Below are 57,671 nucleotides of genomic sequence, written 5' to 3'. Positions count from 1 at the left end.
CGGCTGCTCGAACAGTTCCGGGCGCTGGAGAAGCGATCGGCGGAGCTGCGGCGGACCCTCACCGAGCGCAACCGGGCCACCGCCCGGCAACTCGACGACCAGTTCACCGCCTTGACGGCTGCCCTGTTCCCGGCGGCCGAACACCACCACGTATATCGGGAGGCTCGATGAAGGCGACCGAAGTCCCCCAGATCGCCGGCGCGTACCTGTTCGAGCCGACGCCGTACGCCGACGAGCGCGGCTTCTTCTGCCGCACCTTCGACGCCGACGTGGTCCGCTCGGTCGGCCTCGACCCGGACGCCTTCGTCCAGGACAGCCTGTCCCGCTCGGTCCGGGGCGTGCTGCGCGGCCTGCACCTGCGCTCCGGTGCCGGCGAGGCCAAGCTGGTGCGGTGCTCGTACGGGAGGATCTTCGACGTCGTCGTGGACCTGCGCGCCGACTCGCCGACCTACCTGGGCCGGGCTTTCTTCGAGCTGTCCGGCGACACGCAGCTGACCCTGTACATCCCGGCGGGGTGCGCGCACGGCTTCCAGGCCCTGACCGAAACCGCTGACACCTCGTACCGGATCGACCGCCCGCACGATCCGGCCGAGGACGTGACGATCGCCTTCGACGACCCGGAACTCGCCATCCCCTGGCCGCTGGCGGCCACATCGATGTCCCAGCGGGACCGGGAGGCGCCGAGCCTCGCCGAGGTCCTGAAGCACAAGGAGAGTTGAGGCCCACGTGGACACCGAACACACGGAAGAGACCGAGGAGTTCCTCCTGCCCCGGTCGCGGGCGGCGAACGAGCGGCTGCATGCCATGATCCCCGGGGGCGCGCACACCTACGCCAAGGGCGACGACCAGTACCCCGAGAACCTGGCCCCGGTCATCAGCCACGGCCGCGGTGCCCATGTGTGGGACGTCGACGGCAACCGTTACGTCGAGTACGGCTCCGGCCTGCGGTCGGTCAGCCTCGGCCACGCCCACCCCCGCGTGACCGAGGCGGTGCGGCGGGAACTCGACCGCGGCTCCAACTTCGTGCGGCCCTCCATCGTGGAGGTCGAGGCCGCGGAACGCTTCCTGGCCACGGTGCCGACCGCCGAGATGGTGAAGTTCGCGAAGAACGGCTCCGACGCCACCACCGCCGCGGTGCGCCTCGCCCGCGCCGCCACCGGGCGCCCGCGGGTGGCCCTCTGCGCCGACCATCCGTTCTTCTCCACCGACGACTGGTTCATCGGCACCACTCCGATGTCCGCCGGCATCCCGGCGTCGACCACCGACCTCACCGTGGCGTTCCCCTACGGAGACCTGGCCGCCACGGAGGAGGTGCTGAACCGCTACGGGAACGAGGTCGCCTGCCTGATCCTCGAACCCGCCACCCACACCGAGCCGCCGCCCGGGTACCTCGCCGGCCTGCGCGAACTGGCCGACCGGTACGGCTGCGTCCTGATCTTCGACGAGATGATCACCGGCTTCCGCTGGTCCGAGGCGGGCGCCCAGGGCCTGTACGGCGTCGTCCCCGACCTCTCCACGTTCGGCAAGGCGCTGGGCAACGGCTTCGCCGTCTCCGCGCTGGCCGGGCGCCGCGAGCTGATGGAGCGGGGCGGGCTGCGTCACTCCGGCGACCGGGTGTTCCTGCTGTCCACCACGCACGGTGCGGAAACGCACTCCCTGGCCGCCGCGATGGCCGTGCAGACCACCTACGCCGAGGAGGGCATCACCGCGCGGCTGCACGCCCTCGGGGAGCGGCTGGCCGCCGGGGTCCGCGACGCCGCGGCCGGGATGGGCGTCGGCGACCACATCGTCGTCCGGGGCCGGGCCAGCAACCTGGTCTTCGCCACCCTCGACGAGAACGGGCAACCGTCGCAGGAGTACCGCACCCTGTTCCTGCGCCGGCTCCTCGCGGGCGGGGTACTGGCCCCGTCGTTCGTGGTGAGCGGCGCGCTCACCGACGCCGACATCGACCACACCGTCGACGTGGTGGCCCAGGCATGTGCGGTGTACCGGAAGGCACTGGACGCCTCCGACCCCGCCCCGTGGCTCGGCGGACGACCGGTGAAGCCCGTATTCCGCCGCCTGGCGTGAGGTGACGTCAGCGACGCTTCCCTCGACCGCCGTCAGCCACCCGATCGACCAGCCACGCGGTCGCCGGTACCACCGCCAGCGCGGTGCACCAGCCGCCGAGGACGTCGGTCGGGTAGTGCGCTCCCAGAGCGACCTGCGCCCAGCCCATGGCGGCGCCGGCGACCAGCGCCGCGGCGAGCACGAGTGACGTGCCGGCCGTCCTGCCGAGGCCGAGCCGGCCGGTCGCGAACAGCGCCACCACGAGGGCGAGCGCGCTGAGGAAGGCGGTGTGCCCGCTCGGATAGGACAGGTTGCCGTCGCCGTGGATGGTGCGTCCCACCAGGTGCTTGAGCAGCGTCGCCGTGCCCACGCTCAGACCGGTGCCGGCAACGACGAGCACCGCCGCGCGAGGACGCCGAAGCAGCAGGCAGCCCGTCACGGCGGCCACGACCAGCGCCGCCGCTCCCACGGGCTCCCCCGAGAAGTCCGTGGCCAGGGCGAGGTACCGCCAGGGCGGCCCCACACTGTCCGCCGTCGGCTGGATGATCCACCTGTCCACCCTGCCGGGCTCGCTGTGGCCGGCGTACAGGACCCCGAGCACGACGACCACCACCGCGGCGAGGGCCGCGACCGGCCCGAGCCACGCGCGCAGCACTGAGGGCAGCACCGCGGGCCTGCGCAGCAGTGGTTCGTGTCCCGGTCCCATGTCCCCCGCCGCTACCGCGCTGCCGCGCCCCCGCCAGTCTCTGCCCGCCACCCTAGCCAGCAATGCGGTCGCGGAGAACCGCCGCCGGAGATCCCGATCGGTCCCCCACCGCGTCAGCGGGGAGCGTGGTGTCCCCGGCTGTTGTTTGACTGCGCTTCTGGCATGTGTAAGATCTGACTTACACATGAAGTCCGATGCGCTGGGAGGTGAGGGCGGTGACCAGCGAAGAGCTTCTGGCCTTCCTCTCCGCCGTGGGCCACACCCAGAGGCTCCGGGCCATCGCAAGCCTTGCCGACGGCCGTATGTACGTCAGTGAACTGGCCCGGCAACTGGGCATGTCCCGCCCCCTGCTGTACATGCACCTGGAGCGCCTGGAGAAGGCGGGCCTGGTCGTCGGCCACCTGGAACTCTCCGACGACGGCAAGGCTTTGAAGTACTTCGAGCTGGTGCCGTTCGATCTGCACCTCAACGTGCAGACGATCCTGGACGCCCTGCGCGCGGACGAGCAGCAGGCGGGTGCAGCGGACGGGCCTGCGGATGAGGAAGGTTAGAATGTTATGAGGGGGACCCGGACATGACCGGCGCCATCGTCGCCATCACCATCGTCTTGATCGTCGTCGGGGGTATCACGGCGGCGGTGGTCTCGCACTTCAGACTCCAGCGCCACCGCGCCGACGCCGTGGCCGTGGCCTCGTACCGCAAGCTCGCCGAAGAAGCGGTCGCCCGGCAGGAGGCCCTGCAGGCCGAACTGGCCGAGCTGAAGGCCCGCGCGAGCTCGATCGACGACATGCTGCGGAGGATCGAGTGAGCAGGGCGGCACCCGGGCGCCTGCGCCCTGCGGCCTCCCTCGTCCGACTTCCGTTATCCGCCGCCCCCTGGCTCGCCGCCGGCTACCTCGCAAGCTATCCCCTGGTCGGGGGCGCCCTGTTCGCCGTGGCGACGGCCGCCTTCGTGGGCGGCGTGGTGCTGAGCCAGTTCACCGTGACCCTGCCGCTGATCATCGGCTCGGTGTGGGTGATCGCAAGAACCTGGTGTCCATGTCGGCCGTGTTCGGCGGTATGTCCGTGATGGTCACGGTGTTCGTGGTGGCCGGCACACTCGGTCTGTCCCTGCAGCAGAGGCAGCGGCAGATGGCGCTGCTGCGCGCGATCGGCTCCACGCCCGGCCAGGTCCGGCGCATGGTGCTGGCCGAGACGTTCACCATCGCCGTGTTCGCCACCGCCCTGGCCTGCGTGCCCGGGCCGCGGGTGGGGCACTGGCTGCTCGGCCGGTTCGCGGACGCGGGTGTGGTGCCCGGCATGCTGATCCACCGCGCCGGCTGGATCCCGATGATCGTGGGCGCCGGGGCGGGGCTGGTGACCGCGCTCGGGGCCGCCTGGATCGCGGCCCGCGCCGCCGCCCGGACACGCCCGACCGAGGCGCTGGCCGAGGCGTCCCTGCAGCGTCGCCGGCTCAACTGGATCCGGCTCCTCTTCGCCGTCCTCTGCCTGGCGGGCGGCGTCACCCTCGCGATCGTCACGGTGAACGTCGACGGCACGGTGGCGGGCAGCACCGCCACACCGGCCGCGATGCTGTGGACCGCCGGCTTCGGCCTGCTGGGCCCCACCCTGAGCAGGCTGATGACGGCCCTGTTGCGCTGGCCGCTGCGCGCGGTCACCGGCTTCTCCGGGCAACTGGCCATGCTCAACGCCAAGGCCCGGCCGGCCCGGCTGGCCGGAGCGGTCATGCCGGTCATGCTCGCCACCGGTCTGGCCACCGCCCTCATCTACCTGCAGACGACCCAGAACCAGGGCGCCCAGCAGGCGTTCGAGGACAACCTCCGAGCCGACCTCGTGCTCACCTCGGTGTCCGGCGGGCTCCCCTCGTCCCTGGCCGACGGCATCGGCAAGGAGCCCGGCGTGGCGGCCGCCTCCGCCTATGTGCCGAGCTCCGGCTTCCTGGAGCCGTCCAAGGCCGAGATGGCGGAGTACGACGGCAAGGGCCGCAGGCCGAAGGGCGAGCGGGTGCAGATCACCGGCGTGTCCCCGGCCGGCATCGAACGCACCACGGCGATCCGTGCGGTGAGCGGCAGTCTGGCCGATCTGCGCGGGGACACCGTGGCCCTGCCCGAGTCCGCCGCCGGAGGACACCACATCGGTGAGCGGATCCCCATGCGCATGGGCGACGGCACCGTGGTCGAGCCCCGCATGGTGGCGACCGTCGGGGACCAGCGCGGGTACGGCGCGGCCCTGATGCCCGCCGCCGTGGTGGCCGCGCACACCACCGACGGCGTGGTGCCGCAGATCCTGGTCGCGGCGGACCCCGGCACCGACACCGCACGGCTCACCGCCGAACTCACCGGACCCGGCGCGCCGTTGCCCGGGCTGCGCGCGGCCGGCCGGGCGGACCTGGTCACCGCCTCGGCCGAGCAGAACGACACCCAGACCTGGGTGGCGTACCTCCTGGTCGCCATGGTCGTCGGATACGCCGTCATCGCCCTGGTGAACTCCCTGGTGATGGCGACCGGCGAGCGGCGCCGCGAGTTCACCCTGCAGCGTCTGGTCGGCGCGACCCGGGGCCAGGTGATGCGAATGATGACGGTGGAGGCGCTGCTGACCGCGCTGGCCGGTCTCGGGCTGGGCATGCTGGTCGCGGTCCTGACCCTGGTCCCGCTGAGCAAGGCCGTACTCGCCCGGGCGCTGCCCGCCGGACCACCGTCGATTCTGCTGGCCGTCCTCGTGTCCGCGCTCGCCCTGACGGTCGGTACGACACTGCTCACCGCCCGAATGGCGCTGCGCACCCGGCCCTCGGCGGCCATCGGCAGCCGGGAATGAGTCTGACGCCGCCCGCATTACCCGCGGTCACCTGTGTGTTTCGCCCACCACTTGAGAACGTGGTGGGCGAAACCTTGTGAAACCTACGCTCGCTCCTATGGCGTTGAAGCCCATCGGAAACCATCGTCGCGGAAGCCGGGCCGGCTCACCCTCGTGATCTCCACGGACACCGTGCTAGGACCTCCTCGCGGGCCTTGTTCCGCGCGCGGCGACAGAACGAGTCGGCAGTGCGTCGAGGGCGGCTTGGGTGACCTCTTCGGGGGTGCGGCCGTCGGTGGCGACCACGGCCGTGGCGACTTCCTCGTAGAGGTGGCGGCGGGCCTCCATCAGCTCGCGCCACTGCTTGCGCGGGTTGATGGCGAGCAGCGGCCGGGCCGCGTTCAGACCGGTGCGCTTGACCGCCTCTTCGACATCCATCGACAGATACACCACGCGCTGCCCGGCCAGCAGCGCGCGCGTGTCCGGGTCGAGGACGGCGCCGCCGCCCAGCGCCAGCACACCCTCGTGCCCGGCCAGTGCCTCGCGCACGGCCTGCTTCTCGATCGCCCGGAAAGCGGGCTCGCCCTCCTCGACGAAGATCTCGGCAATCGTCCGGCCCTGCGCGGCGACGATGTCGTCGTCGGTGTCCCGGTAACCGGCCCCGAGCCGCCCGGCCAGCAGCTGCCCGACGGTGGACTTGCCCACCCCCATCGGCCCCACCAGCACGACCAGCGGGCTCATCGGATGGCCAGATTCTCGAGGTAGGACCGCACGTTGCGGCGGGTCTCGGCCACACTGTCACCGCCGAACTTCTCCGCCACCGCGTCCGCCAGCACCAGCGCCACCATCGCCTCCGCGACGATCCCCGCCGCCGGCACCGCGCACACATCCGAACGCTGGTGATGGGCGGCCGTGGCCTCGCCCGTGACGACGTCCACCGTCTTCAGCGCCCGCGGCACCGTCGCGATCGGCTTCATCGCCGCCCGCACCCGCAGCAACTCACCCGTGGACAACCCGCCCTCGGTGCCGCCCGAGCGGCCGGACGTCCGCTTGATCCCCTCACCGGTCGCGACGATCTCGTCATGCGCCTTCGAACCCGGCACCCGCGCCAGGCCGAAACCGTCACCCACCTCGACGCCCTTGATCGCCTGGATGCCCATCAGCGCCGCGGCCAGCCGGGCGTCCAGACGACGATCCCAGTGCACATGCGAACCGAGCCCGACCGGCACCTCGTAGGCCAGCACCTCGACCACACCACCGAGAGTGTCACCGTCCTCGTGGGCCTGATCGATCTCCGCGACCATCGCCTTCGACGCGTCCGCGTCCAGGCACCGCACCGGATCCGCGTCCAGCCTCTCCACATCCGCCGGCCTCGGGTACACGCCGTACGGCGCCTTCGCGGCCGCCAGCTCCACCACATGCGAGACGACCTCGATACCGGCCGTCTCCTTCAGATACGACCGCGCCACCGCCCCGAGCGCCACCCGCGCCGCCGTCTCCCGCGCGGAGGCCCGCTCCAGGATCGGACGGGCCTCGTCGAAGCCGTACTTCTGCATCCCCGCCAGATCCGCATGACCGGGGCGCGGACGGGTCAGCGGAGCGTTGCGCGCCAGCCCCGCCAGCACCTCCGGGTCGACCGGGTCGGCCGCCATGACCTGTTCCCACTTCGGCCACTCGGTGTTGCCCACCATGATCGCGACCGGCGAACCGAGAGTGAGGCCGTGCCGGACGCCGCCGAGGAAGGTGACCTCGTCCCGCTCGAACTTCATCCGCGCACCGCGCCCATAGCCCAGGCGCCGCCGCGCGAGATGGTCCGCCACCATGTCCGTGGTGATCGGCACGCCGGCGGGAAGACCCTCCAGCGTCGCGACGAGTGCGGGACCGTGGGACTCCCCCGCGGTCAGCCAGCGCAACCTGCTCAACGGTGCTCCTCGATCAACTCATTCGACGGAAGAGGGCATGTGGGCGACAGGAAGCTGGGGCAGCGGTCCGGAGTCCGTCCGCCGACGGCCGAACCGATCCGCACCGCCCCCAGCCTTCGCGTGGGAAGTGCCCCCAGGTGCGAGGAGTTCGGCATCTGCGGGACCTGCACGTCGATCTTGTACGGGAACTGCGGCGCCTCCACCTCCCGCGTCACGGGTTCGGGCGCACGAGTGTGGCGTCCGGCCGCAGCGAGGCGGAACAGCGGCGCGAGGCGCACCGCATGACCGCCGTCGCGCACCACGGGCTTGGCTACGTGAAACGCCGCCAACAACTCCACCGACCGCTCGATGGACGGCACCGATCGGCGCAGCCGGCGGGCAAGATACGCCACGGTGACGTCGGCTCGTCCCGCCCTGCCCATCTCCTTCAACACGTCCCGGGCACTGTCCGGCAGCCGTTCGACGGACTCGGCGAGGTACTGGCGCACATCCAGATGCGGGCTGCTCAGCTCCTCCAGACGCTGGTGCTCGTCTTCCAGCCGGGCGGCGAAATCCGCGAGGCTGCGGTCGGGCCAGACGGCGATCCGGCTTCCCACGGCGTGGATGGCCATGGGCATGCCCTCGCACCCGGCCACGATGGCAGCCGCCGCTGCCGGCTCTCGCGCTGTTCTGTCCTCGCCGACCACGTGTGCCAGCAGTCGTCTCCCCTCTGCTTCGGGCATCGGCCCCAGCTCGACGGAGGTCACCGAGCCCGGCAGACCGGTCATCCGGCAGCGCGAGGTGACGATCACCGCGTTTCCCGAACCCGCGGGCAGCAAGGGCAGGACCTGGTCCCCGTCGGCCGCGTCGTCCAGCAGCAGGAGGAAACGGCGCCCGGCCGCCCAGCCCCGGAACATGCGCGCGAGGTCGTCGGTGCGCTCCGGCAGCGAACGGTGGTCGTACCCGGCCGCGACGAGCAGACCGCCCAGCACCTCGGCCGGACGCAGCGCCGTTCCGTCCTCCGTGTGCAAGCGAGCTTTCAACTGCCCGTCGGGGAAGTGCTCACGCAACCGATGCGCCACCTGCAGGGCGACTTCGGTCTTCCCCACTCCCGGTCCGCCGGTCACCGTCACGATGCGCACGTGCGAGTCGGCCCCGGTGCCCCGCACGGCACATGCGACACGCTCCAGTTCGTTCTGACGCCCGACGAAGACACCGATGGCCGCGGGTAACTGGAACGGAGGATTGGCTGCGGCGGCCGGCTCCGCCAACCCGCCCTGCGGCCGCGCGGGTATCCGGTCGTCGTGTCCGGCCAGTACCGCGCGCTGGAGTTCCTGCAGGCGCTCGGAGGGCTCCAGCCCCAGTTGCTCGGTCATGGCCCTGCGCAGCCGGGCGTAGGCGGACAGGGCCTCGTCGCGTTGTCCGCAGCGCTTGGCCGCCGTCATCAGCTGGGCACAGAACTCCTCGTGCACGGGGTGGCGATAGGTCAGCTCCCTGACCTCTTCCAGGAGCGACTGGTGCCTGCCCTGGGCGAGGTCCGCCGCGATGCGCTGTTCGAGTGCCCTGATCCTGAGGTCCTCCAGCCTCGTGGCCTCGGCGGCCAGGACCGGACCGGTCTCCACGTCCTCCAGTGCCGCCCCGCGCCACAGCTCCAGGCCGCGGCGCAACGCCATGGCGCCCTCGTTGGCCTGGCCGCGCGCGAGCGCCTCCCGCCCCTCCCACAGCCGCTCCTGGAAGTCCCGCAGGTCCAACTGAGCACCTTCCAGAGGAAGTCGGTATCCGTGCGGATGGGTCTCCACCGGATCCCGGCCCGGGCGAGCTCCGCCATCGCCGCTCAGGGCCTTGCGTAACTGGTAGATGTACGTCTGGACGGTCTTGCGTGCCCTTCGGGGCGGCTGTTCGCCCCACAACTCGTCGATCAGCAGGTCCATGGGGACGACACGGTCCGCATGCGTGAGCAGCACTGCGAGAACCCGGCGAGCCATGGGCGCACTGGGCGTCCGCAGCTCCCCGTTCACGCGTATCTCCATCGGTCCCAGAAGGGAAAATCGCAGCATCACAACGTCCTTACCGGTCATTGACTTCGGTTTGCAGACGGCGGCGGACGGCGGGCAGGTGCCCGCGGCGAGCCGGGCCGTCGACGACGGACCGCTATGTCAAGAGATCAGATCGCGATCGCCACGCCGGTTCACGCGGAGTGCTCGCGGGTGGCGGCGCCCAAGAGGCTCACCAAGGAAATGGAGGCGGTGGGGCGCTGCGACACCGAGTGCGGTGGTCCCTTGCGCTGGCGTACACAGGTGCAACACCCGTGGAAACACGAAGCACTTGTAGTCTCCCCCGACCTGCGCGGCCACACATGGCTTCATCCAACGCTGAACAAACAGCATGTTCACGCACGGCGTGCCATCCCGTGATCACGGTCACGCCAAGTGTCCGGAAAGGCACGTGATGTGGCCGGGCGGTCACCTGTGAACAGATCGAGCCCATGACCGGTTGCCCTCCCCCGTCTCTGTCGGCTGCACCCCCCGGGCCTGCCCACGCCTCGTGGGCAAGCCCGGGGTGTCCGTTCTGCCGGATCAGTTCCCGCTGCGGAGCGACAGGACGTGGCGGAAGACCTCGCGCGGATCCCACTCGGCCTTGATCGCGCGCAGGCGTACGGCGTTGTCCTTGTAGTACAGGTCCTCCCAGGAGACGCCCGAGGTGTTCCACTCGGGGTCGGCCATGTCGGCGTCCGGGAAGTTGATGTAGCAGCCGTCGTGTTCTTCTCCCGGTGCCGGAACACCGCCGCTCTTGGCGTACAGATCGCGGAAGAGGCGGCGCATCCAGTCCACGTTGGTCTCGTCGAGCTCCGCGTCCTGCCATGTGTTCATGAAGAACGCCTGGATGACGGAACCACGCTGGGCGGAGGCCGTGGCGTCGCCGGCCACCGAGTTGATCCGGCCTCCGTAGGACTGCAGTGCCACCAGGCTGCTGTCGTTGCTGTGGTCGGCGCTGTCGAGGTAGTCGTAGAGCGTGTCGATCTGCTCGTCGGCGTAACCGCGGCGCAGGAACGCCGACTTGACCTTCTGCCGGCCGATCTCCGCGTCCTGGGACTGGGCGAGGGCCTTCTTGGCCTCGAGCCAGGGCAGGACCTCGGTGGGCAGAACGACCGGGAAGTCGCCGAGGCCGGCGGTGAGTTCCGTGACGTAGTCGCTCATCAGCTTCTGGGCGTCCGGGCGCGTGGCGTCGACATGGGCGAAGGCCACGGCCCCCATGCCGGGATCGCCCTCACGCGGCCTGCCGAGCAGGACGAGGCCGGAGAAGAGGGAGGTGTACGCGGACTCCGGCGAGCTGTTGTTCTCGTGCCACCGGCCGAAGTTGCCGACCAGGGTGCGCAGGGCCATGCGGTCCAGCGACTCCCGGTTGAACAGGATGGTGCCCGTCAGTACGGAGGCCGGGGGCTGGGGCAGGGCCGCGCGGGGATCGTCCCCCGTGGCGTCCGGGGAACGGAACCAGTAGCGGGTGACGACGCCGAAGTTGCCACCGCCACCACCGGTGTGGGCCCACCACAGGTCGTGGTGCGGGTCCTCGGGGTCGCGGGTGGCCACGACCGCGCGGACCTCGCCGGCGGCGTCGACCACGACGACCTCCACGGCCAGCAGGTGGTCGGCCGCGAGGCCCTCGCTGCGGCTCAGGGAGCCGAAGCCGCCGCCGACCACGTGACCGCCGAGTCCGACGGTCGCGCTGTCGCCCGCGGGGAGCGTCACGCCCCAGCCTTCGTACAGCGTCCGGTACAGGTCCGCCATCCGGACACCGGGTTCGACGGCGAACGCCTTGCGCTCGGGGTCGAAGGACACCTCGCGCATCTCGCCCAGGTCGACGACCACCTGCACGGCCGGGTCACCGACCACGTTCTCGTAACCATGACCGCCGCTGCGCACGGCGATCCTCTTCCCGTCCCGGACCGCGTCGCGTACCACGCTCACGACCTGCTCGGTGGTGGTGACGACGTGGAACTCCTCCGGCCTGGCCGTGAAGCGCTTGTTGATGCCGCGCACGGACAGATCCTCGAAGGCGTCGTCGCCGGGACGGGTCACGCCCACGGGAAGGGCGGTGTTCTCGGTCATGCCGTTCCTTACATCGTGGTTGGATCGAAAAAAGGGGAGCCCGTCCCCCGCGCGCGGGGGATTCATCACGGAGGACGGGCCGTTCGGCGGCCGGGCCCGGCGCCTTACTCGGCGGCGACGGACGCGGTGCGGCGGGTTCCGCCCACCACGAGCAGCGTCAGGATGGCGAGGACGGCGCCGATCCACAGCACGCTCGTGGTGGCGATGCCGTCGACGGCGAAGCCGCCGAAGAGCGCCCCGAGCGCGATGGACAGGTTGAACGTGGAGACGTACAGCGAAGAGGCGGCCTCGGTCGCGTCCGGCGCGGCGTCGAGAATCCAGGTCTGGAAGGTGACGGGCACCGCGCCGTAGCCCAGGCCCCACAGGATCAGGAGGGCGCCCGCGGTGACGGTGCCCGTGTCGACGAGGGCGAGCAGCACCATGGCGAGGGTGAGCACCAGGGAGATGGCCAGGACGGTCTGCCGCAGCCGCTTCGCGATGAGCGCTCCGGCGATGAAGTTGCCGCAGATGCCGGCGACGCCGAAGGTGAGCAGCAGCGCGCCGATCATGTTGTCGTCGATCCCGTCGTCCTGGAGGATCGGCCGGACGAACGTGTAGGCCAGGAAGTGGCCGGTGATCACGAGGAACGTGATGGCGATCCCGGCTCGTACACCCGCGTTGCCCTTGAAGACCTTCGGCAGGTCCTTGAACGTGATGGTCTGTTCCGCCGGCACCTTCGGCATCAGGAAGACCATGCAGGCCAGGGAGGTCAGTCCCAGGATGCCCACGACGGCGAACGCGGTACGCCAGCCGCTGAGGTCACCGATGATCGTCCCTGTGGGGACGCCCAGGACGGACGCGGTCTCGACGCCGCCGAAGATGACGGCGGTGGCCCGGGGGACGTGCTTCTCCGGTACCAGCCGGAGCGCTATGCCGCCGGCGATGGACCAGAAGCCGCCCACGCTGATGCCGATCAGGAAACGGGCGGCCAGGACGACCGCGAAGCTGGTCGCGAAGGCGGAGGCCAGGTTGGCCGCGCCCACCAGGCCGATCAGGACCGCCAGCACGATGCGGCGGTCGATGCGACCGGTGGCCACGGTGACCACGGGCGCGGAGACGGCGGCGACCAGACCGGGCACGGTCACCATCAGTCCCGCGGTGCCCTCGGAGACGTCCAGGGCGGAGCCGACCGGGGTGAGCAGGCCCACGGGCAGCAGTTCGGAGGTCATCAGGGAGAAGATGCCCAGGGTCACCGCCAGGACGGCGAGCCAGCCCTTGACGGGCGAACGGCCGGTGGTGGCTGACACCGGTGTGTCGACGGTGGTCACGGCTTCATCAGCCCTTCGTCAGGAATGGGTCATGGCATGCCACGGGCGGTGGCCCCGGTGGGTCGGCCACCGCCCGTGACGGGGAACGGTCGGTTTACTCGGTGCCGGGGGTCTTGCGCGTGGTGACGTTCATCCGGTTCCACGCGTTGACGGTGAAGATGAGCGCGATGAGCTGGGCGAGCTCCTTGTCGTCGAAGTGCTTCGCGGCCTCGCTGTAGACCTCGTCCGACACGCCCTGGGGCAGGAGGGTGACGGCCTCGGTCAGCGCCAGGGCGGCCCGCTCCTTCTCGGTGTACAGGCTCGACTCCTCCCAGGCGGAGAGCTGGTAGATCCGCTCTTCCGTCTCGCCGGCCTTGCGGGCGTCGGAGGTGTGGTAGTCGATGCAGTACGCGCAGTGGTTGATCTGGGAGGCGCGGATCTGCACCAGCTCCAGCAGGACCGGGTCGAGCCCCTCACGGGCGGCGGTGTCGAGCGCCAGGACGGCCTTGAAGACCTTGGGGGCGACGGTGGAGAAGTTCATGCGCTGAGGAACCTGAAACGTTGTCATGCCTTAAAGCTAAGCGGGGAAGCGACCCAAGGTATGGTGCATTTCCATGTCAGAAACATGGGTCAATGTTTCGGAGCCCGGGACCGCCGGAGCTGAACCGGGCCAGGCCGCGGGAACCGACCTCCACCTGGAACTCTCCGGGGAGGGAAGCCTGCGCGGCCAGCTCATGCACGCCCTGCGGGATGCCATCCGCTCGGGCCGGCTCACCCCCGGTACCCGGCTGCCCCCCTACCGCAGCCTCGCCCACGATCTGGGCATCGCCCGCAACACCGTCGCCGACGCCTACGCCGAACTCGTCGAGGAGGGCTGGCTCTTCGCCCGTCAGGGCTCCGGCACCCAGGTCGCCCAGCGCGCCACTCCGTTCCATCCGCACCAGGCGCGGCGCCCGCAGCGCCCGACCCGCCGCCGCGTCCTGCACGACCTGATGCCCAGTTCGCCCGACGCGGCCGCCTTCCCGCGTGCCGCGTGGCTGACCTCCGCGCGCAGGGCCGTCGCCGCGGCCCCCAACGACGCCTTCGGCGTGGGCGATCCGCGCGGCAGGGAGGAGCTTCGCGAGACGCTCGCGGAGTATCTGGCTCGCGCCAGGGGTGTGCGCACCGATCCGGGCCGGATCGTGCTCTGTTCCGGCTTCGCCCACGCACTGCGGCTGCTGGGCGGCCTGCTGAAGGGCCCGGTCGCGGTGGAGTCGTACGGACTGGACTTCCACCGGAGCCTGCTCGAGAGCGAGGGGATGCCCACCGTCCCGCTGACGGTCGACGCGCTGGGGGCTCGGATCGACGAACTGCCGGGCACCGGCGCCGGGGCCGTCCTGCTCACGCCCGCACACCAGTTCCCCACCGGCGGCCCGCTGCACCCCGAACGCCGGACAGCGGTCATCGACTGGGCCCGCTCCTCCGGAGGGCTTCTCGTGGAGGACGACTACGACGGCGAGTTCCGCTACGACCGGCAGCCGGTCGGCGCGGTACAGGGACTCGACCCCGACCGGGTCGTCTACATCGGCTCGATCAGCAAGAGCCTGTCACCGGCGCTGCGGCTCGGCTGGATGGTGCTGCCGGGATGGCTCGTCGACGACGTCCTCGCCGCCAAGGGGCCCCGGGAGATGTGGTCGGGCGTCGTCGACCAGCTCACTCTCGCCGACTTCATCGCCTGCGGCGCCTACGACCGGCACCTGCGCCGCATGCGACAGCACTACCGGCGCCGCCGCGACCTGCTGGCGAGCACGCTCGCCGAACGTGCCCCGCACATCAGGGTCAGCGGCGTCGCGGCGGGACTCCACGCCGTACTGGAACTGCCGGAGAACACCGAGGAGGCAGCGCTGCGCGCGGCGCGGCGGCAGGGGCTGGCCCTCGACGGGCTCCGCCCCTACCGCCACCCCGACAGCACGATGCCACCGCGCGACGGCCTGGTCATCGGCTACGGCACACCCCCGGACCATGCCTTCGCCGCGGCCCTGGACGCGTTGTGCCTGGCCCTGCCCGACGCGCCGCAGGGCAACCGGTGACAGGCGCGTGACGGGCCGGTGCGGAGAGGGCCTTCCGGAGAGCGCGGCCGTGACGCCGCCCCGCCCCGAACGGGCAGCGGCGTCCGGCCCCGGGGCGAGGTGGTCCGGCGTCGGACTCCGGCTGCTCGCCGGCTCGTTCCGGCGTACCGGACGCGCGCTTCAGCGGGCGCCCGGGATGAGCTGGAGGCCGAGTTCTGCCTCCAGCCGGTCCAGGTCGCCGACGTGACCATGGGCGGCGATGTGGCCGTCCGGGCGGATCAGGTAGTAGCCGGGACGACGGCACAGCCCCTGCCGCTCGGCCGCCTCGGGTCCCCGCCACAGGACACGGAGCTGCGGCCACCGGGCCGCGACATGTCCCGTCTCGGTGACCCATCGTGCGTCCGCGGCGGGTGGCTGCAGCAGCAGCGTCCACGCCGCCGGGTCCGCGTCCGGGCCGGCCGTGCCGAGCGCCAGGGCCGCTTCGCGCGGGAACACGGTGCCCGGGCCCGGTGCCCCCGGAAGCCGGCCACGCATCCGGCAGCGCCGGCCGGACGGATGCTGGGTTTCCCGCTCGGGGGCGTAGGCGAGCCGCCGGCCGGCCATGACCGGCGCGTACAGCCGGGCCGCGGCACCGGAGCGGTCCAGCAGCGTGAACGCCGTGTCGCGGACGGCCGCGCGCCGTGGTGTGCGCGCGGTCAGGGCACGGGTGTGCAGATCGGTGTCCCGGACGATGCAGCGGGTGGCCTCGGCGCGCTCCGTGCCGTAGGTGTCCAGCAAGGAGACCGGAGAGCGGCCCTGGAGGACGGCGGCCAGCTTCCAGGCGAGGTTCTGGGCGTCCTGCAGACCGTTGTTCATGCCCTGCCCGCCCGCCGGGCTGTGGATGTGCGCGGCGTCCCCGGCCAGGAAGACCCTGCCGCGCCGGAATTCGCCGGCTCGGCGTGCGTGCACCCGGAAGACGGTCTCCCAGACCGGCTGGGTGATCCGCACCCCCCTGGGACCACGCGTGTCGATGATCTCCTGCATGGTCTCGCGGGACACGGTGCCGCCGCCCGGCATGAGGGACAGGAAGCGGAACACCCCGCCCGGCTGGGGCACGACCACCAGGGTTCCGCCGAGGGTCTGGTAGTAGGCGATCTCGTCCGGGGGGAGATGGCCGTCGATGTGCGTGTCGATCAGCGCGAACGCCATCTCGTACGTGGTGCCCTCGAAGCCGATGCCCAGCTGGCCCCGCACCGCGCTGCCGGCCCCGTCGGCGCCGATGACGAACGGCACGGAGAACCGTTCCACCGCCCCGTCGCCGTGCTCCAGGACGGCGGTGACCGTGCCACCGGGCTCGATCCGCCCGGAGAAGTCCACGCCGTCCAGGCACAGCAGCCGTACCCCTCGTTCGACCTTCCCGCCCAACGTGTGCAGGCGCTCGGTCAGGATCCGCTCCGTCTCGTACTGCGGGAGCTGCCGGGCCGCCAGATCCTCGGTGAACGTGAGGGACGCGACCGGTCTGCGGTCCGAGAAGTAACGGAACGCGTGGACGGGGACGGACAGGCGTCGCACCTCGTCGCCCACGCCCAGGTCCGTGAGAATGTCCCGCACCCGCGGCCACACCGACAGTGCTTTGGGCACCTTGGTGGGCTCCAGTGCGCGGTCGACGATCCTGACGCGGACGCCGCGGCGCAGCAGCTCGCACGCGGCGAGCAGTCCGGTGGGGCCGCCTCCGACGATCAGAACGTCGGCGTCGCCGGCAGTCACCTGTGTTCCTCCTCCCTGCCGCCGGCCGTACCTGCTCAGGCCGGCTGCTCGGTGGCGCGGCGGCGCAGCCGGGCCGCGAGCTCGATCCGCTGCACCTTCATCGTGGCCGTACGCGGCAGCTCCGCGAGCTTCATCTGCACGGGGTCCGCCAACTGCGGCCACTCCACGGTGGCCTTCTCCCAACGCGCCCGGTCCAGCGGCAGGTCGTCACGGGTGCACAGCACCGGTACGGCCTCCTGGGCCGGCCCGGGGACGACCACCAGCTCGGTCAGCTCGTCCAGTCGGCTCAGGACGGTGTCCTCGATCTCCAGGGTGGAGGCGATGCCCGGGATGGAGTCCACCTCACGGTCCAGCAGGTGCAGGCAGCCCTCCTCGGTGCGGTACCCGAGGTCCATACCGCGCCACCAGCCGCCGTGCACCTGGGTGTCGTAGCGCTCGCGCTCACCGAAGTACCCCAGCGCCCGGCCGGCGGCCTGTACGTCGATGTAGCCGGGGTTCTCCCGGGTCACCTCCTTGCCGTTGCGGCTCACCAGCTTGTACTTGGTGTCGCCCGGGAAGGCGTAGCCCTGGCAACGGCCGTCGGCCCCCAGTGCCGTCCCGCGGGTGAAGCCGCGGCCGACCAGCGGGCCCGTCTCGCTCTGCCCGTAGATCTGGTAGAAGAGCGGCGAGCTGCGCTCGGTGGCGTGCAGCAACTTGTGCATGGTGCTCGGGTGGATGGCGTCGAACGTGGTGCTGAAGTACTTCACGTTGGCCAGCGGCTTGAGGGGGTGGTCGGCCAGGACCTCCCACTCCATGAAGGAGTTGGGGTGGGACTCGATGAAGCCCGGCCGGGTCTCGGCCCACAACTCGGCCGCCTTCTGCGGGTCCGCGTCGTTCATGATGACCATCCGGTTCCCCCGGGGGAGCAGCACGGCCAGCGCCAGCGGCATCCGCGAGTGCACGTAGGACACGTGCATCGCCACGGTCTCCCGCTCGCGGATCATGTCGAAGAGCTTGGCCTGCGGACGGTAGCGGCCGTGCAGGGTGCGGGCCGAGTGGACCACCAGCTTCGGCAGACCCGTCGTGCCGGACGTGTGCGTCATGAGCGCCGGCAGGTCCGGGTGCGGCACGACGGGCTCCTGCCGGGGCGCGCCGGCCAGATCCGCCAGCGACACGGTGCCGGGACGCGACCCGGCGACGAGGATCGCCTTGCTGGTGATCTCCTCCAGCGGGGCGTCGGCGAAGGGGCCGTCCCACTTCGCCGTGTCGGTGATGAGGTACGGACCGCCCAGCCGCCGCAGCAGCGCGACGACGCTTTCCGCATCCAGTGCGGGAGAGAGCTGCACCGGGACCGCGCCGATTCGGGAAACGGCGCAGGAAAGGATGTTGATGTCGAATCCGTTGGATTTGTGGATGGCGACGTGCTCGCTGCGGCGTATGCCCGCCGCGTACAGCCGGGCCGCCATGTCGTCGATGTGCTCGGCCAGTTGGGCGAACGTCAACTGCCGCCCGGATTCCGGGAGCAGCTCCAGGTCATGGTCGAGGATGATGAGCTGGTCGCCGTGTTCGGCTGCGGCCCGCTCGGCCACGAGGCCCATGTAGAGACCTTTGTCGCTGGCCTGGACAGGAAGCATAGGTGTAGCCCCTCAGGTCGTTTTCCGAAGCAGCGGTCGAGGTACCGGAAAAACATTCTCAGGAAATGCGGACGGGAACAGAAGGCCGCTTCTCCTTATCCGTCACATCGCCACTGAAGATTTCTTTTCCGTCAGGTCGCCGTCGCCCAGGAAACCGGCCAGCAGCGAGCCGGTGATACGGACCCCCTCCTGGGTGAGTACCGATTCCGCGTGGAACTGCACGGATGCGAAGTGCGGACCGCGCAGGGCGTGCACCTCGCCGGTCTCCGGGTCACGGCTCACCTCGATCACGCCGACCCCCGGGCACTCCCGCTTGTCGTCGGCGCTGTGGGCGGCGAAGGTGTTGTAGAAGCCGACGCGTTCCCGGGCGCCGAACAGGTCGATCTCCCGCTGCGTGCCCTGGTTGGGGACCGCCCGGCGGATGAGCGGGAAGCCCAGTTCGCGCGACAGCACCTGATGGCTGAGGCAGACCGCGAGGAACGGCCGCCGCTCGTCGAGCAGCCGGCGGACCGCGTCGCGCAGATGCGCGATCTTGGGGTGGGAACTGTCGCGCGGATCCCCGGGGCCGGGCCCCATGACGACCAGGTCGTACCCGTGGAAGGAGTAGGGGGCGTCGAAGCGGCGGACCGTCACGGAAAGGCCCATCGACCGCAGCTGATGACCGATCATCGAGGTGAAGGTGTCCTCGGCGTCCACCACCAGCACCCGCGCCCCGGACAGCGCGGGCTCGGGGCGCGACCGCGCCGCCTCGTCGGCCAGCCAGAACTCGGCGATCTTGTCGTTGCGGCGGGCCAGCGCCGACCGTACGTCGGGATGGTCCGCGAAGCGGGTGGCCCCGTCCGTGCGCAGGGCGTTGATCAGTCCCGAGGCCTTCGCACGGGTCTCGGCGACCTCCGACTCCGGGTCGGAGTGACGCACCAGCGTGGCGCCGACCCCGATCCGCACCCGGCCGTCGGCGTCGATGTCGGCGGTGCGGATGAGAATGGCCGAGTCCAGCTCCCGGGCGCCGTGCTCGTCCCGGCCGATGAGTGCGACGACACCGCTGTAGTAGCCGCGTCCCTCGGGCTCGTAGCGGTCGATGACCCGGGCCGCGCTCTCCAGCGGACTGCCGGTGACGGTCGGGGCGAACATGGTCTCGCGCAGGATCTCCCGGGGGTCGCGCCCGGTGCGGCCCTCGATGAAGTACTCGGTGTGCGCGAGTCGGGCCATCTCCTTCAGGTACGGGCCGGTGACCCGTCCGCCGCCCTCGCAGATCCGGGCCATCATCTTGAGTTCTTCGTCGACGACCATGTAGAGCTCGTCGGCCTCCTTGCGGTCCGCGAGGAAGGCCATCACCTCCGGCAGGGTCGGGCCCGAGGCGGGGTAGCGGTACGTGCCGCTGATGGGGTTCATCACAGCCGTTCCCGCACGGACACTGATGTGCCGCTCCGGGGTGGCGCCGACGAACGTGCGGTCGCCGGTGTGGATGACGAAGGTCCAGTACCCGCCCGACTCCTGTTCCAGCAGCCGCCGGAAGAGGGTGAGAGCGCTGCGGGGGCTGTAGTCGGTGATCTGGGTGATGAACGACCGCTTGATGACGAAGTTGGCGCCCACCCCGTGGCCGATCTCGTCGGTGATGACGCGGCGCACCACGTCGGCGTACGCCTCGTCGTCCACGTCGAACCGGCCGCCGTTCAGCCGGATCGGCCGGTCGCCGATCCGGCTCACCGCCTCGGTGAGCGGCATCCTCTCCTGCTCGGTGACCCTGAGCGCGATCAGCGGGGATCCGTCGTCGGGGGCGGCGAAGCCTCGCTCGGCGATCTGCCGGTAGGGCATGACGACCAGGGTGTCGTGCCGGCCCGAGGGCCCGGCCGGGGTGTCAGCCGTCCCGGGCAGCGGCACATCGGCGAGTGTCGTCGGCGTGGACACCTCACCGACCAGGACGTCCACCACACCGGGGCCGGCCGCCTCGGGGCGGTACAGCACGGCGAACGGCCGCGGCCGCGGCCCGAGGATCTCGGAGAGCAGACGGGGGGCCTGTGGTGCCCTGCTGGAGCCGGTCATACGAATGTCTCCTTGGCGGTGGTGAGCACGGCGCAGCGCCGGGCGGCGTACTCCAGGGCCATCCGGTGGTCGTCGCGGGAGAAGTCGGCGACGGCGTCGGCGACCAGGAAGGTCTCGATGTCGTGGCTGAACGACTCGACGGCCGTGGCCAGTACGCCGATGTGCGCGTACACGCCGCAGACGACGAGCTGGTCCCGCCCGTGGGCGCGCATGCGGGCGAGCAGGTCGGTGTTGAAGAAGGCGCTGTAACGCCATTTGGTGAGGATCCAGTCGCCCGGCCGCGGGGCGATCGGTTCGACGACCTCCCGGTCGGCGGGGGCCGCCCGCATGCCCGGCCCCCAGAAGTCCTTCAGCAGGCCCCGCTGCGCCTGCGTCATGCCTCCGGGCTGGGCCGTGTAGGCCACCGGCACGTCCAGTTCGGCGCACCGCTCCCGCAGCATCGCGGCGTTGTCCACCAGCGGGGTGCGCAGCGGCTCGGGCAGGTGGGCCAGGAAGTAGCGCTGCATGTCGTGGATCAGCAGTACCGCACGCGCCGGGTCGACGGCCCACTGGGCGGTGTTGGCGGGCAGTTCCCCGGCTGTCGGCATCGGGTAGGGCTCGATGGTCGGGATGGCGGCCATGGCGTCCTCTCGGTGATCCGGTGGTGATCTGGTGGTGGCGTGGTCAGCTGCCCAGGGAGGCGCCGCCGTCGACGGTGAGGCTGTGCAGCGTGATGTGCGACGCCCGGCCGGAGAGCAGGAAGACGACGGCGTCGGCGATGTCGGCCGGCGATGCGATCTTCGCCAGGGGAATGCCGACCTTGAACGCCTCCGGCCGGCCCTCGATCGTCTTGCGCGGGCCCGACTCGTCGTCCCACATGGAGCTCAGCATCGGTGTGTCGGTGGAGCCCGGCGCGACGACGTTGCAGCGGATGCCGTACCGGGCGACCTCCAGGCCGAGGCTCTTGGTGAACATCGTCGCCGCGGCCTTGGACGCGGCGTAGGCGGCCATCTCCGTCCGCGGCGTTCCGGCCGCGTTGGACGCGACGGTGACGACGCTGCCGCGTCTGCGCTGCTTCATGCGCCGCACTACGGCGCGCGAGATGTGGAAGACGCCGGTCGCGTTGACCGCGAACGTGGCGTTCCAGTCGTCGTCGCTGAGGCCGACGGCCTCACCGAGGCGCAGCACGCCCGCGGCGTTGACGAGGTGCTCCACGGGGCCGAGGTCCCGTTCGACCGCCGCCACCATGCGCTCCACGTCGTCGCTGCGCGTGACGTCCGCGGGGTACGCGGCAACCTCCAGCCCTTCCGCGGTGAGCTTGCCGACCACCTGGTCGAGCAGTACCGCGTCCCGGTCGACGGCGGCCACGACGGCCCCGCGTTCCGCCAGCGCGTGGACCACGGCGCTGCCGATGCCTCCGGCCGCGCCGGTCACGAGGGCGATGGTGTTGTCCATGTCTTCCCGAGCCTCCATCCATGCAGTGCGGACAGTGCTGAGCCAGGTCACAGGGTCCAGGCCGACACGACGGCGACGGCCTGGCCCGGATTGAGCCGCGGGTCGCAGAACGTGGTGTAGCGGGATCCGGCGCGGTCGGCGGCGGACGCGTCCGCGACGCACTCGGTGACGGCGTCGGGGGTGGTCTCCAGGTGGAGGCCCCCGGCGATGCCGCCCGCGGACGTCACGGCCCGGTGGAACGCCACGACCTCGCGCTCGACGGTCTCGACGAACCGGGTCTTGACGCCGTCACGGGTCTTGACGGTGTTGCCGTGCATGGGGTCGGTCAGCCAGATCACGGGATGCCCCGCTTCCCGGACCGCCGTCACCAGGGGCGGCAGCGCGTCGGCGACGGCGTCGGCGCCCATGCGGGCGATCAGGGTGAGCCGTCCGGGTTCGCGGTTCGGGTCGAGCCGTTCGCACAGGGCGAGCAGTTCGTCGGGCGTCATGCTCGGCCCCACCTTGCTGGCGACCGGATTGTCCACCTCGGCGAGCAGCGCGACGTGCGCGCCGTCCACCTGCCGGGTGCGTTCGCCGATCCACGGCCAGTGGGTGGACGTCAGCAGCAACCGGCCGCCCTCGTCGCGGCGCAGCATGGGCACCTCGTAGTCGAGGAGCAGCGCCTCATGGCTGGTCCACACCGGCGGATCGATGCCGAAGCGGGCGGATCCGCCGGGCTGCCAGCCCAGATGCCCCATCACGTCGCGGGCGGACATGTACCCGGTGAGCAGCCGCAGCGGGTCCGGGCGCCTGCTGTCCGGGTCCGGTTCGGGGCTGTTGACCATGTGACCGCGGTAGACGGGCAGTTCCACGCCGTCGACCGTCTCGGTCGGCTGCGAGCGCGGCTTGGCGTACTGGCCGGCGATCCGGCCCACGCGCAGCACGGGCTTGCGGGTGATCAGCCGCATGGCCCCGGCCAGCAGGTCCAGGACGGCGGCCTTGCGGGCCACGTGCTCGGCGGTGCACTCGGCCGGGTCCTCCGCGCAGTCGCCGGCCTGGATCACATGGGCCTGTCCCGCGGCGACCTGGGCGAGCAGGGACTTGAACCGGCGTATGTCGTCACCGGCCACCAGCGGACTGCGGGCGGCCAGCTCCTTCCTGACCCGCTCGACTTGCGAGGGGTCCTCCCAATCCGGCTGGTGCAGCGCGGCTTTCAGCCGGATGTCGAGCAGGGTGTTCTCCACGGTGCCTCCGAGAAGACGGGCACGGCCGGCCGTGCGGGGCACGCCGTGCGATGGGGGGTGGGCCTGCGGTTGCCCACCGACTCCTGGGGGGAGGAGTGGACACGGCGCGGGCGGGGGCGTGGCCGGGCGGCGGCGAACGCGGGCCGCCCGGCTGCACAGGGCCCCGGGCAGGAGCGGTTTCAGCGCCCCCGGCGGCGCCCCTCCCGCACGCGTCGGGTCAGTCGGTCCGCAGTCCCCGGCGGAGCGCCGCGGTGATCTCCACGGTGCGGCGGGCCTGGTACTCGATGGCCGCCAGGTTGTCGTCGTCGACGTTGGCGGCCGCGTTGCGCGAGACACTGCTCACGCCGTACGGGTTGCCGTTGGTGGGGGCCAGCTGGATCGGGTCGGCCACGCCGGGCGGGACGATGATCGCGCCCCAGTGGTAGAAGGCGTTGTTGAGGGCCAGGATCGTGCTCTCCTGGCCGCCGTGCAGCGTCGCGGTGGACGTGAAGGAGGACATCACCTTGTTGACCAGCCCCCGCCGTGAGTGCAGCGGCAGGGTCAGGTCGATGAACTGCTTGAGCGACGCGGCGGGCAGTCCGTAGCGCCCGGGCGTGCCCCAGAGCACCGCGTCCGCCCACTCCAGGTCCTCCAGGGCGGCCTCGGGGATGTCCTGGACGGACTCCAGGTGCTCGGCCCACACCCTGTTCCAGCTGTCGTTGCCCGGGACGATGGTCTCGGACGTCAGTTCGGCTGTCCTGCGCAGCCGTACCTCGGCGCCCGCCTTCTCGGCCGCGGCGGCGGCCGCGACGGCGAGCTTGTGCACGTTTCCCTGGGAGGAGTAGTAGATGACGGCGACGTTGGTCATGTTCCGGATCTCTCTCGGCGATCGGCTGGGATGGCCCGATCCTGTGCGCGAGCGCACCCCGCGGCCAACGCCCCCCGGGACCATCCGTCAACTGGCCGGACCAGTCCGTCAGGTCCGTCTCCCGGGTCCGTCAGGTCCGCTCCGGTAGGGAGCCGCGACCTGACGGAACCTTTCCGTGAGCGCGGATGCCGGCGATCGCAGGTGTGGGCGGCCCGGTCAGCCGACGCCGCTCAGCAGCGGCCGTTCCGCCCTGTCACTGAGCATGGTGATGGCATGGGCGACGGAGGCGAGCGTGGCATGGCGGTGCCATCCGGTGAACGACCGTCCCGAGAAGTCGCGGATGCCGACCCGGTCGGCGACCTCCGTGAGGTCCCGCTCGACCCGGCGGGCCAGCGCGGCCAGCCGGAGCAGTTCACCGACACCCACCGACGTCAGGTCGGTCAGCCACAGCTCCGCGGGCCAGTGACCGCGTTCCGCCACCCCCATCAGCAGCAGGGTGTCGTCGGACCGCCCTGTCCGGCGTGTGGCGGAGGACAGGGCGACCCGGATGGTGACCACCGTCCTGGGCGACGAGAGCTCCTCGCCCGGCCGCCGCATGTGCCAGACCATCGACATGATCTGCTCCGCCGTCATGCTGACGCCCCGCCGCGGAAACGCGGGCTCCTCCACCGTCAGCCGCAGGGTGCCGCCGACCCGCAGCATCATCGGGGTGTGCGCGGCACGGAATCGCCCGACGACCGCGGCCACGTCCGTCTCCTGCGCGTCCATCACCACCGGCCTGAGCGGCAAGCGGCAGTTCCTGATCAGTTCCTGGTACGCCCTGACCGAGCACTGACCCAGGCTCTCGGGTGACTCCGTCTCGGGTATGGATGCCTGACGGCGCTGGCGCCGGTCCGCCAGCCATCTGTGGGTCAGCTGAAGCCGCCAGTTCAGCGGGCTGCTCCAGTCCGGCGCGGCGCCCCACACACCCACCGCCTGCTGTGCGTTGACCACCTGCCCGAGCGCCGGCACGAAGCGCCGTTCGACGCCCACGGACGTCTCCCCGGCCTTGGGAATGATCAAGGGATGGACGACGTACGCCTGAGGCTGGGCGACTCGCTCCACGTGCTGTGCCAGGGCCCGGCGCACCGGTGCCCAGTCCCAGGTGGAGCTGACGATGAAGTGGTGGAGGCTCTGCTCGGTGGCATCGCCGCCGAACAGCGCCGCGATGTTGCGAATGGACTTACGTCCCTCGGCCTCGAGCAGACCCCGCAGGTAGGTCATGCCCTTGGTGCGCTGATCGCGGCGAGGCATCGAGGAGAACAGCACCGGACCCAGTTCCGACAGCAGTGCGTCGTGAGTTCTGATGTGCGGTGGGTTCTCCGTCTCGGCCTGGTCCGATTCCTCGAGGATCGTGCGGTCGCCGTGATCAAGCTGCAGGATCGTGCGTGACATGCGGTTCCCCCTCGGCCGAATTGTTGCCCTTTCAGGCCTGTCGGTGCGGTCCGCAGGAGGGGCTGGGCAAGAATCCGGCCGCCTCCCGCGTCACCGGAGCCTCACATGCGGCGGCCAAGAGGGAACCAAAGAACGGCAAAGGCCTAGGCAGAAGGCATCATCACCCCTACTCCAAGATTCAAGTTCGCGATCCGGTGGGGACGGGTATCCGCCAGCGGTATCTCGTCACGCCGCGGACGTCCGGGCCCCGGCCAGCAGGAGTTCCGCGGGAGCGGTGAGCTCGCGGCCGAGAAGGCTGCGCAGTACCGCGTAGCCGCTGGTGTCACCGGCGAGGACCCCGCCGAGCAGGGTGCGGCAGTCCGGGGCGAGGACCAGCTTGCCGTACGTGCCGGCGGTGCGGTCCTCGCGGACGAACTCCATGGCGCCCTCGGTCCTGGCGTGGATGTCGCCGAAGCCGGCCACGTCCACGCCGAGGAGCTTGAGTTTCGCCGACATGTCCGCCCCGGGGAAAGCGGCGGAGGGGGAACCCAGCAGTTGACGCGCGACCGCCTCCGCCATGCGGTAGCCGGGTGCGGCGAGACCGTGACAGCGGCCCAGCACCGCGGCGCACTCCCCCACGGCCCAGATCCGCTCGTCGGCCGTACGGCAGTGCTGGTCCACGAGGATGCCGCCGCGTTCGGCGCGTTCGAGCCGGGCGGACTCGGCCAGTTCGTCGCGGGGACGCACGCCGGCGGCGAACACCACGGCACGGGCGGGCACAGCGGTGCCGTCCGACAGCGTCACCCCGCGCACCCGGCCGTCGGGGCCCTCGTCGAGGGAGGCGACACCGCGGCCGCAGTGCACGCTCACTCCGAGCTCGCCCACGAGCCGGGCGAGGACCCGGCCGCCTCCCTCGTCGACCTGAAGCGGCATCAGGTGCGGTGCCATCTCGACGACGTGGGGCCGCATACCGAGCAGCCGAAGGGCGTGCGCCGCCTCCAGGCCCAGCAGGCCGCCGCCGATGACGACTCCGGGTTCACCCGGCGCCGCGGCGGCCCGGAGCGCGTCGAGGTCCTCGATCGTGCGGTAGGTGAAGCAGCCGGGAAGGTCCCGGCCGGGGACGGGGGGCACGAACGGACGTGATCCGGTGGCCAGTACGAGCGCGTCGTAGCCGACGACTGTGCCGTCGGCACACGTCACCGTGCGGGCGGCGCGGTCGACGGACGTCACCCTCGTGCTCAGTCGCAGGTCGACCAGCGGATCGGTGAGCAGGGCGGGCGTGGCGAGGGTGAGATCGGCGGCGGCTGCGCCGTCGAGGTACGAGGTCAGGCAGACGCGGTCGTAGGCGGGTCGTGGTTCCTCCGCCACGACCACGATCCGCCACCGGCCCGGCCGGTCACCGGACCGGACCTCCTCGACGAGCCGGTTCCCGGCCATTCCGTGCCCGACGACCACCAGGACGCGTGTCATGCGGCGGGTTTCCCTTCACGGCTGTGCGGCCCTTTCACAGACCTGGCGCACGAGGGCTGTGCAGCTGCCGCAGCCGGTGGTGGCGCGGGTCGCGGCGGCGATCGCGGGAAGGTCGTGCGCACCTCGCCGCCATGCCTGTTCCAGGGCCTTCTTGGTGACGTTGTTGCACTGGCACACCACGGCGGTGTCCGGGAGTTCCGCCGAACTCGCGTACTCCCCGTCCATGCCCAGCAGCAGGGCGAGCCGGTCGGCGGGCAGGGGTCGGTCCGCCGCGTACAGCTGGCCGACAGAGGCGACGGCCCTGGGCAGGCCCACCAGGACGGCGGCGTGCACGCGGCCGTCGCGCAGCACAAGCCGCCCGTAGCGACCACGGGCCGGGTCGGACAACACGATCTGCTCGTCGTCGCCCGGGGTGCCCGGGGTGCCCGGCGGGCCGGCGACCGCGACGGCGAGTCCGGGCAACCGGGGCCGGACCACGTGCCGCGCGGGTCGCCGGCGGCCGTCGTCGCCGGTGAGTGTCCGGGCCAGGGCGTCCGCCTGGTCCCAGGCGGACGCCAGGGTGCCGTGGCAGCCGGGGTGCTCGGCGCAGTCGCCCAGGGCGTACACGTGCGGATCGGAGGTACGCATCCGGTCGTCCACGACCACGCCGCGCCGCACGGCCAGTCCGGCGTCGCGGGCGAGCGCGGTGTCGGGTCTGCCGCCGGTGCACATCAGCAGGGTCCCGGCGGCCAGCAGCCGGCCGTCGTCGAGGGCCACCTTGCCGGGTTCCGCCCCGCTGACGCGGCGCCCGGTCTCCGGCACCACGCCGGCATCCCGGAGCGCGGCCGTCAGCAGGGCTCCGGCGCGTTCGTCGAGGAGGCGGTGCATCGGGTGAGCACCGGGGTGGACGAGCGTGACGTCGTGTCCGGCGCGGCCGAGCGCGTACGCGGCCTCGACGCCGCGCAGCCCGCCGCCGACCACGACGACGGGCCCCTTGTCCACCGGGCGGGCGCCGGCGAGGGTGTGCGGCGCGCGGATCTCGGGGGCGAGCGGGCCGTCGGCACCGGGCAGTTCGGGCAGGATGGCCCGGGAACCGGTGGCGAGCACCAGGACGTCGTAGGGATGCTCCGCCCCGTCGTCGGTCCGCACGAGGCGGCGCCGCGGGTCCACCTCGGTGGCCCGGACACCGGTGTGGACCCGCACCTCCGGCGGGAGCGGCGCGAGCGCCAGACCCGCGGCCGGCAGGGTGCCGTCGAGGACGGAGACGAGCAGGGCCCGGTTGTAGGCGGGCTGTGGCTCGGCGCCGATCACCGTGACGGGGCCGCGGTGCCCGTGGTGGCGCAGGCGCTGGATCAGACGGTGGGCGGCGGGGCCGTGGCCGATGACGGTGATCGCGGTCATGTCGCCTTCTCCCGCCAGGGCTCGACGCGCACGGCGCTCACCTTGAACTCGGGCATGCCGCTGACCGGGTCGAGGGCCGGGCCGGTCAGCAGGTTGGCCCGGCCGGTGCCCGGGAAGTGGAACGGCAGGAAGACGGTGTCGGTGCGCAGGGTCCGCACCAGGCGCACCCGGGCGATCGTGCTGCCGCGGGCCGAGGTGACCCGGGCCAGGTCGCCCTCGCCGAGGTGGTACCGGGCGGCGGTGTCGGGGTGGACCTCGACGTGCGCCTCGGGTGCGGCGGCCACGAGTTCGGGTACGCGGCGGGTCTGCGCTCCGGACTGGTACTGGGCCAGCACCCGGCCCGTCGTGGCGAAGAGCGGGTAGTCGGTGTCCGGTGTCTCGGCGGGGTCGCGGTGTTCCACGGGGGCGAAACGCGCCCTGCCGTCCGGGTGGTGGAACCGGTCGAGGAACAGCCGGGGCGTTCCCGGGTGGTCGCCGCCGGGCACGTCGGGGCAGGGCCAGTACAGTGCCTCGCCCGCGTCGAGCCGTTCGTAGGTGATGCCGGCGTAGTCGGCACGGCCGCCGCCGGAGGCACGGCGCAGCTCGTCGAAGACGGCGCGCGGTGAGACGGGGAAACGGTGGGCCGGCTGGCCGAGCCGGACCGCGATGCCGTGCAGCACCTCGAGGTCGGTGCGGACGCCGTCGGGTGGGGCGAGCACGGGCCGGCGACGCAGGACGCGTCCTTCGAGGCTGGTCGTCGTGCCCTCTTCCTCGGCCCACTGGGCCACCGGCAGGACAACGTCGGCGAGTTCGGTGGTCTCGGACGGGACCAGGTCGGCCACCACGAGCAGGTCGAGTGCGGCCAGACGGCGTGCCACGTGGGCGGCGTGGGGTGCGGACACGACCGGGTTGGAGCCGAAGACCAGCAGGGCCCGTGGCCCGCCGGGGGTGCCGAGGGCATCCAGGAGCTGGTACGCGGCGTGGCCGGGTCCGGGCAGGGACGCCGGGTCGACGCCCCACACGCCGGCGACGTGTGCGCGCGCCTCCGGGTCGGTGATCACGCGGTACCCGGGCAGCTGGTCGGCTTTCTGGCCGTGTTCGCGGCCGCCCTGGCCGTTGCCCTGGCCGGTGAGGCAGCCGTACCCGCTGCCCGCCCTGCCGGGCAGGCCCAGGGCCAGCGCCAGGTTGATGAACGCGGCCGCGGTGTCGGTGCCCTTGCTGTGCTGTTCCACGCCGCGGCCGGTGAGGATGTAACGCCGACCGGCCTCGGCGAGCATCGTCACGGCTGCCCGCTGGTCGGCGACGGGAACGCCGGTGACCTGCTCGACGTGTTCGGGCCACCAGGTGACGGCGCGCTGCCAGGCGGCCTCGAATCCCGTGGTGCGGGTGTCGAGGTACTCCTTGTCCAGGTGGCCGTCGGTCACGGCCAGGTGCAGCAGGCCCAGGGCGAGAGCGAGATCCGTGCCGGGGGCGGGCTGGAGGTGCAGCGCCGCCTGTTCGGCGGTGCGGGTACGGCGCGGGTCGATGACGACGAGCCGGGTACGGCTCAGATGGCGCATCAACGGGGGCATGGTTTCCGCCGGGTTGGCGCCGGCCAGCATGACGACATCGGCGTCGGAGAGGTCGGTGACGGGGAACGGCAGTCCGCGGTCGATGCCGAACGCCGCGTTGCCGGCGGCCGCGGCCGACGCCATGCAGAAGCGGCCGTTGTAGTCGATCCTGCTGGTGCCTAGGGCGACCCGGGCGAACTTCCCCAGGGCGTACGCCTTCTCGTTGGTCAGTCCGCCGCCGCCGAACACGGCGACGGCGTCGGGGCCGTGCTCCGCGCGCAGCCGGGCCAGGCGCGAGGCGATCAGGTCCAGGGCCTCGTCCCAGCCGGACGGGGCGAGTTCGCCATCGGCTCCGCGCACCAGGGGGGTGCGCAGCCGGTCGGGCGCGGTGAGCAGGACGGGGGCCGTCCAGCCCTTCTGGCACAGCCCGCCCCGGTTGACCGGGAAGTCGGGTGACGGCTCGACCTCGACCGCCGGGCCGTTGCGCCGCAGCCGGGTGCCGCACTGCAGGGCGCAGTAGGCGCAGTGCGTGCCGACGGTGACCGGGAGGCCCCGCGCGCGGTCAGCGGACATGGGAGGTACGGGGCCGGGACGCACCGGGGGCCGTGCGCTCGACACGGTCCCGGCGCAGGTAGACCCTGACGAGAACCAGCGCGCACAGGGCGTAGAAGGCGAGGAAGCAGAGGAAGGCGGTCTCGGCGCTGCCGCCCGCTCCCTGGTACGAAGCGCGGAAGGCGAGGTTGATGGCGACGCCGCCGAGCGCGCCGACCGCACCCGCGATGCCGATGACCGCGCCGGAGACGCGGCGTGCGCGGGCGAAGGCCGGCGGCGCGTCGGCGCCGGAGGTGATGGCGTCCTCCGCTTCCCGGGCGAACACGGCGGGGATCATCTTGTACGTCGAACCGTTGCCGATGCCGCTGAGGACGAACAGTGCGGTGAAGCCGGCGACGAACAGGCCGAAGGAGCCGGCGTGCGACGCGACGAGCAGGACGACGGTGCCCACGGCGAGGCCGAGGAAGTTCCACAGGGTGACGCGGGCCCCGCCCCACCGGTCGGCCATCCTGCCTCCGACGGGCCGGCTGAAGGAGCCGAGCAGCGGGCCGAGGAAGGTGACGGAGGCGGCCTGGAGCGGGGTGGACCCGAACTGGTTCTGCAGGACGAGGCCGAAGGCGAAGCCATAGCCGATGAACGAGCCGAAGGTGCCGATGTACAGGGCGGATATCCACCAGGTGTGGCTGCTCGCGGCGGCCTCGCGCAGGGCGCCCGGTTCGGCGCGTACGGCGTCGACGTTGTCCATCTTCAGCGCCGCCAGCAGGGCCACGATCACGATGAGCGGCAGGTAGACACCGGCCACGTACGAGGGGTGGGTGTCACCGGCCGTGGCGATGACCAGCAGGCCCAGCAGCTGGATGACCGCGACGCCGAGGTTGCCGCCGCCGGCGTTCACGCCCAGGGCCCAGCCCTGGTGCCGCTGCGGGTAGAAGATGGTGATGTTGGTCATGGAGGAGGCGAAGTTGGCGCCTCCCACTCCGGCCGTGGCGCCGATCAGCAGGAACACCCACAGAGGTGTTCCGGGGCGCTGGACGAAGACGAACGCGAGAAGCGCCGGCACGAGCAGCACGGCGGCGGAGAACACCGTCCAGTTGCGGCCGCCGAAGCGGGTCACGGCGTAGCTGTACGGCAGCCGCAGCACCGCGCCGACCAGCGTGGGGGTCACCACCAGCAGGAACTTCTCGTCGGGGGCGAAGCCCAGGCCGATCTCCGGCGACATGAACAGGACGAGTACCGACCACAGGCTCCACACGGAGAAGCCGACGTGCTCGGCGAGGACGGACATCAGCAGGTTGCGGCGGGCGATCTTCTTGCCGGAGCGTTCCCAGAACTCCTCGTTCTCCGGGTCCCAGCCCTGGATCCACCGCCCGGAGGCAGGCTGTCGGGTCGTCATGTCTGATCGGTCTCCTGTGTCTGCGCGGCGTGCCGGGCGGAGCGGCGCTGATCCGCCCGGCACGCCCCGTAGGGGTCAGCGGCGCGGTGCCCGGTCCACGAGGTCCGGTGCGGGCGCCGGTGTAGGGGGCCGGGTCGCACAGGTCGGCCGGTTCCGGAGCGCTCGGACGACCCGGCAGCTCCTGTTCGACGCAGGTGTGTGCAACTCCGCCGACAGGGCGGGGCGTTCACGCGGAAGGAGCTGCCTGCGGGCTCCCGGCTACGTCGGCCGGGTCCTGGGTGAGCAGGCGAGCCAGCTCAAGCCGTTTGATCTTGGTGGTGGCGGTCTGCGGCAGGTCCTCCAGCCGCCACTGGACGGGGTCCGCCATCGGCGGCAGCCCGGCCACGGCCGACTGCCAGGCGACCTGGTCCAGCGGCTTGTTGTCCCGCGTGCACACCACGGGCACCGGGACGCCGTCGTGGCCGGGAACGATGATGACCTCGATGAGTTCCGGCACCCGGGTGAAGAGCTTGTCCTCGATCTCGAGGGTGCTCTGGACGCCGGGGATCTCGTCGACCTCGCGGTCGAGCAGGTGCAGGCAGCCCCGCTTGGTGCGGTAACCGACGTCACCCATGCGCCACCAGCCGTCGTTGACCTGCTTCTCCCAACGCTGGTGCTCGCCGAGGTAGGTGACGATGCGGCCGTCGCTTCGCACCTCGATGAAGCCGGGGTTCTCCTTGGTGGGCGGCTTGCCGTCACGGCTGACGACGCGCACCCCGGTCATGCCCGGGAACGGCACACCGACGCAGCGTCCGTTGAAGTCGGCACCGTCCTTCAGGGAGTAGGTGCGGCCGGCGATCGGGCCCACCTCGCTCTGCCCGTAGGCCTGCGCGAACCGGCGGCCCTTGCGGCGGGAAGCCTGGAGCAGCCGGTTGACGGTGCGGGGGTGAATGGCGTCGAAGGTGCTGGAGAAGTACTTCACGTTGGCCAGCGGGCCGCGCGGGTCGTCCGCCAGTACTTCCCAGCGCAGGAACGTGTTGGGGTGGGCCTCGATGAATCCCGGCGGCACCTGGACGAACAGGTCGGCGACGGTCTTGGGGTCGTCGTCCCGCAGGATGATCAGCGGGTGGCCCTGCATGATGGAGATCGGCATGGCCGTGAACATCCGCGAGTGCACGAACGACACGTGCACCGCGATCGGTTCGCTGCGGCGGACGGCGGCGGCCACCACGGTCGCCTGCGGGCGGTAGCGGGCCTGGAAGCTCTTGCCGGTGTGCACGGCCAGCTTGGGGATGCCGGTGGTGCCCGAGGTGTGGGTGATGAGCGTGGGGTGGTCGACGGGCATGGTGACCGCCGGCACACGCGGGGCGTCGGCCAGATCGGCGAAGGGCGTGGCGCCCGGGTACTCCCCGGAGGTGAGCAGCACCTGCCGGGACACCTCCAGCACCTCGGCGGGCAGCGAGTTCTCCAGCTTGCTCTGGTCGGTCACCAGGTAGGGCCGCCCGACCCGGCGCAGCAGTACGGCGACCGTCTCGCCCTCCAGCTTCGGCGACAGCAGCACCGGAATGGCGCCGATCCGGGCGACCGCGCAAGCGAGGAGGGAGATGTCGAAGCCGTCACTCTTGTGCACCACGACGTGGTCGCCCGGGCGGGCCCCCACCGACCACAGCCGGGAGGCGAAGTCGTCGATCAGGCCGGCGAGCTCCGTCAGCGTCGGGCGACGGCCCAGCTGGGGTGCGATCTCGAGGTCGTGATCGAGGATCACGAAGCTCGCCGGATGCCGGGCCGCCGCGCGGTCGAACAACGTGCCCAGGCGAATTCCCTTGTTTCCTATGCGCTGGAGAAACATCTACCCGCTCTCTCGTCCATGAATGCGGCTCGCCGCACTACCGACCAGCCAAGGAAGAAGTGGAGCTACTGCTTTTCGATGACGTCCTTGATCCGGTCAAGGGTCTCGTCCAGGTCCTGTTCGAGCTTCGCCGTCCAGTCGGTGATGAACTTCTCGCACTCCGACTCGTTCATGTCCTTGACGATCTTGTGGATTCCGGCGGTCGGCTTTCCCATGCGGAAATGATGGGTGAGAACGCTGCCCTCGCCGTCGGCCTCGATATCGAAGCCCCAGACGCTCTCCTGGTCCTCCCGGGCGTGCGTGAGCATCATCCACTGGAAGGTCCGGCCCGGCTCCGCCGCGACGACCCTGGCCTCCGTGTACCAGGTGCCGCGAATCAGCGGTGCCCAGGCCACCACGTCCTCGCTGCGCAGGTTCTCACCGCGGAAGATCGCGCCGACCGTGGAGGGCTCGCCGGAAACCCACTCGCCGCCCCTGCACTCCGGGCTCCATTCGGCTTGCCGCGGCAGGTCACTCACGACCGCGTAAACCTCTTCGGGGCGCGCTGAAATACGCTTGCTGGCGCGCAGTTCGAACAGCGGGGACTTTTCAAGGATTTTGTTGGCCATGACTGAGATCCTGCCGACCGCGGTGCGCCGGGGTCAACCATGACCGCCCTGATCCGTCAGGTTCCATAAACACCGGCAAAGGCGACGGAGAACCAACGGGAAAACCCGCCAATGGACCTCCTGGCAGTGACATCGAAAGACGTCGAATGACATCGGGGGACGTCGAGAGACACCAGGAGACGGCATTGGCGGGTGCACCCGCTCTTTCCTGTGTTTCGTTCACGCGTTTCGGCGCGCCGCCCGGAGGCCCGTTCGGCTTCCGGACGACTTCACCGGGCCGGATCGGCGACCCGTAGCACCAGCTTTCCGTGGACCTTGCTCTCCTCGAGTCTGCGGTGGGCCTTGGCCGCCTCGCTCAGCGGCAGTACCTCCGTGGCACGCGGGCGCAGCAGGCCGTCGGACATCAACCGGCCGATGTGGGCGGCGGCTTCGGCCAGTTCGTCGGCGCGGGCATGGGAGATGGCGAAGCCGTGCACCGACCGGTCCTGCAGGTACAGCGGTCCGGCGGGCAGGACGGGCCGGGTCCGCAGGCCGGCCAGGATCACGACGCGCCCCCGCGGCGCGAGGAGTCCCATCGCCGTCTCGAGGTCGTTGCGACCGGATGTGTCGATGTACAGGTCGACGCCGCCGGGAGCGGCCTCCCCGATCCACCAGGACGCCTCGGGGTCCCGATAGTCGATCACACTCCGGGCGCCGAGGGCGCGGCAGTAGTCCGCGTCCCGGGCCGAGGCGACGGCGACCACCCGGGCGCCGGCCTGAGCGGCCATCACCACGGCGGCACTGCCGACGTTTCCCGCGGCCCCGAGAACGAGGACGGTCTCCCCGGCCCGCACCCGCCCGTGGGTGAACAGCGCGAGGTACGCCGTCGACGCCGGATGGGAGAGCGCGACCGCGTCCACCGCGTCGACGCCGTCCGGCAGGTGATACAGCCGGTCGGCCGGCACCACGACCCGCTCGGCGGCGGCACCCTGGCGCCCAGCGTGCCCGAGGCTGCTGCACCACACCCGGTCCCCGGCGCGGAAACCGGGCGCGCCGGGCCCGGCCGCCACGACCGTGCCGGCCAGGTCACGTCCGATGACGAAGGGGAAGGACATCGGCGTCCGCCAGGCCCCGGAACGGACGAAGGTGTCCACGTGGTTGACGGCGGTCACCTCGACGTCGACGAGCACGTCGCCGGGGCCGGGCTGGGGAGGGGGCAGGTCACCGACCTGGATGAGATCCGGCGAACCGAGCTCTTCGATGTAGGCGGCAAGCATGGTCTGGATTCTTCTCCAGGCGGGCACCCGCGCCCACGCCCCGGCGGTTCACCGCTCAGGTTCCGTCACATCGACGCCCCTGGTCCGTCAAGTCGCCGCCCCGGGGGGGCGACCGCCGTGAAGCCGGTGCTGCGGGACGTGACACCCGACGACCTGCGGATGAGCACGGACGTCGAACCCCTCCGCGCCCTGTCCGAACTGCGCTCTTGCGCCGATGTCCGCGGAGTCCCGCTGCCGTTGACCACTCCTTGGCCGACCCTTGGCCGGTTCTTGGCCACGGGCGCCGACCCTGAGGCGGCAGCCCGCCCCCGGCGGCGCCGCACCCGCATCGCCGCCGGCACCGGCGGCATGACCGCGGCCCGGAAAGCGGGATTCCCTTGACCGGTCCGCCGGTCTCGCATGCCGATTTTCGCGGTTTTTATTTCACTTGTCCGATCGACGCGTGAACCACACGGTGTGGTGACGTAGAAAAGCACGAGGGGGCGGAGTTGTGGATTCGATACCTCCGGGGAGACTGCTGCAGAATTCGCGGGACGGTCATGTCGACGCTCACGACCATTTGAAAGGCTTCGGCGGGCTGCACGGCGGACTGGCGCTCGCCCTGGTGACCTCGGCCATGCGGGGGCATGCCGAAGGGCGTGAACTGGTCAGTGTGACGGGCCGGTTCGGCCGCACCATCGACACCCGGTTCCGGATCGACACCGCCCTGACGCATGCCGGCCGGTCGAGTTCGATCGTGTCCGGGCGCGCCGAGTCGGAGCGCGGCCCGCTGCTCGACTCCTGGGCGGTCTTCGCCGCGGCGGCCGACGACGTCTCGTGGCCGGCGGTGGAACAGCCGATGCCCGAGGTGCCGACCCCCGAGGAATGCGACGTGTTCGCGATTCCGAAGGAATTCGTTCCGATCTCGACGAGCATGGAGATTCGCCCGGTGGGTTCGGCACGCCCTTATGCGGGTGGGGACCGGGCCGAACTGGTGGCATGGGTCCGCCTCCTGGAGGACGACATCCCGCCGGACGCCCTGCGCTTTGTCTTTCTGATGGACGCGCTGGCTCCGTCGTACGCCGCGGTGCTCTCGACGCCGGCACTGGTGCCGACCGTGGAGATCACGGTGCGGCCCGGCGCGGGGCTGGCGAAGGCGTCGTCGCCCTGGCTTCTCCTGCGGGCGACGACACAGCAGGCCGCCTCCTCCGGATGGTCCTCGGAAGGGATCGACGCCTGGGGCCCGGACGGGACCCACCTGGGCTCCGCCCAGCAGTTGCGCATGGTCCGCGGCGGCTGACCCCTGCCCGCCGTCCCTCGTGAGCGATGAGACCCCGAGCAGAAAGGCCCTTTCCGTGCTGGAACCATCCGCAAGCCCGCCTGACGGACTCTCGCTGCCGGAGATCCTCACGGCCCGGGCGCGAGCGCACCCGGACGCACTGGCCTTCCGGTTTCTGCCGGACGGTACGACGGATCACCCGGTGGACTGGACGTACCTGGACGTGGAACTGAGGTCACGGGCGGTGGCCCGGGAGCTCTCCCGGCGCGGGATCGAAGGCGGCCGTGTGGTCCTGGCGCTCGACCCCGGACTCGACTACGTGGCCGCCCTGTTCGGCATCCTGCGGGCCGGCTGCACCGCGGTGCCCTCGTTCCCGCCTTTCGGACGCCGGGCGATGGCGCGCTTCCTGTCCATCATGGTGGACTGCGAGCCCCGGGCGGTGCTGACGGACGGCCGGTTCGCACCGCAGGTGGAGGCGTTCGAGGCGCAGTACCCGCAGGGCACCCCCAAGGCCCGGTGGATCTTCCCCGACGAGGCCCTCTTCCAGGGGGACGACACCGAGGTGCCGCCGAAGCTCGCGGACCCGGCGCTCCTCCAGTACAGCTCGGGTTCGACCGGCGACCCCAAGGGCATCGTGCTGACGCACGAGAACCTGGTCAGCAACTGCCGGGTGCTGGAAGCCCACACGGGCATGGAGCCCGACCGTGTCGGCTGCTCCTGGCTGCCGCCGTACCACGACATGGGCCTGATGGGCACCATCATGCTCGCCGTGCACGGGGGCTGGCCGCTGGTCATGATGTCGCCGGTGCACTTCGTGCAGGACCCGTACCGCTGGCTGGCGGCACTGACCGAGTACCGGGTGACGATCACGGTCGGTCCCAACTTCGCCTTCGACCTGTGTACCTCCTCGATCCCCGACGAGGCGCTCGACTCGCTCGATCTGTCCTCGCTGCGCCAGGTGTTCTGCGGGAGCGAACCGGTGTCCGCGGCGACGCTGGAGCGGTTCCGGGAGCGGTTCGCAGGCTGCGGGTACGACGCGGCGTCGCTGATCCCGTGCTATGGCCTGGCCGAGGCGACCCTGTTCGTGACGGGCAAGCCGGCGAAGAGCGGCGTCCGCCGGCTGGAGCGGCTGGACAAGGCGGCGCTCGGGACCGGGACGGCCGTGCGGGTCGACGCCGGTGACGCCTCCGGCGTCGACGTGGTCAGCTGCGGTGTGTCCGCGGTGGGCCACGAGGTGCTGGTGGTCGACCCGCGGACGGCGCGGGTACTGCCGGACGGCCGGGTCGGCGAGGTGTGGGTGTCGGGCCCGAACGTGGCCGCCGGCTACTGGCGGCGGCCGGAGCTGAGCACCGCGGCCTTCGGCGCCCGGCCGGCCGGAGCGGATCGGGCGGGCCCGGGCTTCCTGCGCACCGGCGACCTGGGGTTCGTACTCGACGGTGAGCTGTTCGTGACCGGGCGGCTGAAGGACGTGATCGTCATCAGCGGCCGGAATCTCTATCCGCAGGACATCGAGGCGTCGGTGGAGCGCTGTCACGGCGCGCTGCGCCGGTGCGCCGTGTTCTCCGTGTCCGGGGCCGAAGCGGGCGAAGCGGAGGAGGAACAGGTGGTCGTCGTCGCCGAGTACCGCGGTACGGCCGGCCAGTTCGCCGCGGAGGAGGAGTCGTTGCGCGCCGCGGTGACCGCCGCGGTCACCGCCGACCACGGAGTGCGGCCCGCCGAGTTGTACGTCGGTCCTCCCGGCACGGTGTTGATGACCACCAGCGGCAAGGTTCGCCGCAAGGCGACCAAGGCCGCTTTCCTGGAGGGCACGCTGAAGCGCTTCACGGTGCCGGCCGGCAGCGGGGCCGTGCGATGACGGGCCGGGACGGAGCGGTACGGGTCGGAGGCCGACCGGCCGTCGGAGCCGATGCGGTGCCACAGGACGGTGAGATCGATGTCGCGGCACGGCGGCTGGCGTATGTGACCGTGGGAGTCCCGACGCTGGGCACCGTCGCGGCGGTGCTGTTCGCGATGCGGTACGGGTTCGGCTGGGTGGACTTCGGGCTGCTCGCCGGTATGTACGTGATCACCTCGCTCGGCGTCGAGGGCGGTTTCCACCGCTTCTTCTCCCACCGCTCGTTCTGCGCGAAGCCCGTGGTGACCTCCCTGTGGGGAATCACGGGCAGCATGGCCGCGCAGGGGCCGGTCCTGTTCTGGGTGGCCACCCACCGGCAGCACCACGCCTTCACCGACCGCGACGGCGACCCCCACTCGCCGAGACCACTGGGCGACGACAAGTGGGCCCGGTTGCGCGGGCTGTGGCACGGGCATGTGGGCTGGCTGTTCAAGGTGCGCCGGCAGAATTGGGCCAAGCGTGTCCCCGATCTGGTGCGCGATCCGCTGGTGATGCGGCTGAACCAGTACTACTTCGTGTGGGTCCTGCTCGGCCTCGCGCTTCCCACGCTGCTCGGCTGGCTGCTGACGGGAACCGTGCGCGGCGCCGTGGGCGGCCTCCTGTGGGGCGGCCTGGCGCGGATCTTCCTTCTCGACCACGTGACCTGGGCCGTCAACTCCATCGGTCACACGCTGGGGAACCGGCCCTACCCCACCCGGGACGGCAGCCGGAACGTGCCGCCACTGGTGCCCTTCTCGGTCGGCGGTTCCTGGCACAACAACCACCACGCCCGTCCCTCGCTCGCGCACAACAGGCACGGGTTCTGGCAGTTCGACCCGACCGGAACCGTCATACGCGCCATGGACACGCTCGGCCTGGTGTCCGACGTGCGCTACCCGGATCGAAAATCCGCGAGAGGAAAAGGAGTCGACTGATGTCCACGGCCTCGGCCCCTTCAGCGGCGCTGGCACATGCCATCGTCCGGCTGGACCCGATCAGCCTCCGCACCAAACGGTTCTCCGCACTGACCACGATGATCCTGCCGCTGATCGGTACCGCGGCGGCGGCGTACTTCCTGGCGACCGGCACCTTCACGGCGACCGACATCTGGCTCTTCGTCGCCATGTACTTCGTGCACATGTTCGGCATCACGGTGGGTTTCCACCGCTACCTCGCCCACAAGGCCTTCCGGACCGGCCCGGTCTTCGAGGCGATCATGATGATCACGGCCTCGATGGGTGCCCAGGGCCCCGTGATGTGGTGGGTCACCACGCACCGCCGGCACCACCGCTTCAGCGACCAGGAGGGTGACCCGCACTCGCCGAACCTGCACGGGCGCACCTTCAAGCAGCGCCTGCACGGCCTGTGGTACGCGCACATGCCGTGGATGCTCAGCCCGGAGAACTCCAAGTGGTCGGTGTTCGCGCCGGACGTGCTGCGCAACCGCCGGCTGATGTACTACCACCGCACCTACCCGGTCTGGGTGATCAGCGGTGTGATCCTCCCGGGCCTGATCGGCTTCGCCGTCGAGCACACGGCGATGTCCGCCCTCACCGGTGTCGTCTTCGGCGGCCTGGCGCGGATCTTCCTGGCCAACCAGGCGGCCTGGATGGTCGGTTCCGTCTGCCACGCGATAGGCGGCCGTCCGTTCGACAACGAGGACCGTAGCGCCAACAACTGGCCCGTCGCGATCCTCACCTTCGGTGAGGGCCTGCAGAACAACCACCACGCGTTCCCCGGTTCGTACCGGCACGGCGTGAGCTGGCTGGAGCCGGACCTGAGCGGATGGCTGCTCGCCGGGCTGGGCAAGGCGGGCCTGGTCTGGGACCTGCGCGAGCCGACCAAGCAGCAGATTCAGAAGAAGCGTGAGCAGGCGCTGGCCGCGGCGGCCGCCGGCTCCACCAAAGGGACGGAGTGACCGAGCGTGTTCAAGAGGAAAGTTGCCAAGCCGAGCGGCCCTCTGACGCGGGCCGCGCTGCGCGACTGGCTGGTGGCGTATCTGGCCGACCACCTCAAGGTCGCCGAGGGCGAGATCGACACCTCGCTCACCTTCGAGTCGTACGGCCTCGACTCCCGGGTCGCGGTCCAGGTTTCCGGCGCACTGGAGAAGGTCGTCGAACGACGGCTCTCCCCGGGACTGCTCTACGAGTACCAGACCATCGATGATCTGTGCGGCTACCTGGCCAAGGAGCTCCGGCTTCCGGACCAGGCCGCCTAGGAGGGCCGACATGGGTGCGTTCGACTTCCCCACCGCGCCTGACGCGCAGTTCGAGGAGTTCCTCGCCCGGTCCGCGGCGATCGAGGGCGAGCGGTTGGCCGCCGCCGTCCCCAAGAGCTACTTCGAGCCGCGGGTCCGGCGCGGGCTGCTCGGGTTCGCGGTCAGCTGGCTGCTGTACGGCGGCGCCGTCGTCGGTGTCGCCTTCGCTCCGCACTGGGCGCTCTACCTGCCGCTGTGGATCGTGGCGGGCCTGGGCGGCTGGGGCCTGCACTGCATAGCGCACGACGCGGGGCACGGCTCCTTTTCCCGCGACAGGCGTCTGAACACCGTCATCGGACACTTGTCACTGCTGCCGCTCGCCTACCCGTTCCACTCCTGGCGTCATGTGCACAACATGCACCACTCCAGCACCAACCACCTGGAGCTGGACACGGACTGGCGTCCCCTGCCAGCCGGCGTGTACCAGCGGATGCCCCTGCGGCAGAAGCTCGTCTACCTGTCGACCCGGACCTGGGCGTTCTGGGGCGGCACCATCAACTACTGGGTGGAGTCCGCCTTCCGGCCGGGCTTCTACCCGAAGGCCGCGCACCGCCGTGACGTGAAGCGCTCCATCGCCTTCGTCCTGGCGATGGGCGTGCCGTACTTCGGAGCGCTCGCCTACTTCACCGGATGGCAGGGAGTGCTGCTGTACTTCGTGGCGCCGTGGCTGGCCGCCCACGCCTGGTTCAGCGCCACGACGCTGATGCACCACAGCGCCAGCGACATCCCCTACCTGACGGCCGAGCACTGGACGCGCAACGCCAGCCGCCTGCTGGTCACGACGGATTACGTCTACCCGAAGTGGCTCCTCTTCCTCACCCACAACATCTCGATCCACACGGCCCACCACGTGGCGCCGGTGATCCCCTTCTACAACCTGCCCAAGGCACAGCAGGCGCTGAAGGAGAAGTACCCCGGGATGGTGCGCGAAGAGGTGTTCTCGTTCCGCCGGATGTGGGAGATCATCCGCCATCTGCACTTCTACGACACCGAGTCGGGCTTCTACCGTGAACGCTCGGGCAGCAAGGTGCCGCCGGGGCGGGCAGCCGGTTCGAAGTTCGCCGGGGCCGGACGGTGACCGGACGCCGAGCCGTGCGCAGGGCGGTCCACAGTGCCCTGAGCGCCGTCGCGCCGGGCGCTGCGGCGCGCTGGGCGACCGATGTGTTCAGCGACACCCGCAGGCTGGGGCTGCGGCCCGACAACGTGCTGCCCCTGGGCGCGCGGCGGTTCGCGGTGGACGGCTCCCCGGACATCTCCGGAGGGTACGTCTGGGGTGAGCCCGGTGACGGGCGGCCGACGGCACTGCTGGTGCACGGCTGGGCGTCCGACAGCAGCAGCATGCACTCCTTCGTCGGACCGATGCGGCGACTGGGCTTCACCGTCGCCGCGTTCGACGCACCGGCGCACGGAGTGTGGCCGGGGTCCCAGGCGACCATGACCCAGTACTCCCGCGCGGTCGCGGCCGTGCTGGGCGCCCTGGGCCAGGTCAGCGTGGTCATCGCCCACTCGCTGGGCTCGATCGCGGCGATCAGCGGGGTCGCCCTGCGCCGGGCCGAGCTGGACGCCCTGGTGCTCATCGCGCCCACCTGCACGCTGAGCGGAGTCCTCGACAGGTGGGACGGTGCCGGACTGCGCCTGGGACCCGACACGGTGCGGCGCATCTACGCCGAGCTGCACCGGCGCAACGGCGTGCCCGTCAGCCACTGGGACGCCGTCGCACGCGGCGCGGGCCTGGACTGCCCGGTGCTGGCCGTCCACGACCCGGCCGACGCGGTGGTGCCGTACTCCGATGCCGAGGTGATCGCCCGGGAGCTGCCCCGGGTCCGGCTGGAAGCCGCCCCGGACGCCGGCCACATCGGCATCCTCAGCTCCCCGCAGGTCCAGGCCGGTGTCTCGGCGTTCGTCGCCGGACACACCGCCCGCGACGCACCCGCGGTCCCGTGATCCGCAGTCCCCACCGGCCCCGCAAGCGCGCCCGCCTCCGGGCGGGTTGCCCCCTAGCAGAGAAGTAAGTGATCCGATGAACGACCTGAGTGTCCAGACCGCCAAGCGAGCGTGGATGTGTCTGCTGTGCGGCTGGGTCTATTACGAGGAGCTGGGGCTGCCGGAAGACGGGATACCCCCCGGCACCCGCTGGGAGGACATCCCCGACGACTGGGAGTGCCCCGAATGCGGCGCGGCCAAGGCCGACTTCGTGATGGAACAGCTGTGATCGGCACCGACCGTCGACCAGTGACCGATGAACCACCGGGAGCAGAAGTGACCGAGTGCCAGACCCTGGCCGAACCGCTGGACGTGATGATCCGGCTGCTGTCGCCCGAGGGCAAGCAGAACCCGTACCCGCTCTACGAGGAGTTGCGCGCCCACGGCGGCCTGGTGCGGCTGGGGGAGACGCATCTGCTCGCCGTCGGCCACGAGCAGTGCGCCCGGGCACTGCGCCATCCCGCCCTGCTCCAGACCGACGCGGCCATGCAGGACCTGCGCATGCCCGGCTGGCGCGAGCACTCCTCCTGGGTGTGGCTCACCAAGAACATGCTGTTCAGCAATGAGCCCGACCACGAGCGGATGCGCCGGTTCTTCTCCAGCGCCTTCTCCGCCCACAGCGTCGCCGCCTTCGCCCCGATGGTGGAACGCCTGGCCGACGAGGCGGTGCGGCACCTGGAGAGGCTGGCGGCCGACGGCGGCAGCGTGGACCTGGTGGAGGAGTTCACCTACCGGTTCCCCATCGCCGTCCTCGGCGAGCTGCTGTCCATACCGGAGAAGGACCTGCCCGGGCTGCACCCCGTCATCGCGGCCATCACCACCTCGATGGACCCCGTCAGCGACCTCGGCCGGCTGGAGCCGGCGGACGCCGCGATGGACCGGCTCGCCGAGTACGTCACCGAACTCGTCGCCCTCCGCCGCGCCGAGCCCGGTCCGGATCTGACGAGCGCCTTCATCCGCGCCCGCGACGAAAGCGGCGACCTGACCGAGGAAGACCTCGTCGCCAACCTCATGGCCGTGATCGTGGCCGGCAGCGAGGCGCCGCAGGACCTGCTCGGCAACGCCGTCCGCATCGCCGTGGAGCACCCCGAGTACGCCGAACGCATCAGGCGGGACCCGGAGTTCGTCTCCCGGTTCCTGGAGGAGGTGCTCCGCTTCGATCCGCCGGTGCACGCCCTGAACCGGGTCGCCGGGGAGGATCTGGAGTTCTTCGGCGAGAAGATCACCCGGGGCAGCGCGGTGACCCTGCTCATCGCCGCGGGCAACCGCGACCCGGAGCGCTTTTCCGACCCCGGCCGTTTCGACCCCGACCGCGAGGGCAACAAGCAGCTGACGTTCAGCGCCGGCGCGCACTACTGCCTGGGCGCGGCCCTGGCCAGGCTGTCCGCCGAGACCGTACTGCCCCGCCTGCTGCGCCGCTTCCCGAAGCTCGCCGTCGTCGGCCGGCCCGGGTTCCGCGACCAGATCGTCCAACGCGGCCACGACCGCCTGCCGGCCACCCTCGGCTGAGGCCCGGGAGAATCTCATGTCCACAGCTGTTCCCTTACGGACCGCCAGGTTCGGCGTGGTCCTCGGCGTGGTGTCGGCGGGCGTGGCGATGTCCAACCTGGACGTGTTCATCGTCAATGTGGCCCTCCCCGACGTGGGCGCCCACTACAGCGGCGCGTCCCTCGCCTCGCTGTCCTGGATCCTCAACGCCTACGCCGTCGTCTACGCGGCCTCGCTGATCCCGGCAGGTGGTCTCGCGGATCGCATCGGGCCGCGCCGCGCGTATCTGGCAGGGCTGGCGGTCTTCGTTCTCGCCTCCGTGGCGTGCGCACTGGCGCCCACCGTGTGGACACTGGTCGCCGCGCGGATCGTGCAGGCGGTCGGCGCCGGCCTGCTCATCCCGTCGTCGCTGGGCATCCTGCTCATCACGGCACCGCCGGAGCGCCGGCTCGGGGCGGTCCGCACCTGGAGCGCCATCAGCGGGCTCGCCGCCGCCTTCGGACCGTTGGCCGGCGGTCTGCTCACCCAGCTGGACTGGCGCTTGATCTTCCTGGTCAACGTGCCGATCGGGGTGGCGGCCTGGGCGGTGGGCCTGCGCTCCGTGCCCGCCACCCCGGCCCGCACCACGGACGCTCGCGCGGACCTGCTCGGCGCCGCCCTGCTCACCGGGGGGATCGCGCTGCTGTCCCTGGCCGTGGTCCGCGGCGAGGACTGGGGCTGGGCCTCGGGCCCGGTGCTCGGCTGCCTGGCGGGCTCGGTCCTGGCACTGGTGCTCTTCGTCGCACGTTCCGCACGTCACCCGTCCCCGCTGCTGCCGCTGAGCCTGCTGCGGCTTCCCGCGATGCCCTTCGCGACCCTCGCCAACCTGGTCTTCGCCGTGGCCTTCGCGATGATGCTGCTGTCCGCGGTGCTGTGGTCGCAGGACGTCTGGCACTGGTCCCCGCTCGTCACCGGACTGGCCGTCGCCCCGGGCCCGTTAATGGTGCCGGTCCTCGCGATCGGCGCCGGGCCGTTCACCCGGCGATACGGAGCCGGCGCGGTCTCGGCGTTCGGGTGCGTGGTGTTCGCCCTCGGCATCGGCTGGTGGGCACTGGCCCTGGACACCCAACCCCAGTACCTCACGGGGCTGCTGCCCGGCATGCTGCTCACCGGCATCGGCGTCGGACTGACCGTGCCCACCCTGGTCGGCGCGGCTGTCTCGGCGCTGCCGCCGGGCGGCTTCTCCACCGGCTCCGCGGTGGTCACCATGGCCCGCCAGGTCGGCTCGGTGCTGGGCGTCGCCGTCCTGGTCGCGGTGCTCGGCAGCTCCCACGGCGCGGACCGGATCACGGCGTTCGGCCACGGCTGGTGGCTGACCCTCGCCCTCGGCCTGGTCGCGGCGGTGATCTGCCTCGCCATTCCCCGCCCGTCCCAAGCGAAGGAGACGCAGTGATCAGGGTGTCCCCCGCGGTGTGGGGGTCCTTCCCGCCGGGACGGCGGCGCGCGGTGGTGATCGTGGAGGAGCCGTACGCCCGTCTCGTCCGTGTCGAGCCGACCGGGCGCCACGCCGAACAGCGCGTGATCGCCGCCGGGCCGGGCAGTTCCCTGACCGGTCTGCTCGCCGAGGCGGGGCCGGACGCGGACGTCCTGGTGCTGGCCGCCGACGAGGCGTTGCTGACGGCGGACCCTCAGGCCGTCACCCCCCGGCGCACGGTGGCCGCGGCCCGTCTGGGCACCGGAGCGGACCCGATTCACCGGATCCGCCGCGTGCTGCGCTGCCTGGCACAGCAGCGGCCCGCGGAGTCGGCACGCCGTGAGAAGCGGCTGTTGCGGGCCCTGGACCTCTCCGGTTCGCTGACGCTCACCGAATCGCTGTCCGGATCCAGGGCACGGATCCAGCGCGCCGAAGGCCTGGGAGGCACGGAACGGTTCACCCCGGGCAGGGTGCACGCGGTCCCGCCCGCCTGGCTCGTCATGGACACCGCCCGGACGCTCGGCACGCTGACCGGAGCGGTGACGGTCAAGGGCAACCCCGTCGTCGGCGGCGGCGACCGGGTGGACCGCACAGCCGTGTACGACCGCCTGACCCCGCTGGTGCGCTATCCGCTGGTGCTCGACGTCCGGGACGGCCGGGCCACTCCGGTCAAGGCCGTCGAGGCCGGTTCCGACCTCGCGGCCGCCACCCTCGAAAGGCTCTTCGAGTTCGACCCCGGCATGAGCGCCGTCACGGCGGTGGCGTTCGGGTCCCACGACGCGACCCCGATGCCGCCGTACGGCACCGAAACAGGTGGCCGCCCGGCCGCCGAGCCCGTCATCCACATACTGCTCGGCGGCTTTCACACCCGGTTCCAGCTGGCCCTGCCCTGCGCCACCACCACGGTGCGATCGGCGACCGGCGGGCCCCTGCTGGAGGGTCCGGCACCGCGGACCGCCCGCAGCTGGCGGCAGCCGCCGGCGGCCGGGCGGATGCTCCGGACCACACCCAAGAACCTGCCTGCCGGGCGGCCCGCCGCCGGACGCCATCCGGCACGGACCCCATGAGACAGGCAGATCTGAACAACTCTTCGGAATCTGTTCCGTGTTGACACATCAATCACGAGAGGGAGGCGCTCCCATGAGCACTCTGTCAGGCAAGGTCGCTCTGGTCACGGGCGCGAGCAAGGGCATCGGACGGGCCGTCGCCGAGCGGCTGGCGGCGGACGGGGCTCGGGTGGGCGTGCACTACAACAGCAGCGAGGCCGCGGCCAAGGAGGTCGTGAACGCGATCGAGGCGGAGGGCGGCCAGGCGTTCCTCGTCCGGGCGGAACTCGGAGTGGACGGTGATGCGACCGCCCTGTGGGCGGAGTTCGACAAGGCCGCCGACGGGCTCGACATCCTGGTCAACAACGCCGGTGCGGGGCTGCTCGCCCCCATCGGCCATGTGCAGGAAGCCGACTTCGACAAGCTGGTCGCCGTCAATGTCAAGTCCTTGTTCTTCGTCATCCAGCAGGGTCTGGACCGGCTGCGTGACGGCGGTCGGATCATCAACGTCTCCAGCGCCACCACCCGTATCGCCATGCCCAACGTGGTGGCCTACTCGATGACCAAGGGCGCGATGAACACGCTGACGCTCACGCTGGCGGAGGCCCTCGCCCCGCGCGGCATCACGGTCAACGCCGTTGCCCCGGGAATCATCGACACGGACTTCAACCCGTGGCTGGCCCACCCGCAGATGCGGGCGCTGGCCGAGAGCTGGTCCGCCTTCGGCCGCACCGGTACCCCGGCGGACGTGGCCGGTGTGGCGGGCTTCCTCGCCTCCCCCGCCGGCGGCTGGGTCTCCGGTCAGGTGATCGACGTCAGCGGCGCCTCGTCGCTCGGCAACGGCCCGGCTCCCAAGGGCTGAGCCCGCTCCGCCCCTCATGGACGACGGGCCCCGGGGCAGTCCGGGGCCCGTCGGCACACCCACACCTCTCCAGGAGTTCCTCCATGCCGATCATCAACCGAAGACGCCTGATCCAGGGAGCGGCCGCCTCCGTGACCGCGCTGGCCGGCGGTACGGCGCTCCCGGGCCCGGCCCCGGCCTTCGCCGCGGGCACGGCGTCCGGGTCCGCGACCGGAGCGACGGTGACCCCCGCCGACCCGCGCTACCCGTTGCTGACCACCGGCAACAACCAGCGGTTCGTCGCGGCGCCCGACTACATCAAGATGATCAGGTCGGCGGCGGACGCCGCCTCGGCCGTGAAGGCGGCGTTCAGCGCGGGCAAGCGGGTGTCGGTCCGCAGCGGCGGCCACTGCTTCACCGACTTCGTCTGCAATCCGGAGGTCGAGGTCATCCTGGACTGCTCCGAGATGACCTCGGTGGGGTACGACGAGACCAAGCGGGCGTTCTTCGTCGAGCCGGGCGCCCGCCTGCTGCAGGTCTACGAGGCGCTCTACAAGGGCTGGGGCGTCACTCTTCCCGGAGGCGTCTGCTACGGAGTCGGCGCGGGCGGTCACATCGCCGGCGGCGGGTACGGTCTCCTCTCACGCCGGAACGGCCTGGTCGCGGACCACCTGTACGCCGTGGAGGTCGTCACCGTCGACGCCGCGGGGACCACCAGGATCGTCACGGCCACCCGTGAGGCCGACGACGCCAACCGCGACCTGTGGTGGGCCCACACCGGCGGCGGAGGAGGGAACTTCGGCGTCGTGACCCGTTACTGGCTGCGTTCCCCGAACGCGACGGGCACCGCTCCGGAAACCCAGCTCGTGTCCCCGCCCTCGCACGTGCTGACGCACATCCAGTCGATTCCCTGGAGCGAACTGGACGAGGCGAAGTTCAAGCGGCTGGTGAAGAACTTCGGTGCCTGGTTCGAGGCGAACAGCGCCCCGAACTCGCCGTACCGCTACCTGAGCGGCATTCTCAACGTCTACTCCACCGCCGCCAGTGGCCTCAATCTGGTCACCCAGGTCGATGCAGACATCCCCGGCGCACAGCAACTGCTGGACGATTACCTGAAGGCGGTCCTCGACGGCGTCACCACCACGCGGGCCCCGGCGCGCAAGCTTCCCTGGCTCCAGGCGACCCAGCTTCTCGGCACCATCAACGCCACGCTCAACGACCCCACGCTGCGCGGGGCCCACAAGTCGGCGTACCTGAGGACCAACTTCACGGATGCGCAACTGGCCGCGCTGTACGCCTCGATGAGCAGGCCCGACTACCGCAACCCGCGCGCCATGCTGGTGCTGTTCTCCTTCGGCGGGCAGGTCAACGCCGTCTCTCCCGACGCCACGGCCGTGCCGCAGCGCAGCTCTGTCATCAAGATGCTCTACCAGACGCTCTGGACCCGCTCCGAGGAGGACGCCACCCATCTGGCGTGGCTCCGCGACCTGTACGGCAACGTCCACGCGGCCACGGGTGGCGTGCCCGGCCTCGATGGCCAGACCGACGGCTGTTACATCAACTACCCGGACACCGATATGGCGGATCCTTCGATCAACACCTCCGGTATTCCGTGGCAGACGCTCTACTACAAGGGCAGTTACGCACGCCTGCAGCGCATCAAGAAGAAGTACGACCCGTCGAACTACTTCCGCCACTCGATGTCCATCAAGCCGGCGTAATCCCGAGAATCAGCGAGGGTTTCATGGGGGCACGGATCACGTCACCGACCGGCGCCGAGAGCGCGAGGATCCTGGGCGTCGGCGCCTACCGGCCGCAACGCGTCGTCAGCAACGAGGAAGCGAGCCGCCACATCGACTCGTCCGACGAGTGGATCCGGTCGCGCACCGGCATCGTCACCAGACACTGGGCCGCACCGGACGAATCCCTCGCCGACATGGCTCAGGTAGCCGCCGGCAAAGCTCTCGCGATGGCGGGCGTGGCCCCCGAGACCGTCGACTGCGTCATCCTGGCGACCTTCACCCATCTGCGGCAGACGCCCGCGGCGGCGACCGAGATCGCAGACCGCATCGGGGCCGTCAACGCGGCCGCGTTCGACATCTCCGCGGGATGCGCCGGCTTCGTCCACGGAGTCGCCCTCGCCGCCGACGCCATCCGCAGCCGCGGCGGGCACGTCGTGGTGGTGGGCGCGGAACGGATGACCGACCTGCTCGATCTGGAGGACCGGTCGACGGCGTTCATCTTCGGGGACGGCGCGGGCGCGGTGGTTCTCGGCCCCTCCACCGAACCGGGAGTCGGTCCGGTGGTGTGGGGCGCGGACGGATCCGAGTCAGAAGCCATCGCGCAGACCCCCTCCTGGAAGGCCCTGCGGGACCAGCCCGGCCTGAAGTGGCCCGCCTTGCGCCAGGAGGGGCAGAAGGTCTTCCGCTGGGCGGTCTACGAAATGGCGAAGGTCGGGCGGAGGGCACTGGACGCGGCGGGAGTCCGGGCCGGTGATCTGGATGCCTTCATCCCGCATCAGGCCAACGCTCGCATCATCGACGCGCTCGCCAGATCCCTCGATCTGCCCGACCACGTGGTGGTGGCCAGGGACGTCGTCACCACGGGGAACACCTCGGGCGCGTCCGTGCCGCTGGCCATGGACGCACTCCTGGGCGCGGGCACGGTCCGATCCGGCGGGCTCGCCCTGCTGCTCGGTTACGGAGCCGGACTCTCGTACGCGTCGACGGTTGTCACTCTGCCCTGATCCGGAACTCCGTGCCGAACTGTCCCCAACAGGCCCCGCATCTGCTCCCGACCAGCATTCCCTCGTGCACGAAGAGCCGGGCGGCACAGGTTGACCACGAGACCGGACCGTCGGCGTGAGGCCGATCCTCAGGGACGTTTGTTGAGTTTCCTGGCTTCGGTGAGGATGCGGCCCCGGTCCATGAGTCCCACGCCGCGATCTCGCAGGATCTTGTCGACGTGGTGCTGCTTGCTGCCGGTACGGAGCAGACGTGCGGCCTCAGCCACCAGGCCGTTCTGCTGAGTTGTGGTGGTGCCCCCTGTGGCACGGTCGTGCGTGGGGCGTGACACGCGAGTGCTGCCCACCGTTGTCGCTGCGCCCGTTCCCGGCCGGGAAACGATGGCCGCCCGCAAAGGCCGGAGCCGGAGGGAGATGCGGACGCCGAACCGTGTGGCGATCAGGAAAGCGCCGAGCGACCAGCCGGTCAGGAGGATGCCGATGAACTTCAGGACGTCCAGGGCGAGCGGGCCGGTGTAGGTCTTCTCGTCCCCGATCGAGCCCAGCGGTGCCATGAGGAGAGAAATACCCGCCACCACGCGCCAGTTCCGCTGCCAGAACGTCTGCGCTTCGGCAGTTTCGGGGTCGCGAGCCGCCGTGGGCGCGGTGGAGGCGGAGGAACGGTGGATGCGGCGTGCCGCCTCGTTGACCGGCGTCATCGTGCCGTCCAGGCGGTATGTGAAAAGCGCGATGTTCCACTCCTGGGCGTAGGCCACGGCGGTGGCCGTGTACCCGCTGCCAGTGAAGAAGATCAGCTGTGCGGTCGATCCGCGGGGGCGCGCTCCCACGAATCGTTGCAGTTCCGGACGCCCGACCTGGGCGGCCTGGTACTTGACCTGTCCCAGTGCGCCGGTGGCCCGGACATCGATGCCGGAGTCCGGGCCCCCGGGGCGTGCGGTGGCATCGGCATAGCCCCAGTGGCGCATCCAGCGGGCTGCGTTGCGCTCGGCCTGCTGCCACGACGAAATCTGCATCGGCTGCGGCGGCACAGCACTTCGCGGCGTCTCGGCCACGTTCCCCCTCATGAACTCGCCCTCGGCTCGGCAGGCCGCTGCGCAAGGCAGGTCAGGAGCCCTTTGCCGCGGGCTCGAGGGTCGCCACACACTCGACATGATACGTCATCGGAAAGATGTCGGCCTGAGTGAGTAACGTAAAAGGCCAGGTCAGACGCTGTTTCTCGGCTTGCGGGAGCGCGTGCGGGCGCCCAGAGCGTCAAACGAGCGTCATGACCAACAGTCCATCCCTCGCCTTCGGAGTGAAACAGGCTGCCACGACCAGCTCCCCTGCGCCCACTCTGGACACCAGCTCGCACATCATGACCCGCGCCACTTCTCCGGCCGCCATGGTGGAGTCATGCCCTCGTCCTCGATCCGGACCGCAAGGGCGGTCACCGCGCCCTCCAGGTCGAACATGCCCTCCTCGAACTCGTCGTCCGCAGCCAGCCCGGTATCCGGTCGCAAGCAGCGGGTCCGCGTACACACCGGTCGCCTCGGCGAAGCGCGGGCCTCGGCCTGGTCGGTGCGCGGGCCGACCAAACGGCGCAGCACCTGGTCGGGGGCGCCCAGTTCGCCGTGCAGGCAGTGTGCCCGGCCGACCAGCAGCGGCCAGTCGCCGGACGACTCGGGTAGACGATCCAGGCGGCCCTCCGTGTGGAACATGTCGCCGAGCTGCGCCTAGCCGTGCAGACTGCGGCGTTCGTGGCGGCGCAGCAGCACGGGCGGCCGAGGCGTGGGTCGTGCCCGTCAGCAAGGCGCCCGTAAAGGTCGAGGAACTGCCGGGCTCCCTTCGGGTTCCGGCGAACAGCGTCCTCGCCGACGCCGAGAAACTCCACCACGCCTCGCCCGACCGGTCCCCTTGCCTGACTGCGGCGTCAAACCGGAGAGCTATGTCTTCACCGTGACTACCCGAGACCATCACGGTCGACGTCGGTATCAGTCGCCGCCAGCACCGCGACCCGAGTGTGGGTGGGATCGAGTACGGCGAAGGCCACGTCCGAGGTGTCGTGGTGGAACCAGTCCGTGAACGCCATGAACCGCAGCCACCGGTGATCCGCCGCGCGCCGCACGGCTTCCAGGAGCGGCACCCCGGCGGGCAACCCCATGAGCGCGTAGAGACTCTCCCAGGCGTACAGCCGCGCGTACGCAGCGCCCTGCCCCTGGCCGTTCACTCCGCCGACGTACGAAGCCGAGAAGAGTTCGTTGAGAACGTCGTCGGGTGTCGTCACGCAGGCGAGCGCGCTTCCCCGGCGGCTGCCCTCGCCCTCTAGGCAGCCCAAGGGCAGTTCCTTGAGGAAGGAGACGCCGAAGTCGTCGGGGCTGAGCGGGCTCGCCAGCGTGAAGAACCGCGCCTCGGCCTCACGGGCCCATCCGCCGGCCCGGAACGGTCGGGCAGCCGCGTTCGCCCGTCCCTCGTCCCGAGCATCCCCGGCACCGCGGCCGGCGACCGCACCGCCGTCGGTCGAGGGAGCCTCCGGGAAACGCGACCGGAGCTGCTTCGCGGTCTTGATCGACCCCAGTCCCCGGACACGAACGGTGAACCGGTGCTCGATGTCCAGTCGCGTACTGGGCAGCCGAGCCAGCGGATGCCCCAGCTCACGCAGCTTCTCGGCGTACGCCTCCAGGGAGCGCCGACCGGCCCCCGAGCCGATCAGCGCCAGCTCTCCGAGGAGACAGGCCCGTAGCTCGACCCCCGGGCCCAGGACTCCGTCCGGCAACTCTCCGAAGAGAGGCTCGATGTCGCGCAGATGCTGAGCCTTGACCAGCTTCGCGGCCACGGAACGCAGCAGTCGATCGCTGTCGCCGGGGGTCATGGCCCCTTCGGGCAGCAGCCGACTCACGAGGTCCGCAGCGAACGTCACACAGTCCCGCGAACGCGTGTCGGCAAGGGTCTCGGCGATCCGTCCGACGGTCCGCGCCACAGAGGCTTCCCGGGGCCCGTTGCCGACCGCCGTCCGGCACAGCCGCTCCGCCGCTTCGTACATTCCTTCCGGTCCGAGCTCAGCCAGATGCTGCGACTCCGGCCCGGGCCGCTCCCGGCGATGGCGATCGGAAGGGCTGTCGCCGGGCGTCTCTTCGTTGTGGCTCACGCCCCCGAGTCTACGAGCAGGAGATCAAGTAACTTTGCGGAGGCATACGTGCCTTGAGCGGAGCCAGGCGATGGGGGAAGAGCGTGGGAAACCGGCCAACGGATTGGCATGTCCTTGATCTGGACAAGGATCCGACCCCCGGCGATCCGCAACGGGTGCGCAGGCTCGCCAAGGTCCTGCACGACTTCGCCGACGACGTGTCCGAGGCGTTGCGTCTGGTCAAGGGCATGGCGGGCGAGAGCACCCTGGCGGAGTGGGCGGGCAAGTCGGCCACGGTCTTCAAGGAGGAGTTCTCGGGCGTCCCGAAGAACTTGAAGAAGCTGGAGAAGTCCTACGGGATGTGCGGCGACGCCCTCGCGGACTTCTGGCCGAAGCTGGAGCGCGCCCAGGCGCTGGCGGACAAGGCGCTGGTGAAGGCGCGCGAGGCCCGCACGGACCTCTCCTCGGCGCAGTCGAAGCTCTCCTCAGCCGACTCCTGGGTGACCCGTGCATCCAAGGAGGCCGACAAGTACGAGGACGACCCCACCGGCAGCAAGTCGGACGCCGACAAGCCGGACGAGGCCAAGGTGCGGGCGGCCACACGGGACGTCCAGCACGCCAAGACGGCGCAGACGAACGCGCAGTCGGCCGTCGATGACGCCCAGAGTGCGCTGGACGCGGCGAAGAAGATGGCCGAGGACGCGCGCAAGATGCGCGAGGACGCCGCCCGCGAGGCCAAGAACAAGATCGACGAAGCGTCCGACGCCGGCATCCAGAACCGGTCGTGGTGGGAGGACATCGGCGACTGGGTCTCCGACAACTGGGACACCATCGTTGCGGTCTGCAAGGTCGTCGTCACGGTCGTCGGCGTCATCGCGATGATCATCGGCGGGCCGATCCTCGCCGCGATCGTCGTCGTGGCCGCCCTCGTCGTCCTCGCCGACACGCTCAACAAATATCGCAAAGGCCAAGCGTCCCTGTGGGACGTGGGATTCGCGGCACTGGACTGCATACCCGGCGGCAAGGGCATCACCACGCTCGGCAAGCTCGCGACGGGCATGAAAGCCCTGGGCAAAGGTGGCCTCAAGGCGATGGCCAAGGGCCTGGGAAGAGGCCTGCGCAAGGGAGCCGACGACGCGGTCGGCAAGAGCAAGCCGGCCAAGGGGCGGTGCAAGAACGGCGATCCCGTCGACATGGTCTCCGGCGAGATGCTCGTGGAGGAGACCGACGTGGAGCTGCCCGGGCTCCTTCCGCTCGTGCTGCGGCGCACGCATCTCTCGACGTACAACTGGGGCCAGTGGTTCGGTCCGTCCTGGGCCTCGACGTTCGACGAGCGTCTCGAACTGGACGGGGAAGGCGTCGTCTTCGCCGCTGAAGACGGCATGATCCTCGTGTATCCCGTGCCCGCCCCCGGTGAGTCGGTCATGCCGACGGAGGGCCCGCGCTGGCCGCTGGACTGGGACGGCTCCCCCGACACCCCCATCCGCATCACCGACCCGGCCTCCGGACACACCCGCCACTTCGCCCCGCTCGCGGGATCTGTCGCCGCGCACGCGGCTTTCACTCTTCCCCTGGCCGCGGTGACCGACCGCGGTGGACGGCGCATCGACATCGACCGGGACGAGACCGGCACCCCCACCTCCGTCCACGACTCCGGCGGCCGCCACGTGCACATCGACACCGAGGGCGACCGCATAGTCGGCCTGCGGCTGCGCGACGAGGGGGCCGGGCCGGACGGCACGACGCTGCGGCGCTACGGCTACAGCCCCGAGGGTCACCTCACAGAGATCCACAACTCCAGTGGCCTTCCCCTCCGGTACGCCTACGATCTCCAGGGACGCATCACATCCTGGAGCGACCGCAACGACACCTGGTACCGCTTCACCTACGACGACCAGGACCGGTGCATACGCGGTGAAGGCGCCGACGGGTTCCTGTCCTGCTCCATCGCATACGACCCGGCAGGCCGGGAGACCCGGTACACCGACTCTCTGGGCCACACCACGACCTACCGGTACAACGAGCGCCGACAGGTCGTCGCCCAGACCGACCCGCTCGGCAACACCACCCACGCCGAGTGGGACGCGTACAACCGGCTGCTCGCGCGCACGAATCCGCTGGGCCACACGTCCCGTTTCAGCTACGACGAGCGCGGCAACCTCATCTCCGTGGTCCGCCCCGACGGCACGGCCACCACCTGCGAGTACGACTCCTCCGACCGTCCCCTGTGGATCACTCTGCCGAACGGCGGCAGGCGTGGCTACGCGTACGACGAGCACGGCCACCCGACAGCGACCGTCGACGCCGATGGTGCCGTCACCACCTACGCCTATGAACCCTCCGGCGGCCTGCTCGGCGTCACCAACGCCCTGGGAGCGACCCACCGCGTCCGCCCGGGGCCACTGGGGCTGCCCGACTCCGTCACCGCGCCACTGGGCGGTACGTCCCATGTCACTCGCGACGCCTTCGGCCGCATCGTCGGCACCGTCGACGCCGCCGGCGCGACGACGCGCACCACCTGGACGGTGGAGGGCTACCCCGCTGAGCGGATCATGGCCGACGGCAGTGGCGAGAGCTGGTCCTACGACGGTGAGGGCAACATCGTCCGCTACACCGGCCTCGACGGCCGGACCACGACCCACGCCTTCACCCACTTCGACCGGCTCCGCTCCAGGACGGAGGCGGACGGTTCGACGACGCTGTTCGCGTACGACACCGAACTGCGGCTCACGTCCGTGACGAGCGCGTCGGGTGCGGTGTGGTCGTACACGTACGACGCGGCGGGCCGCCTCGTCCGCGAAGTGGACTTCAACGGCCGCGCCGTCGCCTACGCCTACGACGCAGCGGGCCGTCTGATCCGGCGCACCAACGGCGCGGGCGAGATCACCACGTACACGCGGGACGCGTGCGGCCGGGTCGTGGAGCGACGCTCCGGCGAGGCGATCGCCACCTTCGCCTACGACTCCTCCGGTCGACTGATCACAGCGGTAACCCCCGAGACGACGCTCACGTTCGCACGCGACGTGGTGGGCCGTGTCGTCTCCGAAGAGTGCAACGGCCGCGCGGTCCGCACGTCGTACGACGTACTCGGCCGGCGGACGGAACGCCGAACTCCGTCGGGTACCGTCAGCCGTTGGGAATGGGACGCGAACAACCGGCCGACCCGGGTCCGACTCGCCGGCAACGCGCTGTGCTTCGCCTACGGGACCTCAGGCCACGAGACCGAGCGGCGGCTCGGGGAGACGGCGGTACTGACGCAGGAGTGGGACGCCGGCCACCGTCTGACCGCGCAGACGGTTCTCGGGCGAGCCGCCTCTGACGCACATGCCTCGGACGAGGCACTGCTGCACCGCTCGTACTCGTACGGACAGGACGGCGGCCTGACCGCCATCGAGGACCAGACCTACGGCATCCGCCGATTCAGCCGTGATCGTCTCGGCCGGGTGGAAGCGGTCTCCGCCACCGGGTGGTCCGAGCGCTACGCCTACGACGCGGCGGGCAACATCAGCCGGGCGGACGCGCCGGAGGGCCCGCAGGGGGAACGGGTCCACGACGGCACACTCATCCGCAGGACCGGCCACATCACCTACGTCCACGACGCACAGGGGCGCCTGGTCCGGCAGACGCGCAAGCTGCTGTCCGGGGGAACGCGGGAGTGGACCTACACGTGGGACGCCGAGGACCGGCTCACTCAGGTCGCGACCCCCGACGGGCGTCGCTGGGCGTACGTCTACGACGGCCTCGGCCGTCGCGTCGCCAAGCGCCTGCTGTCCGACGCGGGCCTACCGGTCGAGGAGACCGTCTTCGTCTGGGACGGCTCCCACCTGGTGGAGCAGAGCAGCTCCGCCGGCGGTCCCACCAGAAGCTGGGAATGGGCTCCCGGCACCAACCGTGCGCTGCTGCAGATCGACCAGGACGAGGTCGACCGGCGCTTCTACGCCATCGTCACCGACTTGGTGGGCACCCCCACCGAACTGCTCGACGAGGAGGGCCGGATCGCCTGGCGGGCACGCACGACGCTGTGGGGCACACCGGTAGGCGGCTCAGCGGGTCCAGTCGACTGCCCCCTGCGCTTCCCGGGTCAGTACCACGACCCCGAAACCGGCCTCCACTACAACTTCCGCCGCTACTACGACCCCGAGAACGCCCGCTACATCAGCCCAGACCCCCTGGGCCTCGCACCCGCACCGAACCACCACGCCTACGTCCTCGACCCCCTTCGCTGGACCGACCCGTGGGGGCTGGTGAGCTGCGAGAGCAGCAGGCACGGCATCACAGAGGAACGCGAGGCCCACATCGAGGGCCAGCACGGCCCCGGCGCCCAGGACCGCGTGCGGGAGAACGCCGACCCCACCGGGCCGGAACCCTCACTGCCCGGTGAGTTCTACGAGGACTTCTTCTGG

General features: G+C 71.0%; 47 protein-coding genes (2 of these 47 cut by a window edge). 22 read left to right on the top strand and 25 right to left on the bottom strand.

Going from position 1 to position 57,671, the window contains the following annotated elements:
* The 3 genes in view from QF034_RS31040 to QF034_RS31030 are tightly spaced (at most 7 nt apart) and all read left to right on the top strand, a layout consistent with a single transcriptional unit that may run on beyond the window.
* Positions 1-171: the 3' end of a polysaccharide pyruvyl transferase family protein gene (locus QF034_RS31040; protein ID WP_307177999.1), read on the top strand. 1,047 nt of this gene lie to the left of the window's left edge; the window shows 171 of its 1,218 coding nt (coding positions 1,048-1,218); the start codon falls outside the window, past its left edge; the stop codon is at positions 169-171.
* Entirely contained in the window at positions 168-719 is a 552-nt protein-coding gene (locus QF034_RS31035) for a dTDP-4-dehydrorhamnose 3,5-epimerase family protein (RefSeq protein WP_307177998.1), read from the top strand. The genes QF034_RS31040 and QF034_RS31035 overlap by 4 nt, the downstream gene beginning before the upstream one ends.
* A gap of 7 nt (positions 720-726) precedes the next feature.
* The gene (locus QF034_RS31030) at positions 727-2,070 is read left to right on the top strand and encodes a glutamate-1-semialdehyde 2,1-aminomutase (protein WP_307177997.1); all 1,344 of its coding nucleotides are present in this window, start codon (positions 727-729) and stop codon (positions 2,068-2,070) included.
* A gap of 7 nt (positions 2,071-2,077) precedes the next feature.
* On the opposite strand, the gene QF034_RS31025 is transcribed toward QF034_RS31030, so the two are convergent.
* Complete coding sequence (locus tag QF034_RS31025) at positions 2,078-2,755, bottom strand: phosphatase PAP2 family protein (RefSeq protein ID WP_307177996.1); 678 nt, start codon at positions 2,753-2,755, stop codon at positions 2,078-2,080.
* Between the two features lie 215 nt (positions 2,756-2,970).
* Here QF034_RS31025 and QF034_RS31020 point away from each other — a divergent pair, with 215 nt between their 5' ends.
* From QF034_RS31020 to QF034_RS31010, 3 genes are all read left to right on the top strand, one after another.
* Positions 2,971-3,306, top strand: a complete 336-nt coding sequence (locus tag QF034_RS31020) for an ArsR/SmtB family transcription factor (RefSeq protein WP_307177995.1) — start codon at positions 2,971-2,973, stop codon at positions 3,304-3,306.
* A 23-nt stretch (positions 3,307-3,329) separates the two neighbouring features.
* Positions 3,330-3,563, top strand: a complete 234-nt coding sequence (locus QF034_RS31015; protein WP_307177994.1) for a hypothetical protein — start codon at positions 3,330-3,332, stop codon at positions 3,561-3,563.
* A 202-nt stretch (positions 3,564-3,765) separates the two neighbouring features.
* Positions 3,766-5,568 carry an FtsX-like permease family protein gene (locus QF034_RS31010; protein WP_307177993.1) on the top strand — a complete coding sequence of 601 codons (1,803 nt, stop codon included), beginning with the start codon at positions 3,766-3,768 and terminating at the stop codon, positions 5,566-5,568.
* A 174-nt stretch (positions 5,569-5,742) separates the two neighbouring features.
* Here the strand turns inward: QF034_RS31010 and QF034_RS31005 are convergent, their stop codons facing one another.
* From QF034_RS31005 to QF034_RS30980, 6 genes are all read right to left on the bottom strand, one after another.
* Complete coding sequence (locus tag QF034_RS31005) at positions 5,743-6,288, bottom strand: shikimate kinase (protein WP_307177992.1); 546 nt, start codon at positions 6,286-6,288, stop codon at positions 5,743-5,745.
* A complete protein-coding gene (aroC, locus tag QF034_RS31000) occupies positions 6,285-7,469 on the bottom strand; it encodes a chorismate synthase (protein WP_307177991.1) in 1,185 nt (394 codons plus the stop codon). Before aroC ends, QF034_RS31005 begins: the two co-directional genes overlap by 4 nt.
* Positions 7,466-9,478 (bottom strand): AfsR/SARP family transcriptional regulator, encoded by a 2,013-nt coding sequence (locus QF034_RS30995; RefSeq protein WP_307177990.1) that lies wholly within the window; start codon positions 9,476-9,478, stop codon positions 7,466-7,468. The genes aroC and QF034_RS30995 overlap by 4 nt, the downstream gene beginning before the upstream one ends.
* 546 nt (positions 9,479-10,024) lie before the next feature.
* Positions 10,025-11,554: an FAD-binding oxidoreductase gene (locus tag QF034_RS30990; protein WP_307177989.1), complete on the bottom strand. Its 1,530-nt coding sequence runs from the start codon at positions 11,552-11,554 to the stop codon at positions 10,025-10,027.
* A 104-nt stretch (positions 11,555-11,658) separates the two neighbouring features.
* Positions 11,659-12,861 (bottom strand): MFS transporter, encoded by a 1,203-nt coding sequence (locus QF034_RS30985; protein ID WP_307177988.1) that lies wholly within the window; start codon positions 12,859-12,861, stop codon positions 11,659-11,661.
* Positions 12,862-12,955: 94 nt separating this feature from the next.
* Positions 12,956-13,408, bottom strand: a complete 453-nt coding sequence (locus QF034_RS30980; protein WP_307177987.1) for a carboxymuconolactone decarboxylase family protein — start codon at positions 13,406-13,408, stop codon at positions 12,956-12,958.
* A 46-nt stretch (positions 13,409-13,454) separates the two neighbouring features.
* Here QF034_RS30980 and pdxR point away from each other — a divergent pair, with 46 nt between their 5' ends.
* A complete protein-coding gene (gene pdxR / locus QF034_RS30975; protein WP_307177986.1) occupies positions 13,455-14,909 on the top strand; it encodes a MocR-like pyridoxine biosynthesis transcription factor PdxR in 1,455 nt (484 codons plus the stop codon).
* 159 nt (positions 14,910-15,068) lie between these two features.
* Here the strand turns inward: pdxR and QF034_RS30970 are convergent, their stop codons facing one another.
* The 15 genes from QF034_RS30970 to QF034_RS30900 all read right to left on the bottom strand — a co-directional run bounded on the left by QF034_RS30970 (position 15,069) and on the right by QF034_RS30900 (position 35,223).
* Positions 15,069-16,634, bottom strand: coding sequence for an FAD-dependent monooxygenase (locus QF034_RS30970; protein WP_307177985.1), 1,566 nt, complete (start codon positions 16,632-16,634; stop codon positions 15,069-15,071).
* 35 nt (positions 16,635-16,669) lie between these two features.
* Positions 16,670-18,247 (bottom strand): class I adenylate-forming enzyme family protein, encoded by a 1,578-nt coding sequence (locus QF034_RS30965; RefSeq protein ID WP_307177984.1) that lies wholly within the window; start codon positions 18,245-18,247, stop codon positions 16,670-16,672.
* 102 nt (positions 18,248-18,349) lie between these two features.
* Positions 18,350-20,290: an anthranilate synthase family protein gene (locus tag QF034_RS30960; RefSeq protein ID WP_307177983.1), complete on the bottom strand. Its 1,941-nt coding sequence runs from the start codon at positions 20,288-20,290 to the stop codon at positions 18,350-18,352.
* A complete protein-coding gene (locus QF034_RS30955) occupies positions 20,287-20,910 on the bottom strand; it encodes an isochorismatase family protein (RefSeq protein ID WP_307177982.1) in 624 nt (207 codons plus the stop codon). Before QF034_RS30955 ends, QF034_RS30960 begins: the two co-directional genes overlap by 4 nt.
* 43 nt (positions 20,911-20,953) lie before the next feature.
* On the bottom strand, positions 20,954-21,724 hold the full coding sequence (locus QF034_RS30950) for a 2,3-dihydro-2,3-dihydroxybenzoate dehydrogenase (protein WP_307177981.1): 771 nt from the start codon (positions 21,722-21,724) through the stop codon (positions 20,954-20,956).
* A 47-nt stretch (positions 21,725-21,771) separates the two neighbouring features.
* Positions 21,772-22,947, bottom strand: coding sequence for a 3-deoxy-7-phosphoheptulonate synthase (locus QF034_RS30945; protein ID WP_307177980.1), 1,176 nt, complete (start codon positions 22,945-22,947; stop codon positions 21,772-21,774).
* A gap of 217 nt (positions 22,948-23,164) precedes the next feature.
* Positions 23,165-23,794, bottom strand: coding sequence for an NAD(P)H-dependent oxidoreductase (locus tag QF034_RS30940; protein WP_307177979.1), 630 nt, complete (start codon positions 23,792-23,794; stop codon positions 23,165-23,167).
* Between the two features lie 216 nt (positions 23,795-24,010).
* A complete protein-coding gene (locus QF034_RS30935; RefSeq protein WP_307177978.1) occupies positions 24,011-25,228 on the bottom strand; it encodes an IS701 family transposase in 1,218 nt (405 codons plus the stop codon).
* 225 nt (positions 25,229-25,453) lie between these two features.
* The gene (locus QF034_RS30930) at positions 25,454-26,677 is read right to left on the bottom strand and encodes an NAD(P)/FAD-dependent oxidoreductase (RefSeq protein ID WP_307177977.1); all 1,224 of its coding nucleotides are present in this window, start codon (positions 26,675-26,677) and stop codon (positions 25,454-25,456) included.
* Positions 26,678-26,692: 15 nt separating this feature from the next.
* A complete protein-coding gene (locus QF034_RS30925) occupies positions 26,693-28,057 on the bottom strand; it encodes an FAD-dependent oxidoreductase (RefSeq protein ID WP_307177976.1) in 1,365 nt (454 codons plus the stop codon).
* Positions 28,054-30,159: a molybdopterin oxidoreductase family protein gene (locus QF034_RS30920; protein ID WP_307177975.1), complete on the bottom strand. Its 2,106-nt coding sequence runs from the start codon at positions 30,157-30,159 to the stop codon at positions 28,054-28,056. The genes QF034_RS30925 and QF034_RS30920 overlap by 4 nt, the downstream gene beginning before the upstream one ends.
* Positions 30,149-31,531, bottom strand: a complete 1,383-nt coding sequence (locus tag QF034_RS30915) for a nitrate/nitrite transporter (RefSeq protein ID WP_307177974.1) — start codon at positions 31,529-31,531, stop codon at positions 30,149-30,151. The genes QF034_RS30920 and QF034_RS30915 overlap by 11 nt, the downstream gene beginning before the upstream one ends.
* Positions 31,532-31,757: 226 nt before the next feature.
* The gene (locus tag QF034_RS30910; RefSeq protein ID WP_307177973.1) at positions 31,758-33,359 is read right to left on the bottom strand and encodes a class I adenylate-forming enzyme family protein; all 1,602 of its coding nucleotides are present in this window, start codon (positions 33,357-33,359) and stop codon (positions 31,758-31,760) included.
* A 65-nt stretch (positions 33,360-33,424) separates the two neighbouring features.
* Positions 33,425-33,967 carry an SRPBCC family protein gene (locus tag QF034_RS30905; protein WP_307177972.1) on the bottom strand — a complete coding sequence of 181 codons (543 nt, stop codon included), beginning with the start codon at positions 33,965-33,967 and terminating at the stop codon, positions 33,425-33,427.
* Positions 33,968-34,236: 269 nt separating this feature from the next.
* Complete coding sequence (locus QF034_RS30900; RefSeq protein ID WP_307177971.1) at positions 34,237-35,223, bottom strand: NADPH:quinone reductase; 987 nt, start codon at positions 35,221-35,223, stop codon at positions 34,237-34,239.
* A gap of 604 nt (positions 35,224-35,827) precedes the next feature.
* On the opposite strand from QF034_RS30900, the gene QF034_RS30895 reads away from it, so the two are divergent.
* The 14 genes from QF034_RS30895 (at position 35,828) to QF034_RS30830 (ending at position 50,168) form a co-directional block, all read left to right on the top strand.
* Positions 35,828-36,502: a thioesterase family protein gene (locus tag QF034_RS30895; protein WP_370880874.1), complete on the top strand. Its 675-nt coding sequence runs from the start codon at positions 35,828-35,830 to the stop codon at positions 36,500-36,502.
* Positions 36,503-36,521: 19 nt separating this feature from the next.
* Positions 36,522-38,336 (top strand): fatty acyl-AMP ligase, encoded by a 1,815-nt coding sequence (locus QF034_RS30890; RefSeq protein WP_307177969.1) that lies wholly within the window; start codon positions 36,522-36,524, stop codon positions 38,334-38,336.
* Between the two features lie 56 nt (positions 38,337-38,392).
* Positions 38,393-39,289, top strand: coding sequence for an acyl-CoA desaturase (locus QF034_RS30885; protein ID WP_307177968.1), 897 nt, complete (start codon positions 38,393-38,395; stop codon positions 39,287-39,289).
* The gene (locus tag QF034_RS30880) at positions 39,289-40,272 is read left to right on the top strand and encodes an acyl-CoA desaturase (RefSeq protein ID WP_307177967.1); all 984 of its coding nucleotides are present in this window, start codon (positions 39,289-39,291) and stop codon (positions 40,270-40,272) included. Before QF034_RS30885 ends, QF034_RS30880 begins: the two co-directional genes overlap by 1 nt.
* Before the next feature lie 6 nt (positions 40,273-40,278).
* Positions 40,279-40,572 carry an acyl carrier protein gene (locus tag QF034_RS30875; RefSeq protein WP_307177966.1) on the top strand — a complete coding sequence of 98 codons (294 nt, stop codon included), beginning with the start codon at positions 40,279-40,281 and terminating at the stop codon, positions 40,570-40,572.
* A 10-nt stretch (positions 40,573-40,582) separates the two neighbouring features.
* Entirely contained in the window at positions 40,583-41,689 is a 1,107-nt protein-coding gene (locus tag QF034_RS30870) for a fatty acid desaturase (protein ID WP_307177965.1), read from the top strand.
* Positions 41,686-42,555, top strand: coding sequence for an alpha/beta fold hydrolase (locus tag QF034_RS30865; protein WP_307177964.1), 870 nt, complete (start codon positions 41,686-41,688; stop codon positions 42,553-42,555). The genes QF034_RS30870 and QF034_RS30865 overlap by 4 nt, the downstream gene beginning before the upstream one ends.
* 76 nt (positions 42,556-42,631) lie before the next feature.
* Positions 42,632-42,823 carry a rubredoxin gene (locus QF034_RS30860; RefSeq protein ID WP_307177963.1) on the top strand — a complete coding sequence of 64 codons (192 nt, stop codon included), beginning with the start codon at positions 42,632-42,634 and terminating at the stop codon, positions 42,821-42,823.
* 47 nt (positions 42,824-42,870) lie between these two features.
* Positions 42,871-44,103: a cytochrome P450 gene (locus QF034_RS30855; RefSeq protein WP_307177962.1), complete on the top strand. Its 1,233-nt coding sequence runs from the start codon at positions 42,871-42,873 to the stop codon at positions 44,101-44,103.
* 16 nt (positions 44,104-44,119) lie between these two features.
* On the top strand, positions 44,120-45,514 hold the full coding sequence (locus QF034_RS30850; protein ID WP_307177961.1) for an MFS transporter: 1,395 nt from the start codon (positions 44,120-44,122) through the stop codon (positions 45,512-45,514).
* Complete coding sequence (locus QF034_RS30845; RefSeq protein ID WP_307177960.1) at positions 45,511-46,602, top strand: hypothetical protein; 1,092 nt, start codon at positions 45,511-45,513, stop codon at positions 46,600-46,602. Before QF034_RS30850 ends, QF034_RS30845 begins: the two co-directional genes overlap by 4 nt.
* 73 nt (positions 46,603-46,675) lie before the next feature.
* Complete coding sequence (locus tag QF034_RS30840; protein ID WP_307177959.1) at positions 46,676-47,443, top strand: SDR family oxidoreductase; 768 nt, start codon at positions 46,676-46,678, stop codon at positions 47,441-47,443.
* Between the two features lie 83 nt (positions 47,444-47,526).
* Positions 47,527-49,143, top strand: a complete 1,617-nt coding sequence (locus QF034_RS30835) for an FAD-binding oxidoreductase (protein WP_307177958.1) — start codon at positions 47,527-47,529, stop codon at positions 49,141-49,143.
* 23 nt (positions 49,144-49,166) lie between these two features.
* Entirely contained in the window at positions 49,167-50,168 is a 1,002-nt protein-coding gene (locus QF034_RS30830) for a beta-ketoacyl-ACP synthase III (RefSeq protein WP_307177957.1), read from the top strand.
* A 128-nt stretch (positions 50,169-50,296) separates the two neighbouring features.
* On the opposite strand, the gene QF034_RS30825 is transcribed toward QF034_RS30830, so the two are convergent.
* The 3 genes from QF034_RS30825 to QF034_RS30815 all read right to left on the bottom strand — a co-directional run bounded on the left by QF034_RS30825 (position 50,297) and on the right by QF034_RS30815 (position 53,289).
* Complete coding sequence (locus tag QF034_RS30825; protein WP_307177956.1) at positions 50,297-51,217, bottom strand: restriction endonuclease; 921 nt, start codon at positions 51,215-51,217, stop codon at positions 50,297-50,299.
* Positions 51,218-51,517: 300 nt separating this feature from the next.
* Entirely contained in the window at positions 51,518-51,862 is a 345-nt protein-coding gene (locus QF034_RS30820; RefSeq protein ID WP_307177955.1) for a hypothetical protein, read from the bottom strand.
* Positions 51,863-52,104: 242 nt separating this feature from the next.
* On the bottom strand, positions 52,105-53,289 hold the full coding sequence (locus tag QF034_RS30815) for a DUF6183 family protein (RefSeq protein ID WP_307177954.1): 1,185 nt from the start codon (positions 53,287-53,289) through the stop codon (positions 52,105-52,107).
* A 155-nt stretch (positions 53,290-53,444) separates the two neighbouring features.
* Between QF034_RS30815 and QF034_RS30810 the strand changes: the two genes are divergently transcribed.
* A protein-coding gene (locus tag QF034_RS30810; protein WP_307177953.1) for a DUF6531 domain-containing protein crosses the window boundary here: on the top strand, positions 53,445-57,671 show its 5' portion. It continues 213 nt past the right edge of the window; 4,227 of the gene's 4,440 nt are visible here — the first part of the coding sequence; the start codon lies at positions 53,445-53,447; its stop codon lies beyond the right edge, outside the window.

Origin of the sequence: Streptomyces africanus, from assembly GCF_030816955.1 — a bacterium.
Lineage (GTDB): Bacteria > Actinomycetota > Actinomycetes > Streptomycetales > Streptomycetaceae > Streptomyces > Streptomyces africanus.
This window is presented reverse-complemented; position numbering and strand designations above follow the sequence as displayed.

What these genes read in the sequence shown, in the direction of transcription:
- QF034_RS31035 (WP_307177998.1), top strand. Translation starts at nt 168, where the DNA reads ATGAAGGCGACCGAAGTCCCCCAGATCGCCGGCGCGTACCTGTTCGAG.
- QF034_RS31025 (WP_307177996.1), bottom strand. Translation starts at nt 2,755, where the DNA reads ATGGGACCGGGACACGAACCACTGCTGCGCAGGCCCGCGGTGCTGCCC.
- QF034_RS31015 (WP_307177994.1), top strand. Translation starts at nt 3,330, where the DNA reads ATGACCGGCGCCATCGTCGCCATCACCATCGTCTTGATCGTCGTCGGG.
- QF034_RS31005 (WP_307177992.1), bottom strand. Translation starts at nt 6,288, where the DNA reads ATGAGCCCGCTGGTCGTGCTGGTGGGGCCGATGGGGGTGGGCAAGTCC.
- QF034_RS30995 (WP_307177990.1), bottom strand. Translation starts at nt 9,478, where the DNA reads ATGGAGATACGCGTGAACGGGGAGCTGCGGACGCCCAGTGCGCCCATG.
- QF034_RS30990 (WP_307177989.1), bottom strand. Translation starts at nt 11,554, where the DNA reads ATGACCGAGAACACCGCCCTTCCCGTGGGCGTGACCCGTCCCGGCGAC.
- QF034_RS30980 (WP_307177987.1), bottom strand. Translation starts at nt 13,408, where the DNA reads ATGACAACGTTTCAGGTTCCTCAGCGCATGAACTTCTCCACCGTCGCC.
- pdxR (WP_307177986.1), top strand. Translation starts at nt 13,455, where the DNA reads ATGTCAGAAACATGGGTCAATGTTTCGGAGCCCGGGACCGCCGGAGCT.
- QF034_RS30965 (WP_307177984.1), bottom strand. Translation starts at nt 18,247, where the DNA reads ATGCTTCCTGTCCAGGCCAGCGACAAAGGTCTCTACATGGGCCTCGTG.
- QF034_RS30960 (WP_307177983.1), bottom strand. Translation starts at nt 20,290, where the DNA reads ATGACCGGCTCCAGCAGGGCACCACAGGCCCCCCGTCTGCTCTCCGAG.
- QF034_RS30955 (WP_307177982.1), bottom strand. Translation starts at nt 20,910, where the DNA reads ATGGCCGCCATCCCGACCATCGAGCCCTACCCGATGCCGACAGCCGGG.
- QF034_RS30950 (WP_307177981.1), bottom strand. Translation starts at nt 21,724, where the DNA reads ATGGACAACACCATCGCCCTCGTGACCGGCGCGGCCGGAGGCATCGGC.
- QF034_RS30940 (WP_307177979.1), bottom strand. Translation starts at nt 23,794, where the DNA reads ATGACCAACGTCGCCGTCATCTACTACTCCTCCCAGGGAAACGTGCAC.
- QF034_RS30935 (WP_307177978.1), bottom strand. Translation starts at nt 25,228, where the DNA reads ATGTCACGCACGATCCTGCAGCTTGATCACGGCGACCGCACGATCCTC.
- QF034_RS30930 (WP_307177977.1), bottom strand. Translation starts at nt 26,677, where the DNA reads ATGACACGCGTCCTGGTGGTCGTCGGGCACGGAATGGCCGGGAACCGG.
- QF034_RS30925 (WP_307177976.1), bottom strand. Translation starts at nt 28,057, where the DNA reads ATGACCGCGATCACCGTCATCGGCCACGGCCCCGCCGCCCACCGTCTG.
- QF034_RS30920 (WP_307177975.1), bottom strand. Translation starts at nt 30,159, where the DNA reads ATGTCCGCTGACCGCGCGCGGGGCCTCCCGGTCACCGTCGGCACGCAC.
- QF034_RS30915 (WP_307177974.1), bottom strand. Translation starts at nt 31,531, where the DNA reads ATGACGACCCGACAGCCTGCCTCCGGGCGGTGGATCCAGGGCTGGGAC.
- QF034_RS30910 (WP_307177973.1), bottom strand. Translation starts at nt 33,359, where the DNA reads ATGTTTCTCCAGCGCATAGGAAACAAGGGAATTCGCCTGGGCACGTTG.
- QF034_RS30905 (WP_307177972.1), bottom strand. Translation starts at nt 33,967, where the DNA reads ATGGCCAACAAAATCCTTGAAAAGTCCCCGCTGTTCGAACTGCGCGCC.
- QF034_RS30900 (WP_307177971.1), bottom strand. Translation starts at nt 35,223, where the DNA reads ATGCTTGCCGCCTACATCGAAGAGCTCGGTTCGCCGGATCTCATCCAG.
- QF034_RS30880 (WP_307177967.1), top strand. Translation starts at nt 39,289, where the DNA reads ATGTCCACGGCCTCGGCCCCTTCAGCGGCGCTGGCACATGCCATCGTC.
- QF034_RS30870 (WP_307177965.1), top strand. Translation starts at nt 40,583, where the DNA reads ATGGGTGCGTTCGACTTCCCCACCGCGCCTGACGCGCAGTTCGAGGAG.
- QF034_RS30860 (WP_307177963.1), top strand. Translation starts at nt 42,632, where the DNA reads ATGAACGACCTGAGTGTCCAGACCGCCAAGCGAGCGTGGATGTGTCTG.
- QF034_RS30850 (WP_307177961.1), top strand. Translation starts at nt 44,120, where the DNA reads ATGTCCACAGCTGTTCCCTTACGGACCGCCAGGTTCGGCGTGGTCCTC.
- QF034_RS30840 (WP_307177959.1), top strand. Translation starts at nt 46,676, where the DNA reads ATGAGCACTCTGTCAGGCAAGGTCGCTCTGGTCACGGGCGCGAGCAAG.
- QF034_RS30835 (WP_307177958.1), top strand. Translation starts at nt 47,527, where the DNA reads ATGCCGATCATCAACCGAAGACGCCTGATCCAGGGAGCGGCCGCCTCC.
- QF034_RS30830 (WP_307177957.1), top strand. Translation starts at nt 49,167, where the DNA reads ATGGGGGCACGGATCACGTCACCGACCGGCGCCGAGAGCGCGAGGATC.
- QF034_RS30820 (WP_307177955.1), bottom strand. Translation starts at nt 51,862, where the DNA reads ATGTTCCACACGGAGGGCCGCCTGGATCGTCTACCCGAGTCGTCCGGC.